The 57,671-nt window shown below is 39.6% G+C and carries 60 protein-coding genes and 1 pseudogene (1 of these 61 cut by a window edge); 54 read left to right on the top strand and 7 right to left on the bottom strand.

Annotated elements, in window-relative coordinates; genetic code table 11:
- Window positions 1-24: 24 nt before the first annotated feature.
- From EUBREC_RS14035 to EUBREC_RS14005, 7 genes are all read left to right on the top strand, one after another.
- A complete protein-coding gene (locus EUBREC_RS14035) occupies window positions 25-726 on the top strand; it encodes a CpsB/CapC family capsule biosynthesis tyrosine phosphatase (RefSeq protein WP_049757242.1) in 702 nt (233 codons plus the stop codon).
- A 24-nt stretch (window positions 727-750) separates the two neighbouring features.
- Window positions 751-1,524 (top strand): YveK family protein, encoded by a 774-nt coding sequence (locus EUBREC_RS14030; protein ID WP_041254261.1) that lies wholly within the window; start codon window positions 751-753, stop codon window positions 1,522-1,524.
- A gap of 26 nt (window positions 1,525-1,550) precedes the next feature.
- Window positions 1,551-2,264, top strand: a complete 714-nt coding sequence (locus tag EUBREC_RS14025; RefSeq protein ID WP_012743879.1) for a CpsD/CapB family tyrosine-protein kinase — start codon at window positions 1,551-1,553, stop codon at window positions 2,262-2,264.
- On the top strand, window positions 2,261-4,159 hold the full coding sequence (locus tag EUBREC_RS14020; protein WP_012743878.1) for an ATP-binding protein: 1,899 nt from the start codon (window positions 2,261-2,263) through the stop codon (window positions 4,157-4,159). Before EUBREC_RS14025 ends, EUBREC_RS14020 begins: the two co-directional genes overlap by 4 nt.
- A 63-nt stretch (window positions 4,160-4,222) precedes the next feature.
- Entirely contained in the window at window positions 4,223-4,843 is a 621-nt protein-coding gene (gene lepB, locus EUBREC_RS14015) for a signal peptidase I (RefSeq protein ID WP_041254259.1), read from the top strand.
- A gap of 41 nt (window positions 4,844-4,884) precedes the next feature.
- Window positions 4,885-6,033, top strand: a complete 1,149-nt coding sequence (locus tag EUBREC_RS14010; protein ID WP_012743876.1) for a cation diffusion facilitator family transporter — start codon at window positions 4,885-4,887, stop codon at window positions 6,031-6,033.
- A gap of 68 nt (window positions 6,034-6,101) precedes the next feature.
- Window positions 6,102-6,875: a LytR/AlgR family response regulator transcription factor gene (locus EUBREC_RS14005; RefSeq protein ID WP_012743875.1), complete on the top strand. Its 774-nt coding sequence runs from the start codon at window positions 6,102-6,104 to the stop codon at window positions 6,873-6,875.
- Here EUBREC_RS14005 and EUBREC_RS18055 read toward each other — a convergent pair.
- Window positions 6,862-7,467 (bottom strand): sensor histidine kinase, encoded by a 606-nt coding sequence (locus EUBREC_RS18055; protein WP_306718526.1) that lies wholly within the window; start codon window positions 7,465-7,467, stop codon window positions 6,862-6,864. The genes EUBREC_RS14005 and EUBREC_RS18055 overlap by 14 nt on opposite strands.
- 1,234 nt (window positions 7,468-8,701) lie before the next feature.
- On the opposite strand from EUBREC_RS18055, the gene EUBREC_RS17800 reads away from it, so the two are divergent.
- The 13 genes from EUBREC_RS17800 to EUBREC_RS13940 all read left to right on the top strand — a co-directional run bounded on the left by EUBREC_RS17800 (window position 8,702) and on the right by EUBREC_RS13940 (window position 19,001).
- On the top strand, window positions 8,702-8,848 hold the full coding sequence (locus tag EUBREC_RS17800; RefSeq protein ID WP_012743872.1) for a hypothetical protein: 147 nt from the start codon (window positions 8,702-8,704) through the stop codon (window positions 8,846-8,848).
- 123 nt (window positions 8,849-8,971) lie between these two features.
- The gene (locus tag EUBREC_RS17795; RefSeq protein WP_012743871.1) at window positions 8,972-9,112 is read left to right on the top strand and encodes a hypothetical protein; all 141 of its coding nucleotides are present in this window, start codon (window positions 8,972-8,974) and stop codon (window positions 9,110-9,112) included.
- 144 nt (window positions 9,113-9,256) lie between these two features.
- Window positions 9,257-9,988: a CPBP family intramembrane glutamic endopeptidase gene (locus EUBREC_RS13995; RefSeq protein WP_012743869.1), complete on the top strand. Its 732-nt coding sequence runs from the start codon at window positions 9,257-9,259 to the stop codon at window positions 9,986-9,988.
- 1 nt (window position 9,989) lies between these two features.
- On the top strand, window positions 9,990-10,457 hold the full coding sequence (locus EUBREC_RS13990) for a COG2426 family protein (RefSeq protein ID WP_012743868.1): 468 nt from the start codon (window positions 9,990-9,992) through the stop codon (window positions 10,455-10,457).
- 325 nt (window positions 10,458-10,782) lie between these two features.
- Window positions 10,783-11,595, top strand: coding sequence for a CPBP family intramembrane glutamic endopeptidase (locus EUBREC_RS13980; protein ID WP_012743866.1), 813 nt, complete (start codon window positions 10,783-10,785; stop codon window positions 11,593-11,595).
- A 55-nt stretch (window positions 11,596-11,650) separates the two neighbouring features.
- Window positions 11,651-12,001, top strand: a complete 351-nt coding sequence (locus tag EUBREC_RS13975; protein ID WP_012743865.1) for a hypothetical protein — start codon at window positions 11,651-11,653, stop codon at window positions 11,999-12,001.
- Between the two features lie 220 nt (window positions 12,002-12,221).
- On the top strand, window positions 12,222-13,574 hold the full coding sequence (locus EUBREC_RS13970) for an ATP-binding protein (protein WP_012743864.1): 1,353 nt from the start codon (window positions 12,222-12,224) through the stop codon (window positions 13,572-13,574).
- A 160-nt stretch (window positions 13,575-13,734) separates the two neighbouring features.
- Entirely contained in the window at window positions 13,735-14,076 is a 342-nt protein-coding gene (locus tag EUBREC_RS13965; protein ID WP_306718525.1) for a D-alanyl-D-alanine carboxypeptidase family protein, read from the top strand.
- A gap of 95 nt (window positions 14,077-14,171) precedes the next feature.
- A complete protein-coding gene (locus tag EUBREC_RS13960; protein WP_012743862.1) occupies window positions 14,172-14,687 on the top strand; it encodes an RNA polymerase sigma factor in 516 nt (171 codons plus the stop codon).
- The gene (locus EUBREC_RS13955) at window positions 14,684-15,448 is read left to right on the top strand and encodes a hypothetical protein (RefSeq protein WP_012743861.1); all 765 of its coding nucleotides are present in this window, start codon (window positions 14,684-14,686) and stop codon (window positions 15,446-15,448) included. Before EUBREC_RS13960 ends, EUBREC_RS13955 begins: the two co-directional genes overlap by 4 nt.
- Complete coding sequence (locus EUBREC_RS13950; RefSeq protein WP_012743860.1) at window positions 15,432-16,322, top strand: ABC transporter ATP-binding protein; 891 nt, start codon at window positions 15,432-15,434, stop codon at window positions 16,320-16,322. The genes EUBREC_RS13955 and EUBREC_RS13950 overlap by 17 nt, the downstream gene beginning before the upstream one ends.
- On the top strand, window positions 16,306-17,511 hold the full coding sequence (locus EUBREC_RS13945) for an ABC transporter permease (RefSeq protein ID WP_012743859.1): 1,206 nt from the start codon (window positions 16,306-16,308) through the stop codon (window positions 17,509-17,511). Before EUBREC_RS13950 ends, EUBREC_RS13945 begins: the two co-directional genes overlap by 17 nt.
- Before the next feature lie 131 nt (window positions 17,512-17,642).
- Window positions 17,643-19,001: a Na+/H+ antiporter NhaC family protein gene (locus EUBREC_RS13940; RefSeq protein WP_012743858.1), complete on the top strand. Its 1,359-nt coding sequence runs from the start codon at window positions 17,643-17,645 to the stop codon at window positions 18,999-19,001.
- A 91-nt stretch (window positions 19,002-19,092) separates the two neighbouring features.
- Here the strand turns inward: EUBREC_RS13940 and EUBREC_RS18325 are convergent, their stop codons facing one another.
- Together EUBREC_RS18325 and EUBREC_RS13930 are read right to left on the bottom strand one after the other, a co-directional pair.
- Window positions 19,093-19,320, bottom strand: coding sequence for a type II toxin-antitoxin system MqsA family antitoxin (locus EUBREC_RS18325; RefSeq protein ID WP_012743857.1), 228 nt, complete (start codon window positions 19,318-19,320; stop codon window positions 19,093-19,095).
- Between the two features lie 4 nt (window positions 19,321-19,324).
- Entirely contained in the window at window positions 19,325-19,642 is a 318-nt protein-coding gene (locus EUBREC_RS13930) for a DUF4258 domain-containing protein (RefSeq protein WP_012743856.1), read from the bottom strand.
- Window positions 19,643-20,105: 463 nt separating this feature from the next.
- Here EUBREC_RS13930 and EUBREC_RS13925 point away from each other — a divergent pair, with 463 nt between their 5' ends.
- The 23 genes from EUBREC_RS13925 (at window position 20,106) to EUBREC_RS13815 (ending at window position 42,474) form a co-directional block, all read left to right on the top strand.
- Window positions 20,106-20,954, top strand: a complete 849-nt coding sequence (locus EUBREC_RS13925) for an Mrp/NBP35 family ATP-binding protein (protein ID WP_012743855.1) — start codon at window positions 20,106-20,108, stop codon at window positions 20,952-20,954.
- 445 nt (window positions 20,955-21,399) lie between these two features.
- Window positions 21,400-23,532 (top strand): LTA synthase family protein, encoded by a 2,133-nt coding sequence (locus EUBREC_RS13920; protein ID WP_012743854.1) that lies wholly within the window; start codon window positions 21,400-21,402, stop codon window positions 23,530-23,532.
- A 550-nt stretch (window positions 23,533-24,082) separates the two neighbouring features.
- Window positions 24,083-24,220 (top strand): hypothetical protein, encoded by a 138-nt coding sequence (locus tag EUBREC_RS13915; RefSeq protein ID WP_306718524.1) that lies wholly within the window; start codon window positions 24,083-24,085, stop codon window positions 24,218-24,220.
- Window positions 24,221-24,460: 240 nt separating this feature from the next.
- A complete protein-coding gene (mgtE, locus tag EUBREC_RS13910) occupies window positions 24,461-25,825 on the top strand; it encodes a magnesium transporter (RefSeq protein ID WP_041254256.1) in 1,365 nt (454 codons plus the stop codon).
- Between the two features lie 122 nt (window positions 25,826-25,947).
- A complete protein-coding gene (locus EUBREC_RS13905) occupies window positions 25,948-26,835 on the top strand; it encodes an ABC transporter ATP-binding protein (protein WP_041254254.1) in 888 nt (295 codons plus the stop codon).
- On the top strand, window positions 26,801-27,478 hold the full coding sequence (locus tag EUBREC_RS13900) for a hypothetical protein (RefSeq protein ID WP_012743848.1): 678 nt from the start codon (window positions 26,801-26,803) through the stop codon (window positions 27,476-27,478). The genes EUBREC_RS13905 and EUBREC_RS13900 overlap by 35 nt, the downstream gene beginning before the upstream one ends.
- 8 nt (window positions 27,479-27,486) lie before the next feature.
- Window positions 27,487-27,858, top strand: coding sequence for a GntR family transcriptional regulator (locus EUBREC_RS13895; RefSeq protein WP_012743847.1), 372 nt, complete (start codon window positions 27,487-27,489; stop codon window positions 27,856-27,858).
- Window positions 27,858-28,508: an ATP-binding cassette domain-containing protein gene (locus EUBREC_RS13890; RefSeq protein ID WP_012743846.1), complete on the top strand. Its 651-nt coding sequence runs from the start codon at window positions 27,858-27,860 to the stop codon at window positions 28,506-28,508. The genes EUBREC_RS13895 and EUBREC_RS13890 overlap by 1 nt, the downstream gene beginning before the upstream one ends.
- A gap of 97 nt (window positions 28,509-28,605) precedes the next feature.
- Window positions 28,606-29,118 carry a hypothetical protein gene (locus EUBREC_RS13885; RefSeq protein ID WP_012743845.1) on the top strand — a complete coding sequence of 171 codons (513 nt, stop codon included), beginning with the start codon at window positions 28,606-28,608 and terminating at the stop codon, window positions 29,116-29,118.
- 103 nt (window positions 29,119-29,221) lie between these two features.
- On the top strand, window positions 29,222-29,482 hold the full coding sequence (locus EUBREC_RS13880) for a DUF4160 domain-containing protein (protein ID WP_012743844.1): 261 nt from the start codon (window positions 29,222-29,224) through the stop codon (window positions 29,480-29,482).
- 15 nt (window positions 29,483-29,497) lie between these two features.
- The gene (locus tag EUBREC_RS13875) at window positions 29,498-29,782 is read left to right on the top strand and encodes a DUF2442 domain-containing protein (protein ID WP_012743843.1); all 285 of its coding nucleotides are present in this window, start codon (window positions 29,498-29,500) and stop codon (window positions 29,780-29,782) included.
- A 152-nt stretch (window positions 29,783-29,934) separates the two neighbouring features.
- Window positions 29,935-30,894, top strand: coding sequence for a trigger factor (gene tig / locus EUBREC_RS13870; RefSeq protein ID WP_012743842.1), 960 nt, complete (start codon window positions 29,935-29,937; stop codon window positions 30,892-30,894).
- Window positions 30,894-31,565 carry a response regulator transcription factor gene (locus EUBREC_RS13865; protein ID WP_012743841.1) on the top strand — a complete coding sequence of 224 codons (672 nt, stop codon included), beginning with the start codon at window positions 30,894-30,896 and terminating at the stop codon, window positions 31,563-31,565. Before tig ends, EUBREC_RS13865 begins: the two co-directional genes overlap by 1 nt.
- A gap of 6 nt (window positions 31,566-31,571) precedes the next feature.
- Window positions 31,572-32,720, top strand: coding sequence for a sensor histidine kinase (locus EUBREC_RS13860; protein WP_012743840.1), 1,149 nt, complete (start codon window positions 31,572-31,574; stop codon window positions 32,718-32,720).
- A gap of 61 nt (window positions 32,721-32,781) precedes the next feature.
- Window positions 32,782-33,432: a GntR family transcriptional regulator gene (locus tag EUBREC_RS13855; RefSeq protein ID WP_012743839.1), complete on the top strand. Its 651-nt coding sequence runs from the start codon at window positions 32,782-32,784 to the stop codon at window positions 33,430-33,432.
- Between the two features lie 82 nt (window positions 33,433-33,514).
- The gene (locus tag EUBREC_RS13850; protein WP_012743838.1) at window positions 33,515-34,159 is read left to right on the top strand and encodes a GntR family transcriptional regulator; all 645 of its coding nucleotides are present in this window, start codon (window positions 33,515-33,517) and stop codon (window positions 34,157-34,159) included.
- Between the two features lie 180 nt (window positions 34,160-34,339).
- Window positions 34,340-35,605 carry an SLC13 family permease gene (locus EUBREC_RS13845; protein WP_012743837.1) on the top strand — a complete coding sequence of 422 codons (1,266 nt, stop codon included), beginning with the start codon at window positions 34,340-34,342 and terminating at the stop codon, window positions 35,603-35,605.
- A gap of 72 nt (window positions 35,606-35,677) precedes the next feature.
- Window positions 35,678-36,577 carry a L(+)-tartrate dehydratase subunit alpha gene (gene ttdA / locus EUBREC_RS13840; protein ID WP_012743836.1) on the top strand — a complete coding sequence of 300 codons (900 nt, stop codon included), beginning with the start codon at window positions 35,678-35,680 and terminating at the stop codon, window positions 36,575-36,577.
- Window positions 36,577-37,203: a L(+)-tartrate dehydratase subunit beta gene (gene ttdB / locus EUBREC_RS13835; protein ID WP_012743835.1), complete on the top strand. Its 627-nt coding sequence runs from the start codon at window positions 36,577-36,579 to the stop codon at window positions 37,201-37,203. Before ttdA ends, ttdB begins: the two co-directional genes overlap by 1 nt.
- A gap of 258 nt (window positions 37,204-37,461) precedes the next feature.
- Window positions 37,462-38,073 (top strand): hypothetical protein, encoded by a 612-nt coding sequence (locus tag EUBREC_RS13830; protein ID WP_012743834.1) that lies wholly within the window; start codon window positions 37,462-37,464, stop codon window positions 38,071-38,073.
- A 266-nt stretch (window positions 38,074-38,339) separates the two neighbouring features.
- A complete protein-coding gene (locus tag EUBREC_RS13825; protein ID WP_012743833.1) occupies window positions 38,340-39,107 on the top strand; it encodes an ABC transporter ATP-binding protein in 768 nt (255 codons plus the stop codon).
- Entirely contained in the window at window positions 39,100-41,139 is a 2,040-nt protein-coding gene (locus EUBREC_RS13820; RefSeq protein ID WP_012743832.1) for an FtsX-like permease family protein, read from the top strand. The genes EUBREC_RS13825 and EUBREC_RS13820 overlap by 8 nt, the downstream gene beginning before the upstream one ends.
- An 81-nt stretch (window positions 41,140-41,220) precedes the next feature.
- Complete coding sequence (locus EUBREC_RS13815) at window positions 41,221-42,474, top strand: alanyl-tRNA editing protein (protein WP_012743831.1); 1,254 nt, start codon at window positions 41,221-41,223, stop codon at window positions 42,472-42,474.
- 104 nt (window positions 42,475-42,578) lie between these two features.
- Here the strand turns inward: EUBREC_RS13815 and EUBREC_RS13810 are convergent, their stop codons facing one another.
- The gene (locus EUBREC_RS13810) at window positions 42,579-43,919 is read right to left on the bottom strand and encodes a butyryl-CoA:acetate CoA-transferase (RefSeq protein WP_012743830.1); all 1,341 of its coding nucleotides are present in this window, start codon (window positions 43,917-43,919) and stop codon (window positions 42,579-42,581) included.
- A gap of 144 nt (window positions 43,920-44,063) precedes the next feature.
- Window positions 44,064-45,155, bottom strand: a complete 1,092-nt coding sequence (locus tag EUBREC_RS13805) for a glycosyltransferase family 2 protein (protein WP_041254252.1) — start codon at window positions 45,153-45,155, stop codon at window positions 44,064-44,066.
- 230 nt (window positions 45,156-45,385) lie between these two features.
- Between EUBREC_RS13805 and EUBREC_RS13800 the strand changes: the two genes are divergently transcribed.
- A complete protein-coding gene (locus EUBREC_RS13800) occupies window positions 45,386-46,693 on the top strand; it encodes a class I SAM-dependent rRNA methyltransferase (protein ID WP_012743828.1) in 1,308 nt (435 codons plus the stop codon).
- Window positions 46,694-46,996: 303 nt separating this feature from the next.
- Window positions 46,997-47,185 carry a hypothetical protein gene (locus EUBREC_RS13795; RefSeq protein WP_012743827.1) on the top strand — a complete coding sequence of 63 codons (189 nt, stop codon included), beginning with the start codon at window positions 46,997-46,999 and terminating at the stop codon, window positions 47,183-47,185.
- A gap of 269 nt (window positions 47,186-47,454) precedes the next feature.
- Here EUBREC_RS13795 and EUBREC_RS13790 read toward each other — a convergent pair whose 3' ends face one another.
- Together EUBREC_RS13790 and EUBREC_RS13785 are read right to left on the bottom strand one after the other, a co-directional pair.
- The gene (locus EUBREC_RS13790; protein ID WP_012743826.1) at window positions 47,455-48,711 is read right to left on the bottom strand and encodes a sensor histidine kinase; all 1,257 of its coding nucleotides are present in this window, start codon (window positions 48,709-48,711) and stop codon (window positions 47,455-47,457) included.
- Window positions 48,699-49,436, bottom strand: a complete 738-nt coding sequence (locus EUBREC_RS13785; RefSeq protein WP_012743825.1) for a LytR/AlgR family response regulator transcription factor — start codon at window positions 49,434-49,436, stop codon at window positions 48,699-48,701. Before EUBREC_RS13785 ends, EUBREC_RS13790 begins: the two co-directional genes overlap by 13 nt.
- A gap of 350 nt (window positions 49,437-49,786) precedes the next feature.
- On the opposite strand from EUBREC_RS13785, the gene EUBREC_RS13775 reads away from it, so the two are divergent.
- From EUBREC_RS13775 to EUBREC_RS18395, 9 genes and pseudogenes are all read left to right on the top strand, one after another.
- The gene (locus EUBREC_RS13775) at window positions 49,787-50,263 is read left to right on the top strand and encodes a GyrI-like domain-containing protein (protein ID WP_012743823.1); all 477 of its coding nucleotides are present in this window, start codon (window positions 49,787-49,789) and stop codon (window positions 50,261-50,263) included.
- Between the two features lie 112 nt (window positions 50,264-50,375).
- The gene (locus EUBREC_RS13770) at window positions 50,376-50,768 is read left to right on the top strand and encodes a hypothetical protein (protein ID WP_012743821.1); all 393 of its coding nucleotides are present in this window, start codon (window positions 50,376-50,378) and stop codon (window positions 50,766-50,768) included.
- 64 nt (window positions 50,769-50,832) lie between these two features.
- Entirely contained in the window at window positions 50,833-51,513 is a 681-nt protein-coding gene (locus EUBREC_RS13765; RefSeq protein WP_012743820.1) for a hypothetical protein, read from the top strand.
- A 181-nt stretch (window positions 51,514-51,694) separates the two neighbouring features.
- A complete protein-coding gene (locus EUBREC_RS13760) occupies window positions 51,695-52,825 on the top strand; it encodes an HlyD family secretion protein (RefSeq protein ID WP_012743819.1) in 1,131 nt (376 codons plus the stop codon).
- Window positions 52,826-52,839: 14 nt separating this feature from the next.
- Window positions 52,840-54,117: an Ig-like domain-containing protein gene (locus EUBREC_RS13755; RefSeq protein ID WP_306718523.1), complete on the top strand. Its 1,278-nt coding sequence runs from the start codon at window positions 52,840-52,842 to the stop codon at window positions 54,115-54,117.
- Between the two features lie 111 nt (window positions 54,118-54,228).
- The gene (locus tag EUBREC_RS13750) at window positions 54,229-56,460 is read left to right on the top strand and encodes a peptidase domain-containing ABC transporter (RefSeq protein WP_012743817.1); all 2,232 of its coding nucleotides are present in this window, start codon (window positions 54,229-54,231) and stop codon (window positions 56,458-56,460) included.
- Window positions 56,461-56,563: 103 nt separating this feature from the next.
- A complete protein-coding gene (locus EUBREC_RS13745; RefSeq protein ID WP_012743816.1) occupies window positions 56,564-56,896 on the top strand; it encodes a hypothetical protein in 333 nt (110 codons plus the stop codon).
- Window positions 56,897-56,985: 89 nt separating this feature from the next.
- On the top strand, window positions 56,986-57,636 hold the full coding sequence (locus EUBREC_RS13740; RefSeq protein ID WP_167527331.1) for a CPBP family intramembrane glutamic endopeptidase: 651 nt from the start codon (window positions 56,986-56,988) through the stop codon (window positions 57,634-57,636).
- Between the two features lie 23 nt (window positions 57,637-57,659).
- A pseudogene (locus tag EUBREC_RS18395) lies at window positions 57,660-57,671 on the top strand (hypothetical protein) (its annotated part continues 39 nt past the right edge of the window); the annotation flags it as partial.

Genomic DNA, 57,671 nt, shown 5'->3' with positions numbered 1-57,671 from the left:
AAACAAAACGGAGGACCATGAATTTTGATAGATATACATTGCCATTTATTATACGGAGTGGACGACGGCTCAAAGTCGCTCGAGGAATCGGTAGAGATGCTCAAGATAGCCAAAAAGCAGGGCATTACAGGCATAATCCTCACACCGCACCTGCGCCATGGAATGTTTAAGCATCCGCTTGAAAAGATAGAGCGACACTATAAAAAGCTGATGCCATATGCAAAGAAGCTTGGAATAGAATTAAAGCTCGGCACAGAGTATCATGTGGCAACCGATATGATAGATGCCTTTCATGGTGGGCTGTGTCATACACTGGCAGATACACAGTATATACTTACAGAGTATTCACATTCCAGCGAATACTCGTTTGTATACAAGATGACGCGCGAAGCTATATTTGCAGGATATATACCGGTGATAGCACATGTAGAGAGATATGAGTGTCTCAGTGATATAAGCCGTATAGAGGATTTGCAGGAGCTGGGAGCGCTCATACAGGTCAATGCAGACTCAGTGCTTGGCATAGACGGCAGACACTTCAAGAGATATACAAAGAAGCTTTTGAAGGCAGGACTTGTTGATGTAATAGCAAGCGACAGCCACGGCACAAAGGAGCGCGTCTGCAACATGAAAAAATGCTATGAGTACGTGGCAAAGAAGTTCGGTGATGACTACGCGCAGGAAATCATGCAGACCACACCGGAAAATATAATAAACGGAAGATAATAAGTGTAAATGCGGGGATACGTAATGGAGAGAGAACAGGATTTTGACAACGAGATAGAGATAGACTTAAAGGATCTGTTTCTTGAGATAATTTCATATTGGCAGTGGATAATTCTTGTTACGATAGCAACAGGTGCAGTGGCATTTGCGATAAGCAGATTTATGATTACACCTATGTATGAATCTACATCTGAGCTCTATGTACTTTCAAAGAGCACATCCATCACAAGCCTTGCGGATATCCAGACAGGCACCAGCCTGACAAATGATTACATAGTTGTAGTAAAGGGACGTCCGGTGCTGGATCAGGTCATAGAAAATCTGAATCTGAATGAGAGCTACAAGACACTTGGCGGCAGGGTGACGCTTGATAATCCGTCCAACTCGCGAGTACTCAATATCACAGTAACGGATCCCGATCCGCAGATGGCAAAGACCATAGCAGATGAGATAGCAAAGGTCGCATCGGCATATATAGCGGAGAAGATGAAGCAGGATCCGCCGACCATCATCCAGAGCGGATATGATGATGGAGGCGCGGTAAGCCCTAATATCGGCAAAAACACAGTGATAGGAGCCTTTGCGGGAGCATTTCTGTCGATAGCGGTTATAGTGGTTTCTTATCTGTTCAATGATACAATCATAGATACAGAGGATGTGGAGAAGAAGCTTGGCATGAACGTGCTTGGTACACTTCCGCTTGATGAGGCGGAGGATGATGGCGAGCATGGAAAGGGTAGAAAACATAGCAGAGGCAGCCACAGAAAGAAAAGAAAAAAGAAATCGGCTTCAGCATAAGGAAGCCTGTATCAGGAGATGGGCAGATGGAATTAGTAAAATTTGGCAAGCTAAAAGAACAAAGCTATACGATGAAGGAATCACTTCGAGCTTTGAAGACAAATATACAGTTTTGCGGGGATGATATACGCACGCTTCTTGTGACAAGCTCTGTACCAAATGAAGGCAAAAGCACCGTGGCACTTGATCTGGCGCGGTCACTTACAGAGTCAGGAAATAGAGTGCTTTTCATAGATACTGATATGCGTAAATCAGTACTTGCAGGGCGTCTGCGTGCCACAGCGGCAAGTGGAGGGGAGATATGCGGATTGTCGCACTATCTTTCCGGTCAGAGACGTCTTGAGGAAGTGATGTATGGCACGGAAATACCGGGCCTTTTTATGATATTTGCAGGGCCGTCTGTGCCGAATCCGACAGAGATTCTCGAGAAAAAATACTTTCAGGAGCTTCTTAATTTCGGCAAGGAGCACTTTAACTACATAATTATAGACTGTGCACCGATAGGAGCTGCCATAGATGCGGCAGTTGTAGCAAAGTATTGTGACGGAGCTATAATAGTGATAGGACAGGGCATGGCGAGCGCCAGGATGATACAGAGTGTGAAAAAACAGCTCGAGGCATCGGGAGTGAGGATACTGGGCGCTGTGCTCAACAAGGTAAACAACAAGAAAAACAGCCATGTCAGTGGGTACTATGGCAATTACTACGGCAGCTATTACGGGCGGTCGGATAAAGCATGAAAAGCATCGATGTAGAGTTAGGAAAATCAAATATGCTTCCGCTTATTGCAAGCCAGCAGTTTTATGCTTCGTGGAAGGTCTTTATCAGGGAGCTTTTGCTCAATGCCATGGATGCCTGCAATGTGCGGCAGGCACTTGAGTGGAGCTGGGGCACGGAGTTCCTTGAGATGGAGCAGGCAAGCCAGATGCGCGATGTCAGGGCCATATATGAGCCACGCATAGACATCACGTACAGCAGTGATACAAGACTGTTTACGATAGAGGATAATGGAATAGGCATAAATGAATATGACCTGGAGCACTTTATCGCACAGATAGGGGCAAGCTATTATACAAGCACAGATTTCTTCAATCAGCAGCTGAAATATGAGCCGTATTCCCACTATGGCATCGGGCTATGCTCGTGCTTTACAGTCTCAAAGGCTGTGCTCATCGAGTCGAAAAAGGATAAGGTCATAAACACTGCCTGGAACATAAGCAATCCGCAGGATACCGCACCGGTCATGGCAAAGTGGTTTGGAGAGAGCGGCCAGATAGAGTATGTCATATCGCAGAAAAAGACACCGGGCACACGCATCTCTATCCCCGTAAAACCATCATATGCGCCGTATATAGATCTGGACTTTATAGTAGAAACCATAAAGCACTATATGCTTACACTGCCTATACCTGTAAATATCAGGTGTGATACGAGGGAGGTATGCCTGTCACAGCCAAAGGCAAAGTGGAACTATCCGATGAATGAGCTTGTTGGCATGAATATCATACGAGTGGATAACAGCCTGCTTGAGGGCTATGTTGCCATATATCATCCAAAGCACAAGGGGTATTTTCATAAGTCCACGCTGTATCAGCAGGGAGTCCTTGTGTCAGATGCTACAGACATACTGGGGCTTGCACCCTCATGGATAGACAATTTCTCGTATCAGCTCAATATCAAAAAGAGGTTTTTAAATATAAGCATATCAAGAGACGGAGCAGCCTTCGATGAAAAACTCATAGAGCTCCGCCAGTATATAGGACAGATTATCATAGATGCCTTTGGACAGAGCCCGCTTACACTTGGCCAGTATCTGTCAGATGGCAGAAAACGGCTGGTATGTGAATACGAGGCGGAAAACGAGCTGGTAAGCAGAGCTGTACAGGTGCTTGTATATATAAAGGAGCGCGAGGTAGAGGTCCCGGTGAGGACAGTAATAAACGGCTTTATCGGGCGGAAAATAAAGATAGCTTTCATGCAGAGAGCGCTTTTTGCCCACTATAGGGAGAACTACCCTTATGATTATGGTCAGTTTATTGACAAGTACGATATCATAGTATTTGAGCAGAATATCAGAGCCTTCTGGCAGTTTATGACACCGTATATCACATCGATGGAGTATGTTATGGGTGACATGCCGGGCATCATATACACGGATGTATCGGCAGACATAACCGTGGCAAAGACAGCAGCATCGTTTCGAAACGATTACGTGCTAAGACCGGAGTATTATGATCTGGACCCTGTATTTTGTCTGGTGTCAAATGAGCTGACAGACCCGATGGAGCTGGTGATAAATACCCACAACCGCAATGCAATGCTTTTGCAGCGCGCCGAAAAGTACAAAAAGGTAAGGATTGCAAGAGCTGTGATCATAGAAAATATCAAGCAGAGGATACTGGGCAATGCATCCAGATGGAACAGTATCATAGATTTTGGAGGCGAGCTCGTGCACCAATATGAGCTGGAAAAGCCAATGAGCCTGCAGGCACAGTGGTGCCTCGAGAGAGACTTCCCGGATGAAATCAATGCGTATATAGCAAAGACCTTTACAGACAAGGAAATCGCGGATTACGGGCTTACAAGTCTTTATTTTACAAGGAAGGACTTTATAAAGTGGTGGATGGCACCATAGGTTGTACCGCCATGACATATATTATCAAACACTTATTGAAGCATGAATAAGGAGAACATGAAAATGGAGATATTAGACTTAAACAACGAAGAAGACACAAAAACAACCGATGAGATGGAGCCAAAAAAGCCGGAGGAAAAAACATCACCTGTCAAGGAAATCTTAAGCTGGGTGTTAACAATCGCATTCGCCATTGTAGCGGCAATACTCATAAAGAACTATGTCATTATAAATGCAAATATTCCGTCAGGCTCGATGGAGAACACCATACAGATTGGAGATGACATATTTGGCTTCAGGCTCGCATATACATTTTCTGACCCAAAGAGAGGGGACATAGTCATATTCAATGCGCCGGATTCGCCTTCTGAGAAATACATCAAGCGTGTAATAGGTCTGCCGGGAGAGACAGTCACCATAGAGGACGGCAAGGTGTATATAGATGGTGAGGCGCTTGAGGAGGATTATCTCAAGTCAAACCAGAGCGGTGAGGATGCGTGGACAGTAAATGCCGGACCTTACGAGTTTAAGGTGCCACAGGACTCATATCTGCTGCTCGGTGACAACAGAAATGGCTCATCAGACGCAAGAGTCTGGGAGCACACATATGTGTCCAAGGACGATATACTTGCAAAAGCGATATTCAGATATTACCCGTTCGACAGATTCGGAGCGGTGAAATAAGCTGTAAATCAGGATATAAAATAAAAATAGAGGTAAAGTAAATGCCAAAGACAGAAACAGACATTGAAAAACGAAATAAATATGGCATGCTGTGCGGTATAGTCGGTATATTTTTAAACCTCATACTCTTTGCCGGCAAGCTATTTGCAGGAATGTTTAGCGGTGCAATCTCGATCACTGCGGATGCATTCAACAACCTGTCAGATGCAGGTTCATCAATCATCACGATAGCAGGCTTCAAGATGGCGGCACAGAGAGCCGACGAGGAACATCCATACGGACATGCGAGGATGGAGTATGTGGCTACACTGGCAGTTGCAGCAATCATACTCATCATGGGCTTTGAGCTGTTCAGGGATTCCTTTGGCAAAATCATAAAGCCGCAGGACATAGAGTTTTCATGGCTTATTGTAGCGATACTACTGGCATCAATAGCCGTAAAATGCGTCATGGCGGTATACAATTTCTATTTTTCAAAAAAGCTTGATTCATCAACGCTCGAAGCAACAGGCAGGGACAGTCTGTCAGACTGTATCGCTACATCTGTAGTACTTGCAGCCACACTCATAGCGCACTTTTCAAGACTCAATCTGGATGGAATAGGCGGTGTATTTGTGTCATTGTTTATATTCTATTCAGGGATATCATCAGCCAGAGAGGCGATAGACCCGCTGCTTGGAGCAAAGCCGGAGCCGGAGTTTGTCGATAGACTTAAGGAGATGGTACTGGACTTTGACAAAAACATACTCGGTATGCATGACCTTATGGTGCATGATTATGGACCGGGACACAGGATAGTATCGTTTCATGCAGAGGTGCCGGAGGACGGAGATATGGTCGAGCTGCACGATATAATCGATAATCTGGAGCGCAGAATACGAAGGGAGATGGGTTGTATAGTGACCATCCACATGGATCCGGTAGCGATAGAGGACGAGGAGGTAGCCGGACTGAAGGCCGAGGTGCTCTCTGTGATAAAAGGGCTTGATTCGCACATAAATATGCACGATTTCCGTATTATCAGAGGTGATACACATACGAATCTGGTTTTTGACATTGCAGTTCCATTCGGCTATATCACCTCAGATGATGATATATGCAATGCAATACAGGAAAATGTCAGGAAAAAGCTTGGAAAGAATTACTATACCGTGATAGAGGTAGACCGCGACAATTACATAAATATATGACATTGTAACTGTAAGACGCTTAGAAGGACTGTAAGGTGGTTATAGGGGGATTTTAAGGAATTTAATATATGCAATACGAAACTATAAGAGCAGCAATATGCGATGATGAAGAATTTTTTCGGAATGAACTTAAAAATTTCGTGAGTGAATACGGAAATGAAATGGATATTAATGTAAGCATAGATCTCTATGATAATGCAAAAGAACTCATGAATAATATATTTTCTAAGAGTAAGGAATATGATTTATTGTTTCTTGATGTGGAAATGCCTGGCATGACAGGTATTGAGATGGCTGATGCATTAAGAAAAATCGACCCATGGGTATGTATCTCATTTGTGACGAGTTATGATGCATTTGCGATACAGGCATTCAGACTTGATGCACTTGATTATGTCATGAAACCGATAAAATATACACAGGTAAAGCACATTATCGAAAAAGCAAAAATTCAGATTGATTATCGTAAAAATGCACAAAAAGCGGAAAAAAGATATCTAAAAATTAAATCCGGATATGAAGATGTTCTCATAGACCTTCAAAATGTAATATATATAGAAAAACGCAGAAACCAGTGTGTATTCCATAAAATTGATGAGGAAATAAGCTGTTATGAGCCTTTAAAAAATGTATATGAAAGATTGGATAATGATGTATTTATGTATACACATCAGGGGTATATAGCCAATTTTAATTACATTAAAGAAGTAAAAAAAGATGTGGTATGCTTTGGACGAGGCATGGAGGTTCCTTTGAGCAGGAAATATCATGATCAGATAAAGGAACTTCATCTGGACAAGATAAGAAGAGCATATAAGGAGCAGGAACTTAACTATAATTAGGGAGTTCTGCCTTTACGCTAAAATATCCGCTGGCATAAGAAAAATCAATGTGTCCGTTAAGGTTGGAAACGACTTTACGGACATTTTTTATGCCTATTCCATGAGGTAAGACATTGTCATTTTTGGTAGATGTAAATTCACCATTGTTTTCTATAATATTTCCAGAGTAGGAATTTTCAATAACTATATTCATATATGAGCCGGTCTGGGTGAGGGAGAATCTGATCCAGCCATGTTCACACTCAGCGGCTGCTTTTATCGCATTATCAAACAGATTACCTATTATGGTCGTAATTGAAAAATCGTCAATATTAATACCGGGTATACTTATATTAATTTCGCATCTGATATTTTGTGATTTTGCCTTGTTCTCTTTTTCAGCTATAAGAGCTGAGACGATATGAGAGCCTGAATCTACAGTATTTGTCAGAGAAAGGTCTTCAGAAATATTATGAATATATTCATGAATTTTCCTATCATTGTGCTGTGAAGCATAACCATCAATTACTATCAGATGGTTTTTCATATCATGTCTTAAAGAATGGAGCTGATTTAATTTATCGTCGAGCTTGGCAGAATATTCCTGTTCCATTTTATCAAGTTCCAGTTTGAACCGATAATTTGTGTTTTCTTCAATGACTGCCAGAAATTTATCATATAGTGAAATACATATGATAATAAGTACGAAAATAATGGCAAAAATAGCTGAAAGCATATAGGATTTTGGAAGTGAGTAGCAGATGTACAAGGTTATGTAGCTTAACAATAAACAAATGCCTAAAATAGTAATATTGAAGAGCAACAAGTACATGTTTTTGATAGTATTTGATTTGAAAAGATTGCAATATAGACAATAAACAACGTAAGCTATTATTTCCACAAGAATGGATTTGTAATCCTGATAGATCACATTATCATATAGCAATTGAGCATCAGAAAATAGCAGGCTATGTAAAAAGCATATAATAGCAGATGCTATATTGAGTAATATCTCAAATTTTATAAGAATTATAATACTTTGTTTAAGGTTAAAATCAGACAGGTAATAAAGTGTCAATAAGAAAAAGACGTTAGAAATAATTAAGTCAAATCTTGATAATGGAACGATAGAGTACAGTGAAGCAAGTGTAAAAACTATTATTTTTCTTTTTATGGAAAAGACAGTATGCATATTATTTTCTGAGAAGCGAAATAAAAACAGTACAATTATAAGATTGTTAATTAAGGAAAAGTAAAGTTTGTAAATTAAATACATACTTGCAGCCTCCATAAAGATTATATTTGTATTATAAATAAAATAAATCAAAGATTAAAGTATTTTTTACGATTTATTGCTAAATAGCACCGAAATCTTACCAAATAGCATTAAAGTATTGAAATGGTAAATATATGATGATAGGTTTAATTTCGAAAGGAGGCAAGGGATGTTTGTTGAATTAGACGAAAGAGAATTGATGAAACATGATGGAGGTGGAATGTTACTTTCTGCTTGGGATTTATGCCATGCAATTGAAAAATTTATAGGCAAAAATTTCAGATGAATTCGTAAGGGGAATAGATGATGAATACAACAGAAATATTAGTAACCATGAACAACACTATGTTTATGCAGGTTGATGGCGGTTTCGTAATAGGATCATTAATAAGTCCAGTAAAATATCTTATTGACAAAATCAAAAATTGGATTTATAAAACACAGTCGGTATAGAATGTGTAGTACTGCTGTACCGCAAGATAATTATGGTATGAAGCAAGAAATTGCTTTATATATATTCTCAACAATGCGCAGAAAGAGAAAATAGGAATTATATGAAGGGAGAAAAATCATGGAATTAGCATTACAATTTGAAAATTTGAATTGTGAAGAGTTATGTGCGATTGATGGTGGAAACAAAGCACAGGATGTAGGCTATCAGGTAGGAAAGTATATTGGAATTACAGCTACATTTATTCTTAAGTTGATGGGATACTAAATTAAATAATATTTGAGCATGTTAACTTTTGAGATTTGCATCTATAATAATAATATTTGTAAATGTCACAAATAGATATGATTCAGTCGATGTTATCATGAATGTAAAGGAGGTGTATATTAAATGTTCAAAGAAATTAGTGGAAGAGACCTTTTCATAATTGAGGGGGGAAAGAAAAATCCTGTTTGGAAATTTTTTGAAGGTACAGGATATTTTGTCATTGGTGTTTACAATGGAATTAAGGACTGGTTTGGAGCTTGTTAGGTGATGAACTGAAGAATAAAGAGAGACTAAAATTAGAGTCTCTCTTTAAGGTGGTATTCAAGTTAAATGAAGCAAAATTAAATATAAATTTTTTGTCAGTGATGAGAACTTTTAATCAAGTCATTTATCAGGAGAATAATACAAATGAATAAAAGAAAGAGTAATTATATATATATTGAAATGAGGCATAAAATGCTAATAGTTGGAGTTATAATAATTCATGTTTGTTTTATGCTCATAGGGGCTAGTGGCATTATATCTGGTTTAAAAGAAAAAAATATATTTTATGGACTGCTGATAAATATGATTTATCAGTTGACTTTGATTATCATGATTGGAGTGGCAATGAAGCAATATTTGACCACTTCATTTAAAAAATTCAAAGCTGACAGAATTTCTGTTAATATAAAAAGAGTTTTGGCAGGTGTGGGAATGGCATTCTTGTTAAGCTGCATCGCTAGAATCATTGAAATGACAGTGTGTTCAAATATATCGGTTCCGGCAAATCAGTCAAACGTTAATGGATATTTTGTGGATTATCCTATTTTGGCTGTTATCATGAGTGTAATTATGGGACCTTTTACCGAAGAGTTAATTTATAGAGGTATATTGTTTCGGTTTTTCAGCAAATATGGAGAACTGTGTGCAGTATTGGTGACAGGATTTTTATTTGGAACAATGCATATGCTTTCTTCATTTGGAAACACAAATATACTACTATTTTTATGTCAATGGTTAGACTATTTTTTGTCAGGAATACTTTTAGGATTTATTTATAAAAAATACAAAAATATCTGGATAAATATTTCAATACACGGCACTTGGAATCTGATTGGTGCTGTAATGATATTAACAAAAATAATGTTAGCAAAATAATATGAACTATATAATAATTTTTTTGATTTCAATGATACCATTGGCAGAACTAAGAGTTGCGATACCAACAGGAATTGCTATGGGAGTGTCGGTTTTACCGGCTTATGCCATATGCATATTGGGAAATTTACTTCCAATGCCGTTTGTTTACCTTTTTTCGCATAGACTGCTTGAATGGGGAAAAAATAAGAAAGTAATAGGAAAATTTTTTAGATTTTGTATAGAAAAAGGCAAGAGTGCCGGACGAAAATTGCAAGATACCGCAGGAAGGGGATTGTTTATTGCGCTTGTACTCTTTATAGGTATTCCGATTCCCGGAACAGGTGCGTGGACTGGAATACTTGCAGCCAGTATATTGAGAATGGATTTTAAGAAGAGCATTATGGCATGTTTATGCGGTATAATGCTTGCTGGTGTCATTATGGCAATATCTAGTATTGGAGTCTTAAATTTATTAGATATAAATTAACCATAACAGTAGTTTGGGTCAAATGGCACCGAAATCATGCCAAATATAAAAGTAAGGAAATGGAGCGGAATTAGTTTGTATAGAGTTGGAAAATGAATCCGGTAAAATTAAGCAAATTGAACAAATTATAACCCAAAAGATGAAGCGAGAGATAATAATTGATAATGTCACTGAAAAAAAGTATTGTAAAAAGAGCAAGTATGATAGATGGCTAACTAATGATATTATATTGAAAATTAGCAAAGATAAATTATATTTATATGTACCTAAAATATACGATTACAATAATTAGTAAAAAAGGCAGAAACAGAGGAACAATAAAAGGATGAAATTTGATAAAACAATATTGAATAAAGTGATGATATTACCACTTGGTCTGGTAATATTATTCATTGTATACAGGACATTGGTCTTTTCTGTGATAATGAATTGTATACCGATCATGCAGGAACACTATATTATCGCGGAAACGATAAGAAATTGCATTGATATAATGACAATTGTAGTGCTTATGTTTATTTTTAAGGTAAAGACAGGCAGGGGTGGTGTAAAAGGATACTTGAAAGGTGTCGGGATTTATGGCTTGCCGGTGCTGATGTTTACTCTTTTTGAGATTGGAAATTCTACGCTTTGGATATTTGGTGGACATGTAGGACTGTATGGAAGCGGATTGATAGGATATATTGTAGTAAATGTGCTTTTATATATAACGGTTGGAATAGAGGAAGAATTGATGTTTCGATCGGTTGTTACTGAGTGCGTGCTTAGGAAGAATAGCAATATAATAGTATTTGCCAGTGTGTATTCGGGATTGTTGTTTGGTTTGGCACATATCACGAATTTTATATTTGATGCGGATATGACCATGTTTAATAAATGGTGCACAATGATTATGGCTTGTGTCTTTGGTTTTACATTGGCGGTCATTTTTCTTAGGACTAAAAGTATTGGTGCCGTTATTACATTGCACTTTTTATGGGATTTCGCGGATTTTATGAATCACATGATGATAGTGGAACGTTACAGATATGGTGGTTCGTACAATGCGCTTGCATTGCAGATACCTGTTCTGATAGTGATGCTTGTTATTGCGGTTTTTTGTATGTATAAGAGACAGATGAGGTTACAAAGCGTGTAAAAGACCATAAAAGATATCTATATAAATTTGGCAAAAATGAAAGGAGTACAAAGAGATGAAAAAATGTATTTTAGTATGGCAGGTGCCGGTAATAGAAGGAGAGCCGTATAATCCGGTGGAATATGCTGTCCATGTGAGAAAAGCAAAAAAGTTTGCGGAAGCATTGAACCGGTATTTTGCGGAAAAAAATATGGACTACAATTGCGTGCTGGACAAATCAGCCTGTAGCCTCGATGAGATATTTTCTCCACAATATCAGGCAGTGCTGTTTGCACCGGAGGCTAAAACAAGACAGTGGCTCTATAAAAAAGAAGTGCAGAATGAGACCGTGAAAAAGTATTATCTGGAATATATGGAGTACAATAGTGCGCAGATAGAAAAGGTGGCTGAATTTCTGAGCGAATAAACCGGAAATAACGCATTTAAGAAATGAAACAACAAACATTTTGCGCTTTCGTTAAAAACTTGATATAAACATTTCTGTTTTTCGTTAAAAAGCAGGTATAAACATTTCTGCTTTTCGTTAAAAAATAGGCGAAAAAATTTTGCATTTTCGTGAAAAATGGTAGAATTGAGGTGGAAATATGCTATAATACTACCAAGTAAAATGAAATGAGGAATGCTGAATGATTTTTAAAAGAAAAGTTTATGACAAATTGATTGAGTGGAAAACATTGGCAGCAGGAACATCGGCAGTATTGCTTGAAGGGGCTAGACGTATCGGGAAAAGTACCATTGTAGAGGAGTTTGCAAAAAAGGAATATGATGACTATATGATTCTTGATTTTGCAAGAGAAAACCAGGATGTAAAAAATAATTTTGTCGAGAACATGAATGATCTGGATACTTTTTTCAGGAACTTATTTCTTCTGAAAGGAAAACGTTTAAAAGGGAAGAACTGCGTGATTATTTTCGATGAGGTACAGTTGTTTCCGCAGGCACGGCAGGCGATAAAATATCTAGTCGCTGATGGTCGATATGAATATATTGAGACAGGCTCTCTAATCTCAATCCGGAAAAATGTAAAGGATATTCTGATTCCTTCGGAAGAGTACCGGATTAAGATGTATCCGATGGATTTTGAAGAATATTTATGGGCAATCAATGATGAGGTTACAATTCCTACGATCAGAGAATCTTTTGAAAAAAGGAAGCCACTTGGAGATGCGATTCACCGGAGAATTATGAAAAGCTTTCGTACCTATATGGTTGTAGGTGGGATGCCGCAGGCAGTAGATGCTTATGTTTCAGGGAAAAGTTATGAACAAATTGATTTTGTTAAACGGAATATTCTGAGCCTTTACGAAGAGGATCTGGCAAAATACGATACAGAAAACAGGGAAAAAGCGTCAGTTATTTATCGAACAATACCAGAGCAGCTAGAGAATAAAAATTCACATTTCAAACTTTCTATGGTAGATAAAAATGCGCGTTATCAGAATTATATGGATGCGGTCAGTTTTATTTCTGAAGCAATGATAGGAAATGAGTGTATCAATGTGACAAAACCGGAGGTTGCACTGGAGCTGTTTGCGGACAGAAGCAATTTCAAATTATATATGGGTGATACCGGACTATTGGTTACACAGATTATGAAGAACCGGGACAGTACAGATGAAGATTTATATAAGGCTCTGATTATAGACAATCTGGGAATTAATCAGGGAATGATTGTTGAAAATATTGTAGCACAGATGCTCAGAGCAGCTGGACATGAGTTGTATTTTCATGAATATTTGTACGTGCCGGAGGGAACGACCAGAGAAAAGAAATATGAAATTGATTTTATGATTGTGAAGAAAAAGAAGATATGTCCGATTGAAGTAAAATCTTCAAACTATATGTCACACAAATCATTTGACTATCTGATTCAGAAATATCAGTTAAAGTGTGAGAACAGATTCATTATTTATACGAAGGATTTAAAATATCAGGACGGAATTATGTATATACCAATTTATATGACTATGTTACTGTAAGACGATTAGTCGGAATGAACTCATTTTTTTTCATTTTGTCAAGTACAAGCTTGATACCATTAAATTGAAAACAAAATTGTTTGCAGGCAGCAAAAGGGGGACTCTTTTTGCTGCCTTTTTGCGGGCTGTTTCGTATATAGCGATTCAGGGTGAAATTCCAATGATTAATAGTTTCAATCTATTTAGAAGAGAAGCAGATACTTCTTTTGGGTGGAATCTGATTCTTGTAAATGACGATTATCGTATTCCTCGTAATTATGAGGTAGAACTCACAGAATTATCAAATGGAGAAAAAGTGGATTCGAGAATCTATCCTCAGCTTCAGCAGATGTTCGATGATGCCAGAACTGAGGGACTTGAATTATTTGTAAGGGAAGGGTACAGGACAACCCAGGATCAGAAAAATATTATGAATGAGAGAATTCAAAAGTATCAGGATGAAGGCTATTCACGTTGGGAGGCAAAAGAACGTGCGGAGGAATATATCGAGTCACTGAGGTGAAAATTATAAAAAATTAAATGAATATTAATTTTCCACTAACTTTTTATCACCTTAAGTTGTCTTATTATTATAGAGGACAAGAGAGGTGATATGAGATGATTGCTGATTTTTTATTAGTTCAGAAAATCAGAAACGGTGACAATCAAGCAGGTAATCAGTTGGTTGAAAAGTATTATTCTTCTATCTATCAATATTGTTATTTACATACTCATAATCAGGAATATGCGGAAGATATGGTACAGGAAACTTTTGAGAGATTCTTCGGAGCACTAATAAGCGGGGCAGAGATCAAGAAGACAAAGAGCTATTTGTATAGCATAGCAGGGAATATTATAAAGAATAATTACAAGAAAAAGAAGGAAATAATGACAGACCAGTTGCCGGATATAGAAGATGAGAATCCGAAAAACATAGAAATCCGGATTGATATAGAGAGGGCTCTGGAGCAGCTCCCGGAAGAAATAAAAGAGATTGTAATCCTGTTTTTCTTTCAGGGATTAAAACAAAAGGAAATTGCTGATTTATTAAATATAAAATTGTCGCTTGTAAAATATCGTGTTTCAAAGGCAAAAGAATTGCTGGCAAAACAGTTGGAGGTGGAAAAATTATGAAGCAATATCAGAGAAAAATCGAGGAGTATAAATCCTTGATACAGAAGGAATATATACGGGAAACGGCTGTTGACACAGTAAAAGAGCGGTGTTCAGACATTATGAACAGACAGGATAACAGACAAGCATCATATTTTGAATTTTTATTTGAGCAGTTCAAATTTATCAAAAAGAGATGGTGGGTTCTGCAAGGAGGAATCTTAGTTCTGCTTTGGATACTGCTTGTGGACTCGGATGTGGGAGCAAATACAGAGAGAACACTGGGGGCTATGTCAGTGATGTTTTCGGTAATGATCATACCGGAAATTTGGAAGAATCGGAGCTTTTCAGCAGTGGAAATTGAAAAAACAGCATTCTATTCACTGCGCCAGATCTGTGCTGCAAGGATATTGCTGTTTGCAGTGGTGGATTTACTTATGACTACCTTTTTTTTCGGTGTTTCAGTTTATACATTACAGATTTCGGCATACCGACTCATCATAGATTTCTTAGTGCCGTTTAATGTTTCCTGTTGTATCTGCTTCCGGTTATTGTACAGCAAATGGAATGATATGGAGTATATTGCTGTTTTCCTAAGTATAGCATGTATATTTATCTGGACACTGATTGTATCGACAGATTCTATTTATCAGAGGATTTCGATGCCAATCTGGGGGAGCTTGTTGATCATATCGTTTGGTTATCTTATTTTTTGTGTTCACAAATCGCAATGTAACTGTGAAATAAACTGGGAGGTGAAGTCGAGTGGAACTGCAATTTAAAAATGTAACAAAAGAGTATGGGAATGTACACGCAGTAGAACATGTAACACATTCTATGGGGAAAGGTGTATATGGATTATTGGGAGTAAATGGAGCGGGAAAAACCACTTTAATGCGGATGATATGTACAGCGATAACCCCAACAAGCGGAGAAATCTTGTGGAATGGAAAGGATATCTTTAGTCTGGGGGCATCTTATAGGGAAATACTCGGTTATTTGCCGCAGAGTTATGGGTTTTATCCTGATCTTTCGGTGTATGACTACATGCTGTATATTGCATCTATCAAAGGAATGAGGCCCATCATGGCAAAGAAAAGGGCATTAAAACTGTTGGAGCAGGTCGGAATGGCTGAAAAGAGGAAAAGAAAGATGCGGACTTTATCAGGGGGCATGATCCGGAGGGTCGGAATTGCCCAGGCGATGTTGAATGATCCGCGGATACTTGTGTTGGATGAACCGACAGCAGGTCTCGACCCGAATGAGAGAATCAGGTTCCGTAATCTGATCAGTGAATTGTCGGAAGATCGTCTTGTACTGTTGTCTACGCATATTGTGTCAGATGTTGAATATGTGGCAAATGAGATTATATTAATGAAAGAAGGAAAATTTTTCTATACAGGGACTTCAGATGAGATCATTTTGTCTATGGATATGTTCGTGTGGAATTGCATTATTCCTAAAAGTGAGTTGAACAATTATATGAAAAAATATCTGATTGGAAATGTAAGAACAGTTTCTGATGGAGTAGAGTTGAGAGTCCTTTCAAAGATGCCACCGACCGGAAATGCAGTACAGGTGGAGGCAACATTAGAGGATGCATTTCTTTTGTATTTTGGAGAAAAGGCAGGTGATAAAGATGATGTTCAAATATGAACTGAAAAAGATTTTTTCAAAGAGGATGAATAAGGTTCTGCTTGCGGCAGTACTTGTGATGACGGTTATTTATTCAGGTATGGCAATCGGGAGTATGAGCTATACGGATGCAGACGGACAGAGCCACACAGGTATTGACGCGGGACGGCTTCTGGCTGAAGATGTCAATCAATGGAAAGGGAAACTTACAACGGAGAAAATTTCCGAAGTGATAAATGATTACAAGACATTATCGGCTAAGTATCAAGATAAGATACCTAATACAGAATATGGTAAAACAGTACAGTCATATTACGATATTTATAGTTTTGTAATTGGCGTATTGACTCCGGATTCAGAATGGAATGAAGGTGCAGTGTATCAGCTCTCAGATGGACAATTACAGGACATCTATACAATCTATCAAGATAATATGAAGAAAATGGCAGAAGAGTACGGAACCACACCTGAAAAGAGAAGTTATCTGGAAAACGTTTATAAAAAGATAGAAATACCTTTTACGTTCGAAGCAAAAGGTTCCTGGGCTACGATGACAATGTACGCACAAACTTATGTACTATTAATGGCAGTGATCATAGGTTTTTTGGTAGCCGGTATATTTTCCGGAGAGTTCCGCCCCGGAACAGAGGATGTTTTTTTTGCTACAAAGTACGGGAGATCGAAGGCAATAAAAAACAAGATTATTGCAGGAATCTTCGTATCAACGGTTATCTATTGGATCGGAGTAGGGATATTGTCTCTTATCTCATTTGCAGTAATGGGAACGAGTGGATTTTTCACACCGTATCAGATTGATGATCCATATAGTATTTATGTTATGACATATGGAGAATATTATTTGCTGATACTTGTGGGCGGATATATCGCAACGATGTTTTGTGCTGCACTGACAATGCTGGTGACAGTTAAGATGCATACACCGAATCTGGCGGTTTGTATCCCGTTTTTCCTGCTTTGTATGATACCGTTTATCGCAAGAGTATTACCGGCATTTGATGCTTTTTTCAATTTGTTGCCGACTGTATTGACTAATATTCTTAATGTAGTGAGGTCGCCAATTCTTTTTCAGATTGGTCCGTTTGTATTTCGTCAGATTTCGTTCTTGATGTTCTTATACATCTTACTATTTATTGTACTGTTGCCTTTAATATATAGAGGTTATAGTCGATATGGGTTAAGGAAGAAATAGTATGACAAATGTCTGCTATCCTTTTAACTCAGCGCGAAACGCTTGCGGCTCACAACTGTGAAGGTACTGAACAGTTACATAAAATTATAATAAATAGCATATTATTATTGACATACTAATGATGATTACTTATGATGAAAATTGCTAAAAAAATGTCAAGGAAACATATAAACGTGAAAAAACAAAATCCAATAGCCCTGTTACCAATAGCAGTATTTCTTGTACTGTATCTGGGATTGGGAATACTTTTTGAATATGTAATGAAAATTCCGATGGGATTTTATAATGTGCCCATCATAATAGCATTTCTCGTGGCAATACTGGTGGCGTGTCTGCAGAACCGTAGTGTGAAATTCGACCAAAAGCTAGAGATAATGGCACAGGGACTGGCTGACAAAAATATCATAACAATGCTGCTCATTTTCCTTACCGCGGGAGCATTCGTGGGTGTAGTAGGTCGAAGCAGTGCGGAGAGCGTGGCATATTTCATGCTGTCACTGATACCGGCAAGGTTCGCGGTGATGGTGCTTTTTGTTGTGGCATGCTTTGTGTCTATTGCGATGGGGACATCGGTTGGAACCATAACACTGATTGTGCCGATAGCGGCAGCAGTATCGGATGCATCGGGATTTGGTCTGCCGCTTTGTATAGGCTCCGTAATGGGTGGCGCGATGTTCGGAGACAATCTTTCCTTTATATCAGATACGACCATTGCCGCATGTAACGGACAGGGTTGTCAGATGAAGGACAAATTCAGGGAGAATTTTTTTATTGCACTTCCGGCGGCAGTAATGACGCTGGTTGTTATAGCAATTCTGTCATTCAGGACAGATATCGCGGGCGCTGTATCGCAGGAATATCATCTGTTGCAGATAGTACCGTATATTCTCGTGCTGATCGGTGGAATTGCCGGAATAAATGTATTTGTAGTGCTTATAATAGGAATCATATCGGGAACGGTCATAATGCTCGCAACAGGAAATACAGCACCATACGATCTGCTTACCAATATGGGAAGTGGAGCGTCAGGCATGTTTGAAACCTGTATGGTTGCAGTGCTTGTGGCAGCCATGTGTGCGCTGATTCGTGAATATGGTGGCTTTGATGCCCTGCTTTCGGGTATTTACAGGACATTCAAGGGCAAAAGAGGTGGACTGCTCGGTATGGGACTTCTGGTAGGACTTATCGATATTGCCACTGCCAACAACACAGTTGCTATAGTTATGGCAAATCCGATAGCAAAGGAAATGGCTCAGAAATATGATATAACCCCACGTAAAACAGCGTCTATACTGGATACATTTTCGTGCATTTTTCAGGGGATGATACCATATGGAGCGCAGATGCTAGTGGCTATATCGGCAGTACACGAGCTGGGGCATGATGTGTCAGCCTTTAATATACTGCCGTATCTGTTGTATCCGATGTTTCTGCTGGTAAGCTCGCTGGTGGCGGTTTTTGTTGTTGAAAATGGGAGAAAATTTAATTGAAGATGAAGTTTAAAGCAAAAGAATAATGAGGTTATAAATGAAAATGCCGGATAGAAATATGATATTTCATCCGGCATTTATTATGTGAAATTTAGGCTGCATTTTGAAAGTCAATTACAGTTATTTCTGGTAGCATGGATTTTAGTTTTGATATAATGGACTCGATTTTTTGCATTGTGGAGCCATTAATAAACTCTTCACCACACTGTGAACATTTTTGGCATGGAACATTTTTTATAATAATATAACAGTTTTTATATGCAGTCATATAAGTTGTGGTACTTTTGACAGTATCACCTTTGCACAGGAAGCATTTCATAATATCAATTCTCCTTTCTTGTTTTTAAATCGGACTCCCATTTGTCTGAAGACGGGTAGTATGCGGTGATAATCCAGAGCTGTTCGTGATTGGAACCGACTACAACATGTAATGGACATTTTGTATTCAGATTTCCAAGTGTTAAGCAACTGGGATATGGATAGTCATTAGGGTATTCCTCAATTATTTCACCGGTCATGATACATGATATGACATCGTCAATGAGGATACCACGTTGCTCAAGTCTTTTTGACGCATGCAGTGTTAAATAAATATTGTCGGGAGTACACAAACCTCTAAGTTCATCAATTGTAAGACACATCTGTTATTCTCCTCATATGAATTAATTATAATTATAGTAGTATTTGGAGAGATTAGCAATGCTATTCTAAAAATTCACTAATTTACATTAATTAACCTTAATTAACTCCTTGACAATCATTTATGACAAGAAGCTCGATTATGTTATAAAGCTGCGTGAATATCCACATAATAAAAAGGGAAAACGTAGCACGATTATTGATATGTAGTGACAAAACATGAAAAGGTGGCTGAATTTCCGGGAAATAGTCACGAAATAAATACGATTAAACAGGTGGGAATAGGGGTGTTTTTGAAAAAAAGCATAAAAAATACTGCATACGTGTTATACTATATTATATAGATGTCGTATGAAATATGAACGATAAACACATAAATAAACACAGTATAGGAGAAGTAATCGCAATCACAAATATATTTTGTGAAATACAACAATTGCTTTCTCATAGGAAAAGGAGATAAAAATGCCGGAAAACAGTAGCTGTAGCAGCGCGGGAAGCTGCACAAAATCAAGCTGCGAGGGCTGTCCATCACATAATGGCGGACCACAGAGCTTCCTCGTAGAGCAGAATAAATTTTCAAACATCAAGCATGTAATAGGAGTTGTCAGCGGAAAGGGCGGAGTAGGGAAATCATTCGTCACATCCTCACTGGCGGTAAACATGGCAAAGAAGGGCTACAAGGTTGGTATCCTTGATGCCGATATCACAGGACCGTCAATACCAAAGATGTTTGGCGCACATGACCAGATACTCGGAGACGAAAACGGCCTGATGCATCCGTATGAGACAAAAGAGGGCATCAAGCTCATCTCAGTAAACCTGCTCATGGACAACGAGGAGGATCCGGTTATCTGGAGAGGCCCAGTCATTGCCGGAGTAGTAAAACAGTTCTGGAACGAGACAGCATGGGGCGATATAGACTATCTATTCGTTGATATGCCACCGGGAACAGGAGATGTACCTCTCACCGTATTCCAGTCCCTCCCGGTAGATGGAATCGTAATCGTCACATCACCACAGGAGCTTGTCAATATGATTGTCAAAAAGGCCTACAACATGGCGGAGGCAATGCATATCACAGTGCTTGGTGTGGTAGAAAACTTCAGCTATCTCAAATGTCCTGACTGCGGCAAGGAGATAAAGCTTTTTGGAGAGAGCCATATAGACGAGATCGCCAAAGAGCTTTCAGTACCGGTACTTGGCAAGCTGCCGCTCGATACATCATATGCAGCTATCGCCGATAAGGGAGATTTCTACAGCATAGAAAACGACCACCTCGCAAAAGCAACAGAAGTACTTGAGCGCATTTAAATATTTCGTAATGAAGCAGGCATATATCCGCCGGGTGCGGTATATATGCCTGTATTTAATAGAAAACCTTCAAGCATAATTCGTACAGAATCTTAATCGCATAGCGTAGCTGCTGGGTGTGTGGTCTGCGGCACCTGAATCTGTGGCATTCGCCACGCACTATTAAATATTAAACTTTCTTTAAATATGCGATTTCCCTATTTACATTTCAATCCATTGGCTTCATAATCATATTACCCACGGATTAAACAATAGTTTTTATACTCAAAATTTACGAAAACAACCAAAATAGGGAAAAAGAGTTAATTTTATTATCAATATTTACCCAAAAACAATAATTTTAACGTCAATTTTTATAAAAAAATGCCCTTGTTTTTGTGCATATTTTTGTCTATATTATCATGTAGTAAAGAGAAGGTAAAAGAAAGGCAAATAGGAGGAAAATATGAAGAAAATATTTGATGTATTGAATGTCATTAAACAAAAGCTCTTTGTAAAGAAAGACAAGATTCATTCAGAAAAATATTATCGCAGAATTGATTTTTTAAATAAATATTCGCTTTTATTCCATGCAATCATAGCTATGGCTATCGTATTTATAGTGGAGATTATCTCGCGCAGGAGTTTTATCTCTGCATGTAAGTTCGTAGATGCACATACACTTGCGTTCATGTACAACTCATTTTTAGTGTTTGTATCATTTTCACTTGTGTATCTGTTCAGGCGCAGAGCTTTTGCAAGGGTAATAATTACAGGCTTTTGGACTATCCTCGGAATCATCAACGGCTGTGTGCTTTCAAACCGTGTCACACCGTTTGGTTATACTGATTTAAAGTGTATTCCGGAGCTTTTAGCCATGAACAATACCAGCTATTTCACAGCGCAGCAGGCTACAATAGTTGTAGTTGGACTTGGTGCATTTGCACTGTTTCTTGTGGCACTTTTTATCAAGGGGCCTAAATATACAGGAAAAATCCGTTATGCAGGCATTTCAGTGGCATTTTTAGCATTGCTTTTCGTAGCAATCCCGGTCACAACCAATGTGGCACAGAATACCAATGTGGTTGCCAGCTACTATTCAAATATCGCCCAGGGCTATGATGATTATGGCTTTGTATACTCATTCTCATCTACTGTAGTGGACCGTGGAATGAAAAAGCCGGAGGACTACAATAAGCAGAATGTGGAAGATGTAGAGCAGAAGGTCAATTCTCAGAAGCAGACCACCACAGTGGACGGAAAGACCGGTCCAAACATCATCTGTGTGCTTCTAGAGTCATTCTGTGACCCAGACGAGATTAATTTCCTTCAGGTGAATGAGGATCCTATTCCTACATTCCATGAGCTTGAGAAAAACTATTCAAGCGGATATCTGAATGTACCTGTAGTCGGAGCAGGAACTGCTAACACAGAGTTTGAGATGCTTACAGGACTCAGCATGCAGTATTTCGGTACAGGAGAGTATCCATACAAGACTATCTTAAAGCAGACAGATTGCGAGAGCATTGCCTCTGATTTATCTAAGATTGGATATGCAACACATGTAGTGCACAACAACGGCGGTAATTTCTACAGCCGTACCAATGCATTTTCTAAGATGGGCTTTGATACCTTTACAAGCAAGGAGCTCATGAATATCACAGAGTACACTCCAAACGGAAGCTGGCCTACAGATGATATTCTCGTCAGCGAGACTATGAAGACCTTTGATGCTACACCAAATCAGTCTGATTTTACTTATATCATCACAGTTGGTACTCACGGTGACTATCCAAAGGAGCCTGTTATTGAAAATCCTACATACACCGTATCAGGTGTTGAGGACGAGGGCATGAAAAATGCCTGGACATATTATGTAAACCAGCTCAACGAGGCTGACCGCTTCATCAAGGAGCTCACAGATGAGCTTTCTAAGAGAGATGAGGACACCATCGTTGTTATGTTTGGCGATCACCTCCCTACAATGGGACTTCAGGATTCTGATATGAAGTCAGGTGATATCTACAAGACAAAGTACATCACATGGAACAACATGGGACTGCCAAAGGAGGATGCTGACCTTTATGCTTACCAGCTTCTTGCCCAGACTACAGACACTGTAGGTATCCATGAGGGAACTATCATGAACTATCATCAGACTCAGATGAACAGTACAGATGAGGCATCATATCAGGATGGACTTGACCTGTTACAGTACGATATCCTTTATGGAAAGCGCTACTGCTACAACGGCACAGATCTATATCCGGCTTCAGATCTTGTCATGGGAATTGACAAGGTGGACATCACAAATGTGTCTGATTCATCGACCAGTGATACAGTATATATTTACGGTCACAACTTTACCAACTGGAGTAAGGTTTATATCAACGACTCCAAGGTGGCTTCGACTTATCTCTCAGCAGGTGTGCTTGCTATCAATAAGGAAGACATCAGTGATGGTGATGAGATAACTGTGTGCCAGGTTGGATCTAGTGATACCATTTTCAGAAAGTCTGAGAATACGTATACATATGTGGATCCTGCAGTGGAGCACGACAGTGAGTCGGAGACAGATGAACCGACAGAGAACCAGTAGATTTTAATGAATTTTTTCTTGGGTGGACGGGGCGCAGGTCCCGGGTCCCAGTGTGGAGTAGCGGCGTGTACTCTCGCGTTCGCTACGCTTCGCAGCCAAGATTCTGTACGAAATTATGCTTTTTAGGGTTTCTATGCTTGACGAAACCGGAGTATATGCGCCGTCCATGGCGCATATAATCCTTGCCCCGCCGTCCTTGGCGGGGCATTTCTGCGTTTCATGGGCATAATTTCTACAGTATCTAGGCAGCTTCGCTATGCGCTCACACGAGAGCACACGCCGCCACTCCACACCGAGACCCGGGACCTACGCCCCTTACGTTGTGGTAAAATTGTCGCGTGTGTTACGCTTCGTGCTTGTAAAATGTAGGTATGGTGTGTCTTAAGATATAATTAATGGGTTGAAAATTGTGTATATTGATGATACAATTTCTACGGTTAAGAGTTTGGTAGGATTTACGGACGTGACAGATATCTGCAGGCCGGTGATGTATACCGAATTTAATACTTTAATTGTAGAAATTAAGAATCTAAGTATGGAGGTGAATTTCATGGACAGTAGTGATGGTCTTGGGCGAAGTAAGAACAACATCGGTGCTGATATACAAGTGAGTATTGTATTGGCAGGCATAGTGGATTCTGTCCGTGGAAGGATTCATCACCGGACAGTTTTTAGAGGTACAGTGTAGGCATATTAAGGAATATCGGCTTACGCCGTGCTGTATTTTGCTGTGCACAAATGCATACTTGTTTATATATCAGAGCACCGTTAGGTGCTTTTTTCGTGCGCAAATTTATTGAGTGCACGGGTTTCGTCCTTTCTATCATGGAGTAATTTTTATGTTCCAAAATCCCGGGATTTTGGAGAACCACATATGTTTATTTTATGTGGAGAATGCTATCGGAAATGAGAAAGGAGAGAAATGGAGATGAATACAAAGAAATACGAAGAGCTTCTTGTTCTATTGAGAAGCCACAAAACGGATAAGGAAATTCTGGAGGTTTTGTCAGACTATCATGAGAATGATATTGCTGATATGCTTGCAGGAATGAACGAGAAGGAGCGCAAACGTCTTTACAGGCTCCTTGGAACACAGCGGACAGCGGAGATTTTTGCATATCTTGATGAGCCGCAGGCCTATTTTGATGAGCTGTCTGTGGAGCAGGCTGCCAGGGTAGTATCGCTGATGGATTCGGATGATGCTGTCGATTTGCTTGAAAATCTGGAGGATGAGGACAAGAAGGAGATTGTAGAGCATCTGGATGAGGAAGCGGAAAAGGATGTCAGGATGCTTCTGTCATATGACGATGATGAAATAGGCAGCTATATGACAACCAACTACATCTGTATTCCGGGTGGCCTGACAGTGAAGCAGGCTATGAGCCAGCTCGTGAGGCAGGCGGGCGAAAACGACAATATCATGACTATATATGTGGTTGATTCAGATGAATGCTTTGCGGGAGCTATCGATTTAAAGGATTTAATCACAGCCAGGGAGGGCATGAATCTGGAAAGCATTATAGCCCATTCATATCCATATGTACTAGACCATGAGAAAATCGATGATTGTATCGACACAATCAAGGACTACGCTGAGGATTCAATTCCGGTGCTCTCAAAGGATAAGCATATCCTCGGTGTCATCACATCTGATGATATTGTAGAGATGGTAGACAATGAGATGGGTGAGGACTATGCAAAGCTCGCCGGACTGACCGCAGAGGAGGATCTGAAGGAGACCACACTGCAGAGCATGAAAAAGAGAATGCCATGGCTTATCATCCTGCTTTTTTTGGGAATGATAGTGTCTTCCGTAGTCGGAATATTTGAGAATGTGGTAGCGGCTTTGCCGATAGTCATCTGCTTCCAGTCGCTGGTACTTGACATGGCAGGAAACGTAGGAACACAGTCACTGGCTGTCACAATCAGAGTGCTCATGGATGAGAATCTAAGCGGTAAGCAGAAGCTTTTGCTTGTAGTAAAAGAGGTAAGAATAGGCCTTGTAAATGGTGGCTTGCTTGGAATAATGGCACTTGTATTTCTGGGAATATATGTGCATCTGTTCAAGGGCTACACATGGTTTGGAGCATTTGCGGTATCAGGCTGTGTAGGAGTTTCACTGCTTGTGGCAATGGCAATTTCAAGCCTTGTGGGCACTGTGATTCCGATGTTTTTCCACAAGATAAAGATTGACCCGGCGGTTGCGTCAGGCCCGCTTATCACGACGGTGAATGATCTGGTGGCGGTTGTGACCTATTATGGACTGGCATTTCTTTTCTTGATTGAGTTGTAATATTGGTCGTAGTACATAAATATTTAGAATATATCTTGACAAAGGTGTGCATATACTGTATATATTTGTATATACAGTATATGCACACCTATTTTAATTGTGGGAAAGCAAAGGAGAGAGTTATGCTAAGGGTTCGTGAATTGGATAAGGAAATGTCCGGGGAGGACAGGTTTCATCTGGAAAACATATCGTTTCATTTGCCAAAGGGTTATATATGCGGCCTTGTAGGAGAAAACGGAGCAGGCAAGACAACTCTTTTACGCTGCCTGATGGGATTGTATAGGTCAACAGGAGACATAGTGATAGATGGACACAATTTAAACAGCGATGAGGCAGCCGCCAGGGAAGTAATAGCGGTAGTAGGTGATGAGGGATTTTTTGATGAGAATATAAATCTCGAAAAGCTCGGAAAATACTATGGGCAGATGTATGTGAGGTTTGATATGGAAAAGTATCTGGGATATCTTGAAAGATTTAACCTTGATAGAAAGCAGAAATACAAAAAACTGTCCAAAGGTATGAAAATCAAAGCGCAGCTTGCATTTGCACTGTCGTATGGAGCAAAGCTTTTTTTGTTCGATGAGCCTACTGCAGGGCTTGACAAGCACTTCAGGGAGGATTTTTTAAGGCTGTGTACAGAGCTTGTGTCGGATGGTGAAAAAAGCATTATCATTTCTTCTCATATTACGGAGGATCTGGACAGAATAGCAGACTATATTGCATATATGCAGGCAGGGAGGCTGTTGTTTTTTAAGCCTAAGGATGCTGCGTGTGAGCATTTTCGGATAGTTACAGGACCTGTATATAAATGTAAGCTGATACCCAGGGAAGCAGTGGTTTACATGGAAGAAGGCACATACAGCTCCACTGCCATGGTTATAAGGGATAAATGTATTCTGGTAGACAGAGAGCTTCAAGAGCATACTCCGGATATCAGGGAGCTGATACATTATCTGGTGAAAGGGGGAAAGGAAAATGCCGAAAATATTGTGGAAAAATATTTTGGATAGCAGCAGGCGGGAGCTTGTTTTGACCATAGTTATGATACCATTATTCTGGCTTGGAATTACAGAAGGCTCATTTGGAGGCCTGAATCAGGTAATGTATATATACAATTTGATGATCAGCATTTTTTCCATTTTCAGCAATCATAATAGAAGCGCATTCGAATTGCCACAGTATATGTATCTGGCTCCGTATTCAAGAGAACAAAGACAGCATTATATACAAAAAATGTTCAAATACAGATTCCGTGTGTCGTATATAGTGCTGCTTTTACCTATATTAATCACAGCAATAATCAGGCCTGATAAGACTCTGACAGTATCAGGAATAGTCTATTATATGTGTGAGATGCTTGTAATGGCAGGTATTTTGTATTGTACTTCATTTGACAATTATCTGGGCAGCGTGAATCCGGGCAGATTAACGATATTTGATGTAATCATGTTTATGTCTGCGGTGGTTGTTGCCGCAAGCTATGACCAGAATGACAGCTCGCTGGATTTGGTTCAGATATTAATTTCTTTAGTGATAGGTGTGTTTTTTATATCGATGATTGTATCCTGCAGGAAAAAATATTATGACGATATTGTTCGCTGTATGGCAGATTACGAGTTTGCGGAATCAAAAAAAGACAAAAAAATTGCATAGAGGTGTGTATGAAAATAGTCATTTCAACAACAGTTAGTATGCCGATATATGAGCAGATTATAAATCAGATACGCGATGCAGTGGTAAGCGGTGAGCTTAAGGCAGGCGATGGCATGCCGTCAATCAGAGTGCTGGCAAAGGAGCTGGCAGTCAGTGTGATTACAACAAAGCGTGCTTATGAGGAGCTGGAAAAGGAAGGTGTAATAGAGTCGGTGCCGGGGCGTGGATTTTACGTGTGCGAGCAGAAAAATGATCTTTTGCGTGAAAAACAGATGATGAATCTTGAGAACAGGATGTCAGAACTGCTTGCAGATTGTGAGAATGCCGGAATGACCTTGAAGGATATAATAGATATGGTTCGTGTATTGGGAGAAAAATAATGGATGAGACAATTATAAAAATAGAAAATGCCGCTTTAAAATTAAAAAAATTTATGATTAAGCCCGCAAATTTAGAAATACCAAAGGGCTACATTGTAGGTGTACAGGGAGAAAACGGTGCGGGAAAGACCACACTGCTTCATATGATGCTTGGAATGTATGACAAAATGAAGGGAAAAATATACATAGACGGTCTTGATGTTGTAAAAAATAAGACCAAGGTAAAAGAGCTTGTAGGAATAGTGTCGCAGGACAGGATATTTTACCTGTCGCAGGATGCCAATGGAAACGAAAAAATATACAGTCCATTTTATAAGAATTGGGATAGTGAGGAGTATCACAGGATGCTTGCACATTTGGAGCTTTCTCCAAGACGCAGATTGTGCTCGTTTTCTACAGGAGAAATGATAAAGTATCAGTTTGCATTTGCGGCAGCATACAGACCCAAAGTGCTTCTGATGGATGAGCCGACTGCCAATCTCGACCCGGTGTTCAGGGATGATTTCTTAAAATTACTGCAGGAATTTGTGGCAGAGTATGAGATGACAATACTTCTTGCCACGCATCTGGACGAGGATTTGTCGAGGGTGGCAGACTATGTTATAGATATAAAGAACGGAGAATATTCAATGCGTGAGATACTTGAGTAGCTTATAATTGCTGCCGGTAATACCGGGGGTGAATGGTATAATTTTATAGCTTGCATTAGGTGTACAACACGCAATAGAAAACAGATGGAGATGTGAAATGGATATGAGTACCCTGATTAAAACGGAGCATGACAATTGGAAAAAGCGCATGATGGTTGAGACCTGCGGAACGTATATCCTCATGAATATGGGTATGGGGTTTGTGGTAATCGCAGGTGCATTTTGTGGTGTAATGAATACTGAATTTGATCTTTATTATTATAATATGGTGGTGTTTTTTACATTTGGATTGTATTATGCACAGTTCAGATACATTACATATATATGGGAAAATGGTAGAAAAGTTAATATATTTGAGAAATATATATATTTGCCGGTTGATCTTAAAAAGTTGAGAAAAGCAAAGCTTATAGTAGTTGGAAAAAATATTATGATACCGGTCATACTTGGACAGCTTTCAGCAATTCTTATGAGAGGGGCATATTATGGATGGCATGTAAAAAGCTGGCTTGATTTGGGACTGTATACACCGGTTATGGTGGGAATTGGTTTTTTGATTTTTAAGGAAGCTGAGCATAGATGGCTGTGCTTTAAGGCAGTAAAAAATTAAGCCTGCAAATAAAAAGATAATTTCTAATTTGTGTTTTAGATGTAAATCCGCTATACTATTGATATAGTATTGCGGATTTGTTTCTATAGAAAGAGGGTAAAATATGCCTGAGATATCATTATTTTATGGGATTAGAGTCACTATGTATTATAATGACCATATGCCACCACATTTTCATGCTGAATATAATGGACATAAAGCATTAGTAGATATTAATAATATACAAGTAATAAGAGGCTCTTTGCCGAATAAACAATTACGATTGATATTGGCCTGGTGTACGATTCATCAGGATGAATTAATGCAGAATTGGGAATTGGCCAAGGACATGAAACCATTGAACAAAATTAATCCACTTATATAATGAGAGGTGAAATATATGAATGAATATTTTCCTACAGTTGTACAGGTAATACCTTTAGATAATTATCATGTACAGGTTTTCTTTGATGATGGTAAAATAGTTGATTATGATACAACACAGGATCTTAAATCTTCAATTTTTGAGCCTTTGAGAGATATTGAAAATTTTAAAAATGCATGTACGGTAATGAATGGAACGCTTGCATGGGATATTTCCGGAAAAATGGATGAAAGTGATTGTATAGATATTGATCCATTTACATTGTATGAATTGAAGGCTATTAATAGCCTGATTGCGTAAGATTAGAACCATTTTCACGTATCACAGCCTTACAATCCTTTTTAAAGCATGCAATGAGTTTTTATTGGCTTTATTTGGTAACTAGTGTATACTATTTGCATATAACAGCTTAGTTAAGCAGATATAAATACACATAAAAGAAAGGTATAATCATGGACATCGTATTAGGAAATTACAAAGGATTAAAGGCAAACATCCCTTATATTGCATATACAGAGGAGGATGTTAATTCACAGATAGCGACACTTCTTTCAGGAAATCCTGTCAGAGAGCAGAAAACAGGCCCGTTAGCAATGGGCGACACGGCAGTAATAGACTACGAGGGCTTTAAGGACGGAGTTGCGTTTGAGGGCGGAAAGGCTGAGAAATATCCTCTGGGAATCGGTTCAGGCTCTTTTATTCCGGGCTTTGAGGAGCAGCTTGTAGGCATGGAAATCGGTGAGGACAGAGACATCAATCTCTCATTCCCTGAGCAGTATCATGCGCCGGAGCTTGCAGGAAAAGCGGTTGTTTTCAAGGTTAAGCTGCACGAGATTTACAATGAGAAGGAAGCAGAGCTGAACGATGAGTTTGCAGCATCTCTCAATTTCCCTGAGGTACAGTCAGTGGAGGATTTAAAGAAATATATCAACGAGTATCTTGAGTACCAGGTAGAGGCAAGAAAGGCAGATGCGGCAAGAGAAAAGCTCTATGACCAGATTCTTGAGAGCAGCTCATGTCTTGTTTCGCCACAGGCAGTAGAGACAGCGGTAAATATGCAGCTTCAGCAGATGGCAGCATCATTTGCACAGCAGGGTGTGGCTATGGAGCAGTATCTTCAGATGACAGGCAAGACTATGGATAGCTTAAAGGATGAACTCAAGCCTGTAGCACAGAAGCAGGTAAAGCTTGAGGCTGTTCTCGATGAAATCATCAGAGTGGAAAATATCACTGTATCTGACGAGGAGATGGATGAGCAGTATGAGCTTATTTCACAGAAGTATGGTCAGCCTGTTGACGTTGTAAAGCAGGTGATTCCAAAGGCACAGCTCAAGCCGGATTTACTTCGTATGAAGGCATCACAGCTCATCATCGATGCGGCTGAGATTATCATGGAAGAAAGCGAAAAATAATGTATAGAATATTTTTGGTTGAGGATGACGAGACCATAGCAAAGCTTGTCAGAAGACATTTGGAAAAATGGGATTATGATGTGCATGTGGTGCAGAAATTTGATGCTGTAATGTCAGAATTTGCATCATTTGATCCGCAGCTTGTGCTTATGGATATCGGTCTGCCGTTTTACAATGGGTATCACTGGTGTACGGAAATCAGAAGGGTATCAAAGGTTCCTGTGGTTTTCCTGTCATCCGCTGCTGATAATATGAATATAGTGATGGCAGTCAGTATGGGGGCAGACGACTTTATAGCAAAGCCGTTTGACCTCGATGTGCTGACCGTAAAGATACAGGCTATCATCAGGCGCTGCTATGATTTTGGCGCAAATAACAGTGTTTTGGAGCATAATGGCGCCATGCTCAATATATCTGATGCCACCATAACCTATGACGACAAAAGGCTCGAGCTTACAAAGAATGAGCTCAAAATATTGCAGACACTTTTTGACAATAAAGAAAGGATTGTATCACGCAGCCTTCTAATGGAAAAGCTGTGGGAGAGTGATGCGTATGTGGACGAGAATACACTTTCGGTGAATGTCAACAGGCTGCGTAAAAAGCTGGATTCTATAGGGCTTGAGAGCTTTATTGTCACAAAAAAGGGGCTTGGGTACAGGCTGGGGTGAGAGGTCATGGCAAAAATACAAAACAAACCGCATCTGACAAATTTTATAAAACAAAACTATATATGGATTTTGATGATAGTCACAATGACCTGTATCCATTTGCTTTACATGTACCTGATTGGTGCGCGCAAACAGGATCTGGTGTATGCGGCAGTGCTTGATGCAATACTTCTTCTGATAACAGTTTTGGTTGGATTTTTCAGATATAGCAGCAAGGTAAAAGCTCTAAGCAATGCTTTAAAGCGTCCGGTTGAGGAACAGGCACAGCTTCCGGAAGCAACAGATGATGTGGAGATGCTTTATCATCGGCTGCTGGAAAATCAAAGTATTGCAAGAAGTGAGTCAGAAAGCAGTGCTGCAATCAGACAATCACAGATGAGAGATTATTACTCTATGTGGGTGCACCAGATAAAGACCCCGATATCGGCTATGAAACTACTGCTTGAGGCAGAGCGGGAGGAGCTTGGGCAGCTTATATGTGATGATGAACAGAGTCAGTGCCATATAGGCGATATGACCGGTGGGAATATCGGTGCTGCAGGATTAAATGCTGCTTTGAAACAACAGGCTGTACTCACAGAGCTGTCAGATAATGTGGCTTCATTTGAGGACGAATTGTTCCGCATAGAGGAATATGTCAGTATGGCTTTGCAGTATCAGCGTGTGAGCAGCACCGAAAATGATTTTGTGCTTGAAAAAGTCAGTGTGGATGGTGTCATACGTGATACCATTAAAAAATATGCAAAAATTATGATACGAAGGCATATTGGGATAAATTATTCAGGAACCGGGCAGGAGATATATACTGACGGAAAATGGCTTGCATTTATGCTGGAACAGATACTTTCAAATGCCATAAAATATACACCGCATGGGGTTGTTACAATAGAAACTGCAGAGGAAAAAGACCGGTTTTTTATTACAATAAAGGATACCGGAATAGGAATCAAAGCCGAGGATCTGCCACGTGTTTTTGAAAAGGGCTACACAGGCTACAATGGTCATGCCGATAAGAAGGCTACAGGAATTGGGCTTTATCTGTGCAGGCAGATGGCAGATAAGCTGGGGCATACAATCCGCATGGAGTCAGAGATTGGAAAAGGAACTAAGGTGTGGATAGGGTTTGATCTGGATTATGCGGATGTGAGAGATTAGGATAAATCGGTGTAATAAGTTTGACTGGAAATTGTATCCAAAATCAGATATAATATATATTATGAGAAATAAAAGAGTATGTGATTATATAGCGGAAGCTATTCAGAATGAAATTTTATCAGGACGTATGTCATCAGGAGTGCCATTGCGTCAGGAAGAGCTTGCGGATAGTCTCGGTTATTCGAGAATACCAATCAGGGAGGCATTGCAGATACTTGAGTCGCAGGGATTGGCAAAGAGACTGGCAACAAGGCATGTGGTGGTGGCTGATTTTTCGGACGAGGTGATAACGGAAATCTATGAGCTGCTTTCAGATGTGGAGATAAAACTGTTAAAGGGCATGCTGCAGTCTGGTATATGTTTGTGGGATAAAGCGGTCAGTGATAACAGTGAGCAGCCCAATTGCGTACATGAGCCATCTGCTATAAATGAAAAATTGTCTGCAGAGCTGCAGTTTCATGAGACAATTATATCCAATAGTCATAACGAGTATTTTACACATATTCTTGAAAATGGTCTTTGGTGCTATATCAGGTTTGCGGTTGAAGAGACGGCAGCAGGCAGGGAAAATGTGCGAAGACTTGAGCTGTTATCGAAAATAGCAGAGGCATATTCGGATAAGGATATAAATATTGTCAGAGAACTGTTGGGAGAATATTTTGGAAGTCTTTGTGAGGCTGTTATAGCAGAGAGGGAAGAAAGCAGCAGGTAATTGGTGACTTATTTTATACTGAATAATGACAGATGATTCGGAAGCATATAAAATTAAAAGATAACAAGAGGAAAAAGTAATTATGATAGGACTTAAACCGATAAAGATTCCGTCAGCGAAGGAGCGTGTAGCATCGGAGCTGCGCAAGGCAATTTTGTCAAAACAGCTAAAAGAGGGAGAAAATCTTACACTGGAAAATGTAGCGCAGCAGCTTAATGTATCTATAACTCCCGTGCGTGAGGCTTTTCAGATATTAGCGCATGACGGACTTATCAAGCTAAGACCGAATAAGGGAGCAATAGTACTTGGAATTACAGAGACGTACATAAGGGAGCACTATCAGATTAGAGGTATACTCGAGGGCGCATGTGCAGGTTTTGCTGCTTCACCTGATATCGATATCAGCAAGATAGAGCAGTCATACCTGGATGCAAGGGAGATGACAGCTTCCGGAGATTATAGCAGATATGCGGATTTAAACCGTGAGTTTCATAGTGAAATCTGGGCAGCATCCGGCAATAAAAAGATGGAAAATATGATCGCAGAACTGTGGAACGGACTTTCAATGGGCAGCATGGTCACAGAGGAGGAATATGCGGGCATTTCTATAAAGGAGCATGAGGCTATATACGAAGCAATCAAGGCTCATGATGTGCAGCTTGCACAGCGGAGGATGTATGAGCATATCATGCGTAGTCGTGATGATATGCTGACATATTATGTGTAGATATAAGTTACTAATTTAACACATTACTTGTAATAGATGCACAAATTGAATAGGTGGAATATATATAAATTGCCGAAATTGTCAAAAAGGTATTGACGATTTCGGTTTTTTGTTATATCTTAAACTCAGAAATTGGATACAATATCAAATATCAAATATTAAACGGAGGAGGAAAATGATATGAGTCCAGCAACAATAACACTTTTATTCTTATTGTTTGCCGTTGTGATGTTCGTGTGGGAAAAGATTCCGCTTGGGGTTACATCCATGATAGTATGCGTCGGTCTTGTTATCACAGGAGTACTGGATTGGAAAACAGCTTTTTCAGGATTTATTGACAGCAATGTAATTCTTTTCGTAGCGATGTTTATCGTCGGAGGAGCATTGTTTGAAACCGGTATGGCAAACAAAATTGGAGGAGTGGTCACACACTTCGCCAAAACAGAGAGGCAGCTTATCATAGCAATCATGGTGATTGTGGGACTGATGAGCGGAGTACTTTCAAACACAGGAACTGCAGCAGTTCTCATTCCGGTAGTTATCGGAATTGCAGCAAAATCAGGATACTCGAGATCGAGACTTCTTATGCCACTTGTTTTTGCAGCAGCCATGGGTGGAAATTTATCTCTCATCGGTGCACCGGGAAATCTCATAGCACAATCAGCTATGGGAGAGATTGGACTTAGCTTTGGATTTTTCGAGTATGCAAAGGTAGGACTTCCGATACTTATAGCAGGTATTCTGTACTTTGCATTTATAGGATACAAATTCCTGCCTGAAAAGCAGGGCAGTACGGAAAGCTCATATGATGAGCAGAAGGATTTTTCAAATGTGCCTAAATGGAAACAGATGATGTCATTGATTATCTTAATCCTTACACTTTTGGGAATGATTTTCGAGGACAAGATTGGTATAAAGCTTTGTGTCATCGGCTGTGTCGGAGCACTTGCCCTTATCATTACAGGCGTTATCAGTGAGAAAAACGCACTTAAATCAATAGATTTGAAAACCATTTTCTTATTTGGTGGAACTCTTTCACTTGCAGCGGCGCTTCAGGAGACCGGGGCAGGCGAAGAAATCGCAACAGCGGTTATCGGTATACTTGGCAAAAATCCATCACCATACGTTCTCACATTCGTAGTGTTCATGCTTTGCTGTGTACTTACGAACTTTATGTCAAATACCGCCACCACAGCACTTTTGGTTCCGATCTGCGTATCAATTGCCACAGAGATTGGAGCTGACCCGAGTGCAGTACTTATGGCATGTGTTATCGGTGGTTCATGTGCATACGCCACACCTATCGGTATGCCTGCCAACACAATGGTCATTACAGCCGGAGGATACACCTTCAAGGATTATGCAAAGGCCGGTATTCCGCTTATAGTAGTGGCGACCATTGTAAGTATGGTCTTACTGCCGATTTTCTATCCGTTCTTCCCATAAGAACGGATGGGAGTGGGTAAACAATAAATTAATATTTAATTATTTACAAGATTTATATTAGGAGGAAAAACTATGTCAAACGAGAAACAGGTAGAACAGCTTACCACCTATATGGCAAATTTTATCGCTCATATAGCAAAAAAATTACCGGATGATGTCATTGCAAAACTGACAGAACTCCGTGACAAAGAGGACAGTCCTCTTTCAAAAACAATCTATGATACAATGTTTAGAAATCAGGAGCTTGCGGTAAAACTTAACCGCCCAAGCTGCCAGGATACAGGAGTACTTCAGTTCTGGGTTAAATGTGGAACAAAATTCCCACTTATTGATGAGCTTGAGGGACTTTTAAAAGAGGCAGTTGTAAAAGCTACATTTGAGGCTCCTCTTCGTCACAACAGTGTTGAGACTTTCGATGAGTACAACACAGGCAAGAACGTTGGAAAAGGAACACCTACAGTATTCTGGGATATCGTGCCAAACAGTGACAAATGTGAGATCTACACATACATGGCAGGAGGTGGATGTACACTTCCGGGAAAAGCTATGGTACTTATGCCTGGAGAGGGCTATGAAGGAGTTACAAAATTCGTAATGGATGTTATGACTACTTATGGTTTAAATGCATGCCCACCTCTCCTGGTAGGTGTAGGTGTAGCAACATCTGTTGAGACAGCAGCACTTTTATCAAAGAAAGCACTCATGCGTCCAATCGGATCTCACAATGAGAACGAGAGAGCTGCAAAGATGGAAACACTTCTCGAGGATGGTATCAATGCTATCGGCCTTGGACCTCAGGGAATGGGCGGAAAATACTCAGTAATGGGTGTAAATATCGAGAACACAGCCCGTCATCCATCTACAATCGGTGTAGCCGTAAACGTAGGCTGCTGGAGCCACAGACGCGGACACATTGTTTTTGATAAGGACCTTAACTATACAATCACAACACATTCGGGGGTGGAATTATAATGGTAGAGAGAATTAATGGAAAAACAATTTTAACAACACCAATCTCAGCAGAGGATCTTAAAGGAATAAAAATCGGAGATATTGTATACTTAAATGGAAGCATGACAACATGCCGTGACGTAGCACACCGACGTCTCGTTGAGGAGGGAAGAGAGCTTCCGGTAGACGTAAGAAACAATGCTATTTTCCATGCAGGACCGATCATCCGTCCACTCGAGAATGACAAATTTGAGATGGTATCTGTTGGACCGACAACAAGTATGCGTATGGAGAAATTCGAGTACGAGTTCGTAAAAGAGACCGGCGTACGTGTTATCATCGGAAAAGGTGGTATGAAAGAGAATACAGAGCGTGCATGTAAAGAGTTCGGTGCCATTCACTGCGTATTCCCGGCAGGAAATGCAGTAGTAGCCGCAACAGAGGTTGAGGAAATCGTCCGTGCAGAGTGGAGAGATCTCGGAATGCCTGAGACACTCTGGAACTGCCGTGTGAAAGAGTTTGGCCCACTTATCGTATCTATAGATGCAGAGGGTAACAACTGGTTCGAGCAGCAGAAAGTTGAGTTCAACAAGAAAAAGGATGCAGCAACAGAGGAAATCTGCAAGCAGGTAGGATTCATCAAATAGTTGCCGGAGCCTGGTATCAAATTTATTTAGAACCCAATTGCCATGAAAGTATTCTGGCAAAATATATACCCGCAGAATGCGGGAGAAAACATAAAAAAATATAATTTTCGCGCAAAGGCTCTCACATAATTTGACTATTATGTGGGAGCTTTTAGATATATGAAATTAGAATAGTATGATAATCATTTCCATAGGATATTAAAATAAATTACTGCAATAAAAAAGATTATTGCCGGTAACTAAAAAAGAGAGGAATAAATGATAATGAAGCAATTCCTGAGAAAAACAATGAAAAATGTAGCAGCCTACGTGGAACTTTTTCTGTCGGCAGTACTGGTGTTTGTGATAGTGGTGCTTATTATAAAGCTTATAGGGCAGTGTTTTTTTGATATATGGCATGATAAAATTAAACTGGAGTATTACATGGAATATATCATGTCGCTTGCAATCGGCGTGGAGTTTGTGAAAATGCTCTGTACTCATAAGCCGGGCACGATCATAGAGGTGCTTTTGTTTGCGACAGCCAGACAGATGATCGTGGAGCATCTCAATGTATATGAGACACTTGTCGGAATAGGTGCGATAGCGGCGCTTTTTGCCATCAGAAAATTCCTTTTCTGCAGCTTTGATGAGGCAGACCACATGATATGCCGTGGCAGCCAGACGGTAGCGAGGGCGAATTTTATTTCCGGAACAAATATACCGGAGGAAAAGACAAAGCTGCTTAGAGATGTGATAAGCGAAAAATTGCAGGATGAGGGTAAAAATGTGTCAATCGGAGCCTGTGTGTATTACCAGGATTGTGCGCTCAGAGTTGATAATGTGAAGCAGGGCGTTGTCACAAGAGTTGAGGTAATTAAAAATCTGTAGATAAAAGGAGGATCAGCACATCTGTGCCAATCCTCTTTTTTGCTACTCCAGATTAAGTTTCCTTGTCATTTCTTACAAAAATGTAAGATACGAGGTCGAAATGTAAGCTGATTCGATAGCATACATTCCGGTCTTTTGTTATTATAATTACATGAAGCGGCAACAATGTAAGTTGTGAAGCCGATTATGACGTCATATTTAAAATAAATGTAACAAAAATATAAGCTTAAATAACATTGTAGAAATAATCGCGAAGGAGCATTGAAATGGCAATCTTAGAAGTAAGTAACCTCAAAAAAATATATACCACCAGATTTGGTGGCAACCAGGTACAGGCATTGAAAAACATCAATTTCTCTGTAGAGGAAGGTGAGTATGTGGCAATCATGGGAGAGTCCGGCTCAGGAAAGACGACACTTTTAAATATTCTCGCGGCACTTGATAAGCCGACAGCGGGAGAGGTACTCTTAAATGGAAAGAACCTTGTCTCATTGAAGGAAAAGGAGATATCTGCCTTCAGACGTGAGCATCTGGGCTTCGTATTTCAGGATTTTAATCTGCTTGACAATTTTTCACTGAAGGACAATATCTTTTTACCGCTTGTGCTGTCAGGTGTGGACTATAGGGATATGGAAAAAAGGCTTGCACCTATAGCTTCACTGCTTGGAATTGAAAAGCTGCTTAATAAATATCCATACGAGGTGTCAGGAGGACAGAAGCAAAGGGCAGCAGTGGCACGTGCGATAATAACAAATCCCGAATTAATTTTGGCTGATGAGCCAACAGGAGCACTGGATTCAAAGGCAACAGACAGTCTGCTTAGGCTGTTCAACAGGATAAACGAGGACGGACAGACCATTCTCATGGTGACACACAGCACAAAGGCTGCAAGTCATGCCAACAGGGTGCTTTTCATAAAGGACGGTCAGGTGTTTCATCAGATTTACCGTGGTAATCTTACAAATGACGAGCTCTATGTGAAGATTCAGGACGCACTTATGCTGATTACGACAGGTGGTGAGAAGCATGAATAAAATATATAGCAGGCTGGCATTTACAAATATAAAAAATAATAAGACTCTTTATATGCCTTACATTATATCGGGAATGGTCATGATAGCCATGTTTTATGTGATGATGTTTTTAAACAACTCAAAGGGACTTGGCAAGGTGCCGGGCGCGGATGCACTGGCGTCGATAATGGGGCTTGGATGCGGAACAATAGCGGTTTTTTCATATATATTTCTGTTTTATACAAACAGCTTTATCATCAAAAGGCGCAAGAAAGAGGTAGGAATATACAATATTCTTGGCATGGAAAAGCGTCATATCGCGAGAGTTTTGATAATTGAGACACTTACCGTAGCACTCGCAGCAATAGTATCCGGAATCATAGCCGGTATTTTATTTTCCAAGCTGATGATTATGTTTCTTTATAGGATTATAAATATTAAAGCACAAATTGATTTCGCTGTATCTACTGGCGCTGTCGTAAATACAATACTTATTTTTGGAGTGCTGTATTTTCTTACTCTCATCTATAACCTGATGCAGGTGAAGCTTGCTAATCCGATAGAGCTGCTTCGCGGTGGCAATGTCGGTGAGAAAGAGCCGAAGAGCAAATGGCTTATCGCTTTAATCGGACTAGGCTGTCTTGCCGGGGGATATTATATTGCGATTACCACAAAGAGCCCTCTTCAGGTGCTTTCACTGTTCTTTGTCGCAGTGCTTCTTGTCATCGTCGGAACGTATCTTTTATTTATTTCAGGAAGCATTGTGATACTTAAGGCACTCAGGAAAAACAAGAAGTTTTACTATAATAAAAAGCATTTTGCGGCGGTTTCAGGAATGATTTACAGAATGAAGCAGAATGCTGGCGGACTAGCGAGTATATGCGTGCTTTCCACAATGGTGCTGGTTGTTGTTTCCACAACCGTGAGTATGTATGCGGGCATGGAGGGAGAACTTAAGCAGAGATATCCTTCGGATATCAGCGTATATAGCTGGTATAAGGAAGTGCCGGATGATGTGAATCTGGATGATGCACTTAAAGAAGCTGCTGCAGATTCGGATAAAATAATAGCTGACTCTGCTTGTAATGTTAAAGACAGCAAAAGCTACACTTATTTTAGCTGGACAGTGTTTAGAGAGGGGACAGAGTTTAAGCCGGTGTTAAGTTACGATAACGATATTTCCCTGTTGTATTTTGTCACAGGAGATGAAATTGATGAGATGGAGACCGGCTTTAAAGAGAGTCTGAATAAAAAAATCCCACAGCTTGATACCGGTTCGGTGGCTGTTTATGGAACAGAAAAGTTTAATGGCGATATAATTAATCTGTTGGGCAAAGAATTTAAAGTGGCTGCGGCAGAAAAAATTGCTGTAAGTAAAGACAGCTATATGTCCTCTATGTATAGTGGTGTGTACTATGTAGTGGTAGACAGCAAGGCAACACTTGCAGAGATATTTAACCTGAACAGCTCGCTGGGAGGGGATAGTGTGCCGACTATGCTCAACAATGAAATTGATTATAATCTGTATGGCAGCAGAGAGGATAAGCTTGCTGTGGCAAAGGCTCTGGATAAGCATTTTGAGGAAAATAGTGTAAAATCAGATGTGTCAGGCTTCTATGAGGAAAGCCGTGATGCAAACAGAGAACAGATTTATGTATTGTATGGTGGACTGTTCTTTATCGGAATATTCCTTGGAACGATGTTTCTTATGGTTACTGTGATGATTATTTTCTATAAGCAGATTTCAGAGGGCTATGATGACAAAGCACGCTATGAGATTATGGAGAAGGTAGGCATGAGCAATGACGAGGTGAAGAAATCCATTACTTCGCAGGTGCGTATGGTGTTTTTCCTGCCGATTATCCTTGCAGCGTGTCATCTTGCAGCAGCATTTCCTCTGCTTCGCAGACTGCTTGTCATGTTTAATCTGACGGATGTTAAGCTTATTGTGATCTGTATGGTTGCTACGCTTTTTGTGTTTATGGTCATATACTATATTGTTTTCAAGATTACTTCGAGAGCATACTACAGGATTGTGGGAAACCAGATTTAGGGGTTTCATATGAATTATGAATGCGCTATAATAGGACATAGCAATGATGCATAAGAATATAGAGCGAGAGGAACAAGCAGTATGAGTATGACAGAAACAATTAAACTATACGACAGGGATGCATATGCCACGGAGTTTGAGGCAGATATTATATCCTGCGAGCCGAACAAGGCAGATGATAAGCAGTTTGATATAATATTAAATCAGACTTTATTTTTCCCGGAAGAGGGCGGACAGAGCCCGGACATGGGAATACTTGGTGGCTACAGGGTCGTTGATGTGCAGATTAAGAATGGAGTCATTACTCATACGGTGGATATTTCCGCAGATGATTGCTGCGAGGCAGAAAAGGAAACTGGTAAGCAAATCACCGGCAATGAATTTGAGCCGGAGAAAGTGGAGCTTGCAGCAGGAGTCCATGTACAGGGCAAAATAGACTGGCAGCATCGTTTTTATAATATGCAGCAACACAGTGGAGAGCACATTTTTTCGGGAATTGTCCACCGCAGGTTTGGATTTGAGAATGTGGGCTTTCATCTGAGTGATTCTGTAGTGACAATGGATTTCAGTGGAGTGATTTCACCGGAGGATATAGCAGAGGTGGAGCATGAGGTAAATGTAGCCATTTCAAAAAATATTCCGATAGAGGTGACATATCCGTCAAGGGATGAGCTTGCGCAGCTGGAGTACAGAAGCAAAATCGAGATTGAAGGACAGGTCAGAATAGTGACAGTGCCGGGGTATGACGTGTGTGCATGCTGTGCGCCGCATGTGAAGCGCACCGGCGAGATTGGCATGCTTAAGGTTATGAATTATCAGAATTATAAAGGAGGCGTCAGAATCAGCATCCTTTGTGGTTTCAGGGCACTGGAGGCTTTCAGACAAAAGTGCGACATTATCTCAGAGCTAATGGGGATATTTACCACAAATCAGGAGGCTATTGTGGATAACGTCACAAAGCTTAAGGCAGTAAACCAGTCACTTAAGTCAGAGCTTGGCACTGCAAAGTCAGCGCTTTTGGATTATAAGGTTGCAGAGCTTCCTGCTGATACGGACAATGCAGTATTGTTTGAGGACGGCATTGATACGAATACAGCAAGAAATTGCGTCAATGGCCTTGTGGAGAAATATAGTGGCTTTAGTGCATTTTTTACAGGAAATGATGAGGCGGGCTATAGCTTTATTATCGGAAGCAAGAATGCAGACTGCAATACAGTTGCCGCAGCACTGAGAAATAAGCTGGGTGCCAGAGGCGGCGGTAAGCCGGTTATGGTGCAGGGCTCTGTCAAGGCAGCAAAGAGCGAGATTGAGGAAGTGTTAAAAGAGGTGCTTTGACTTTTTGAAAATATAGTTTGTGGGACGGATTAATAACACAAAAGCGGTTTCAGGACATTGCATCCTGAAACCGCTTTTATTGTAAAAATTATATCCAAAGATAATTATTTGTTAGATCTTTTCCAAATGTGCATCTTCTCAGCCTCTTTGATGAGCTCATCACGGAAATCAGGATGAGCAACTGAGATGATTGCCTCTGCTTTCTGCCATGTAGAAAGACCCTTTACATTTACCATACCATACTCTGTAACGATATAGTGAGTATTGGCTCTTGTGTCAGTAACGACAGAACCCTCTACAAGAGTAGGACGGATACGTGAGTGAACTACGCCCTGCTTGTCGGTGAAAGTTGAAGAGCAGCAGATAAAGCTCTTTCCACCGTTTGACATATAAGCACCGAGAACGAAATCAAGCTGTCCGCCGGCACCGCTGATGTGCTTTGTGCCTGAGGTCTCTGAGCTGATCTGTCCGAAGAGGTCAAGGTCTACACAGTTATTGATTGAGATGAAATTGTCAAGTGCGGCAATATTTTTGATATCATTTGTGTAGCTTACCGGGGCACTCATGAGCTCAGGATTCTCATCGAGGTAATCGTACATCTTCTTGGTTCCGGCACCGAAGCCGTAAGCCTGACGATAACGGTCGATGTTTTTCTTTGCTCCTGTGATTTTTCCGGCCTTTGCGATGTCAACGAATGCGTCAACGTACATCTCTGTGTGGACACCGAGATCCTTGAGGTCTGACTCAGCGATGAGTGAGCCTACTGCGTTTGGCATTCCGCCGATACCGAGCTGGAGACAGGCACCGTTTGGAATCTGGTCAACGATAAGCTCTGCAACCTTCTTGTCTACATCTGTTGCAGGACCACCGGCACCAAGCTCTCCGATTGCAGGGTTGTCACCCTCAACAATGTAAGAAACCTGTGAAATATGTACATTGGCTTCTGAACCGCCGTGACAGCGAGGCATGTTTTCATTGACCTCAACGATGATTTTCTTTGAAGTCTCGCATACAGCACCGAGGTGAGATGCGTTAGGACCAAAGTTGAAGTATCCGTGTGAATCCATCGGTGCAACCTGGAACATAGCGACATCGTCAGGTGTTGTTGAATCTCTATAATAACGAGGAAGCTCTGAGTAACGGATTGGTGAGTAGAAAGAACAGCCTCTCTTGATAAGCTTTCTCTCATAACCGCCCATATGCCATGAGTTCCATGTGAAGTGCTCGCCGGCATCCTCACGCTCGAAAATGGCAAGTGGCTTAAGCAAAATACCACCACGTACATTGACATCCTTAAGTTCATCAGTTCTTCTGGCAAGTGCCTTGTCGAGGGCATCAGGTGTGCCTGTGCACCAGCCGTAGTCAACCCAGTCGCCTGATTTGACAATCTTTACTGCCTCATCTGCTGAGACAAGTTTCTGCTTGTACTCTTCTAAAAAGCTCATAAAATCCTCCTTAGATACCTAAAATGATAGTAGCAAAATGCTACGTTAAAAAAATAACAAACCCTATAATCTCTATATTATCACTTTAGAGAGGATTTTACAAGTTGGTAAATGCTGGTAGAGACTTTTATATGACAGCCTTTGCTAGTCACCCTCCGGAAGCATCCATTCCTCAGCCTGCTTCTGGTAATCGGCCGCCTGGCTGCGCAGTGAATCAATCAGCTCCTTATCGCCTTTAAATACATTCCTTGATTTAGGAGGAAGCGAATCAAGCTTTTTCTGCTTCTCATCAGCCCATCTTGAGTAGCACTCAGACAGGGCATGAAGCGCCTTGCCACCGCCGCACTCCACATCGAGTACCGGCTTTGTCTCGAAGGCAGCGTTGTAATACCACAGGCTTGCCTCCTCATAGTCTGCCTTGTCGAAATAGTACGCACCGAGCTCACAGCACACCTCGCTGCAGCCATCAACTGCTACATTTTTTAGGGCAACAGAAAAAAATTTGTCGTAGTCGCCATTCATGCGATAGTAGCGTGATAGCACGCAGGTGGATTCGATGTCGGGGCTGTTGCGGTATTCACCCTGAAAATATGGCAGGGCATTGGTAAAATCCTCGGGGCTTCCGCATTTTAAAAGCTCCTTGGCATACATGGTCGCTATACTTTTTGGCAGGGTGCCGTTTTTTTCAAAGGAGCGCTTGAATATGGTGAAATCACGTTTGCCGTGAGTGCCCTGCGGCAGATGTTGTATACAGATATCGCTGTCATAGACTACAGGCTCTAAGCGCACAGTCTCGTGCACCGGATTAATCCATGTAAACGTGCGAAGCCTCTTGAACAGCTTCGGGCGATACTCTGAGGATGAATTTTGCACTGTGTTGAATTTGCTTGGAGTAATGTATTTCATCTGGACAATCTCAATTTCCGGCAGCAGCGCAGCCTTAAGCATCATGAAACGCCTGCGGTTGGTATCGTCGAGCACCTCGTCGGCATCAGGTGCATATATGTATTCCTGCGTAGCCTTGGAAAACGAAAAATTCCTGGCCGCAGCAAAATCATCGCACCATGAGAAATCATAGATTTTGTCCGTATATCGTGCAGCTATCTCCTTTGTGCTGTCCGTCGAGCCGGTGTCCACTATGATGATTTCATCCATCAGCCCTTTGAGACTGTTCAGGCATCGTTCGAGCACCTCTTCTTCATTTTTTACTATCATGCATAAGCTAATTGTAATCATATTTATCTCCATTTACCGGTCGGATGTTATAATTGTTACGATTATATTATAATATATATATCGGCATGTTTTGCAGAAATATTTGTGTATTGTAAATATTGCCGGGATTTCATATAATTAAAATGTAATGTCGACAGATAAACTTATTTCTAAAGGCTATAGAATTTCAGATAAACTATATAATCAGATTTTAGCAAGGAATAATGAAGTAATTTAGAAGAGGAACAAATATGGAAAATCATACAATTGTAACACTGAAAAAAGGCGAAGGACGCACTATAAAAGCAGGCGGCGCATGGATTTTTGACAATGAAATAGACACAATCACAGGCACCTTTACGAACGGAGACATTGTTGTGGTGCACGATTTCGACGGATATCCGATGGGGCGTGGCTTCATAAACCAGAATTCAAAAATCCGTATCAGAATGATGACAAGAAAAGCAGACCAACTGATTGATGACAATTTCCTCAGGATGAGAGTGCAAAATGCCTGGGATTATCGCAAGCAGGTGATGGCAGGAGGCAATGACAATGTGTCTGCAGCAGGTGAAACAGACACTGCAGGTGAGGCTTGTGTGGCAGGCATTGGTACAACCGGCAGACCTGATTTAAACTGCTGTCGTGTGATATTTGGCGAGGCTGATTTCCTGCCGGGTATTACAGTGGACAAATACGCAGATGTGCTTGTGGTGGAGTGTCTTGCACTTGGAATGGAGCAGTTTAAGGTGAAAATCGTTGAACTGTTAAAGGAAGTGCTGGCGGCGGACGGAATAAATATTCGTGGAGTATATGAGCGCAGTGATGCAAATGAGCGCAAAAAAGAAGGTCTTCCTAAGGTAAAAGGCTTTATAGGAGCCGAGTTTGACACAAATGTGGAGATAGTAGAAAACGCAGTTCACTATATGGTCGATGTGGAAAATGGACAGAAAACAGGCTTCTTCTTAGACCAGAAGTATAACAGGCTTGCTATGCAGCGTATCTGCAAGGGGAAAAGAGTGCTCGACTGCTTCACGCACATGGGCACATTTGCTCTCAATGCAGGAATTGCGGGGGCAAGTGAGGTTACAGGACTTGATATATCAGAGTATGCGGTTAAGCAGGCCACAGAAAATGCGAAGAGAAATAATCTCTCAGACACAGTGAAGTTTCGCGTTGCAAATGTGCTGGATGAGTTGCCACGGCTCGCTGCAGATGGTGAAAAATATGATGTAGTCATTCTGGATCCTCCGGCATTTACAAAGTCGCGTGAGGCTACCAAAAATGCGATAAAGGGCTACCGCGAGATTAACATGAAGGGACTTAAGCTTGTTAAGGATGGTGGATTTCTGGCTACCTGCTCATGCTCTCATTTCATGACGCAGGAGCTGCTTGCAAAAACGGTCAAGGAAGCGGCAAAGGCAACTCACAAGAGGCTGCGCCAGGTGGAGTTCCGCACACAGGGACCGGATCATCCGATACTGTGGGCCAACTCAGCTAATGTACCGGAGTCGTATTATCTTAAGTTTTTCATTTTCCAGGTCGTTGATGAGAAGTAGATGACAGAAAGTGACGGAAATGCTTGATTTACAAGGGCTGGAAGGTCTTTAGTGATTAGCTTGCAAACCTTGTAAAGTATCGCAAAATATCGTATCACAGTGGTATAAAGTGGTAAGAAAAATGGTAAGTCTGAGTGGCAAGCACCTGAAATGCAATGGGGGGGGTAAATTGGAATGACAATGACACCGGAGACGGTTATGTGTTCGCTTTTCATAATACGGAAATTTGTAGTATAGATGTAGCGTTTTGTGGTATACTATAGAAGAACAAATACCTTTCTGTGAAAGGGAAAGGATACGCGTATGACAGTTGATAGAAGAGTAAGCAGTATTGAATCCAGCTTCAAAATGGAAAGCATGCCATTTGATGCAGAATGTCGTCAAAGAGTAAGAAATGTCTTAACCAAGAAAGTTTCTGCTACAGATGCAATTTCAGAATTAAATAAGAAATACAGAGTATCCAAGAAGAAGGTTGAAGGATCAAGAGTATGATTATTGGTTTATATGTGGGCTACAAGGGTGCAACCATTGCCCGGTTAGTGGCGGCTTGCCACTAAGTACTGGGTATTACCTGGCGAAATAGCCGCAGGTTTGAAATAGCGGCTTTGCTGAAAAAAGAGAATACAAAGACCTGCCTGGAAGAAACCTCGTAAAGTATCGCAAAATATCGTATCACATTGGTATAAAGTGGTAAGAAAATAAGAGACGGCAAATCGTCAACAAGTTGTTGGCAATTTGCCGCCTTTAGTTGTATGTTGGAGTTATTCCACAGTAAACAACCGAACTTTAGCAGTTATTTGTGATTCAGAGAGTTCATATTTAAGTGAACCATTGTAATAATGAACCGTTTCTTTAACAATTGCTAATCCAAGTCCGTGATTTATACTATCAGCTTTTGTGGTTGAAGAGAATTTACTGATATCTATAGGTGCGGATATATTATTAACAACGTCTATGAGCAAAACAGAAGCTTCCAGATATATGTTTAACCAGACGGTACTAAAATTATTCTTGGCACTGTATTCAAGAGCATTATCCAGAAGATTGTTCAATATACTGCATAAATCATAGTCGTTAACGGTGAGATTGTTTCTTATAGCCCCCTTAGATATGATTTTTATGTCAGGATATTCTGCCTGCTTTTGCATAATAATAGCATTTACAAGAACATTTCCAGTATCAATTATGGAAGGCGTTTTATTTAAAGTGTGCTTTTTAAGAGAATCGATATAGTTTAATGCTTCTTTATAGTTTTCGGATTCCAGTAACTGGGATAAAACATTAACTTGATTTTTGATATCGTGTTTTAGTTTGCGAATTTCTAAGTTTTTCTCTTTGGTTTCGTTATAATAATGCTTTAAAATATTTACATACTGAGTTTGTTTCTGTAGATTTTCATAATTTATATTTCTTTCGGATAAAGAGATAATGTAAGCTAGTATAATTCCTGATGATACAATGCACAGTAAGGCAAATGAATACAAAAAGTAACTATTAATCAGATTCTGGTATAGCTGTGAAATTGATAATATAATACATATAGTACCTGTATATCCGCATATAAAAATTTTATTTTTTAAAGATAAGGAAAAGTGGTATTTTTTCCTGATTTTTATAAAAAGAGCAATTGCCAGCATCAGGATTACTATGGTTTTTATTATATTTTTTTCTTTAACCGTATTCATGCCAACAAATATTGGAAAACCTAAGATTAAATCGCAAATAAGAGCAAGAGCCTGATAGAGTAATGAATCCAAAATATATACAAGGACAAATGAAACGATTTTATTGTACCATTTGTCTGTTAATAAGATAAATACTAACAGCATTTCAAGAAAAAAATCAATAAGTGGAGAAGCTATATTTGGTAGAACGTATAGTAATACAACAGAGAAAAAGAAAATAACAGCACATGTATAAAATTTATATAATGAGGTTTTTATTGTATCTGAGTACAATAAAAAAATAAGTAAAAATTCTATTACGATATCGAAAATTACGGTGTTCAATTGTTCCATATGCTCTCTGCCTTTTCATAAATATTTTGTGCGATCTTAGTCTGAACCTGTTTCTTACGTCTTCGCGCAAGTGGAACAGTAGTATCAGTAGTAAGAATAAGTTCATCAGAATTTAACTTTTTTATGTAATATGAGTTTACGATATATGATTTATGTACTCTTATAAGGGTATCGTTTGTAATGATTTTTTCCAGATCATTCAGTCCTTTTCTGATAAGATGACTGGTTGAGTCACTCATATAAATTGTGGTATAGCTGCCATTTGCCTTCATATAGGTAATATCACGATATGAAAGAGTGATATTATCATTAATTGAGTCTGGAAGAGTCAGATATTTTGCAGCTATTGTTTTATTTATAGTTTTCTTTAGAGTCTTGTTGAAATTCGTTTGATTGATAGGTTTTGTGATAAATCCGTATACATTTTTACCAAAAGAATCGTAGACTATTTCGTTATGACTGGTAATAAAAATAATAATGGTATTTTTGTTTGAAGCTTCAAACTGTTCTTTAATTGACTGTCCGGAAGTGCCTGGCAATTCTTCGTCTAGTAACAAAATATCAATATTGCTCTGGTATTTAAGTACATCTTCGCCAGATGAAAATATATGGTATTCAAAATTAAAATTTATATCGTTCTCCAAAAGTTTACAACAATTAAGAATTTGATTCTGCCAGTATTTTTCATCATCACAAATGGCAATAGCATATTTTGTAGGGCTCATAGTGTTCCTCTTTTATAATTATGACCGTTAATAACAATTTCAAACCGATAATAACAATTTCAAACCGATAATAACATATATGTTGCTTGTAGACAATCCCTTGGTGAATAATAAGATTGTCACAAAGGAGGCGAAACATAATGGTTACGTATGGATTGGAAAATCTGGCACAGTGGATATGGACATTTTTTAATAAGAGATAAGAAATGGGTAATTATAATATTTAAATGGGAAAGAATATTTAGTTTAGTAGGTAGTGATTTTGTATGTAACAGCTTTTACATAGAGTCAGAAGTGGTTGCAAACACTTCTGACAACAATACTATAAAAAATCAGAAAGGAAGTGAATTATGAATAGCATAAATATTTATGAAAACAAAACACTGAAACTCCAAAACGTCATAGTCCGTAGGCTTGATCTTGAATCAGATGATCAAAATCTTTTTGATTCTGAAATTAACAAAATAAGTACATACATACAGACGCATGGAGCAAACCAGATCGGACCGTTAATTCAATATTCAAAGGTTGAGCTGGATGAAAATAATGAGCCTGATATCAACATGCAGTTTATGCTCCAGGCGAACAACTTTATCCACAACGTAGAGCAGCCATATAGGATGGAGTCTCTGCTGCGTGTAAAAAACTGTCTGTATGCCAGATATAACGGACCGGATGATAAGCTGAAGTTCGCTTATGATAAGCTTGGGGTGTATGCATTTGAGAATGATATTGAGTTGGATGGCTGCAATTATACGATCTACGTGGACAGAAACGAAGAAGAAGAGACAATGGTTGCAGATGTATTCATGCCTGTAAAGGAATAAAAGTGTTATGAGCAGAAGAGGATGTAATCATGATTTACATAAAGTTATGTCTGATTGCAAACAGACATGGCAGAAAAATATTGTTTAGAAGAAAGAAACAGGAGGACACAAAATGGAATTATGTTACGATGGAGCACTGGTGCTCCCAAGCAGTTATGCTGTAATGGATGAAGAGGAAATGACATATTTAGAAGGTGGTAAGGAAATTGCAAATCTTAGCAAAAAGCAATGCATAAATGGACTTTGTGCAATTGGATTATCTCCACAAGTGGCAATTGCAGGAGCTTTGACGTATACGTTAGCTAAATGTCTGATTAATAAGGTAAGTAAATTTGGCGGGTTAGCAACTGCTGTTGTTGCAGGTATACTTACATGGGCAGCAGGACAGGTTATAGCGTTTGGAAAGGGCTTGGCTAGAGGAGCACTAAATAATGGGGTGAGAGTGTCATGGAACTGGAATCCTTTTAAGGAGGCTGTTGGAATAGGAATTACGGTAAAATACTAATTGTCGTGAGAGCACTTGTACTGTGTTTTATAAATGAAATTGGAGATGGATAGAAGTGTTGGGAATGATATTAATAATATCAGACGTAGTCTATTATGCAGGAATATTTATATTATATAAACTTATTTGTGAAGATGATTTTAACTATTTAGTGCTTATATCGTTTATTTTTCTACTGGTAGGACTTTTAGGAGCATCAGTATCAAATTTCCTTAAAGACAAAGAATATATTTCATTACACAGTAAGTGCGTAGAGGTAAATGTAATAATTAAACAGCTCTTGATAGGAATATCATTTATTGGTGCACAAATTGATAGTGTTGTGTTTAAGTATGCTCTTATTGGTTTTAGTATGATTGGGATAATAGTAACAATTCTGATTTGTAAAGAGTTATATGGAAAGCATATAAAGTTGATAGATTTCATTGATACGTACGAAAAAGCAGATGATTGCCGTATAAAGGAAATGAATAAATGGCTATTGGCAAATGGAATTATTACGTGTATGTTTATGAACACAACTAATACAAAAACAGAATACGCGTTAATGTGTATAATCATTTTGATATATATGATTTTGTTTATAAGGTACAATAATGATAGAATAGGAGGCGTTAATTGTGCAATTGCTGTAATATTTGAATTTATTATAGTATTATCAGTGTTGTATGAATGGAATCTAATAACATGTGCTATTTTTGGATATTATTATCTTTGGATGATAAAAATAAGGAAAAATATGTGATATGGTGATTTTTATATCATGTATTTTAGTATATGTTCGGTGTGCAGATACTAATATCTACACATCGAATATAGGAGAGGAGAGCTGGATGGCTGCAATTATACGATCTACGTAGACAGAAACGAAGAAGAAGAGACAATGGTTGCAGATGTATTCATGCCTGTAAAGGAATAAAAGCGTTATGAGCAGAAGCGTTAAGAGTTTAGATGAAATAAGGGAATCAAGAATACTGTTTGATAAGAATCCACCGGCATTCGGCTATATACTTATAACAGTTGTAGCCGTTTTTCTTATTGTGGCAGTAGTATGGAGTATAAAAACACCAAAGGTGTATACCATACAGGCACAGGGTACTGTGACGAATGATGAGTCAAATTATGTCATGTGCAGCTATACGGGAGAGCTTCTTGACAGCAACATGGAAGAGGGCGCACTTGTGGAAGCCGGGGATGTGCTTTTTACAATTAAAAGCACTGATTATGATCTGCAGCAGACACAGCTTGAAGACAACAGAAAATCATATGAAGAACAGATATCACAGTATAGTCTTCTTATAAAATCAATAAAAGACGATACCAATTATTTTGACGAGACAAAAGCGGATGACGGTCTGTACTGGAGCCTTTTTGAAACCTACAAATCACAGGTGGAACAGAATAAGGTTGATGTGTCAACGTATCAGGCATATGGATATACTGATGAGCAGATACAGGCACAGCTTGAAACTAATCAGGGTAAGATTGATGAAGTATATTATTCTGCCATACAATCTGCCGAGACAAAGATTGAAGAGGCGAATCTGCAAATTGCATCAATAGATGCACAGCTTGCAGCGGTGACAAGTGGGCAGGATGCTTATGAGGTAAAAGCTACCACATCAGGAGTTCTGCATATGCTGGGAAATTATAAGAGTGGAATGGTTGTACAGACAACGACAACTGTGGCAACAATCACACCGGAAAATTCGCAGAGATATCTCGAAGCATATGTTTCCACATCTGATATGGCCAGAATGCATGAGGGAGACAGAGTGCAGGTGGTTATGGACGGTCTGTCACAGAATGTCTATGGGACGATAAGCGGAAGCGTATCACGGATAGACAGCAATGTCACTACACAGGAAGGGCAGGATGGAGCGACAAGCCGGGCGTTTAAAGTGATGATAGTGCTAGACCAGGATTATGTGCTGAGCCGTGAGGGAGACAAGGTAGACGTGACTAACGGTATGACGGCGGCTGCAAGGATACAGTATGATAAAGTCACATATTTTAACTATGTGCTTGAGAAACTCGGAATAAAAACCGGAAAATGACATGGGATAAGGTTATGAAGTTAAGAAACAGAATCAGAATATTTGCTGTTATATTTATACTGGCTTTGGGTATGGAGTACTTACCGATGGCTGTATATGCTGCAGAAGTGACAGCGGAAGAAAGCGATATGGCAAATGATGCAGAACCGGATATGGATGAAACCCCGGAAACGGACAATGCATCAGAAACGGCCAATGCATCGGAAACGGACAAGGAAGACAAAACAGACGTACATGATATGGAACAGAATATACCGGTAACAGATATCGAGATATCAGATCATGAGGAGGAAGTGGAAGTAGGAAAGACAATAAACCTTACAGCCACAGCACTTCCGGCGAATGCCACGGAAAGCACGATAACCTTCCGTTCATCTGATATAAATATAGCAACTGTGACTTCTGGAGGTGAAGTAAAGGGTATCTCAAAAGGATATGTTACCATATATGTATCTGCCGGAAGTGTAATAAAAGAGGTAAGTCTGACAGTAAAAGTAAAAACCACTGGAATAAATATAAATAAAGAATATCTCGTAATGAAGCCGGGAACGGCATTTAAACTGAGCGTATCTGTGTTTCCGGCAGAGGCAGAGCAGGCGGTTTCATACAAATCAACCAACACATCAGTTGCAGCAGTATCAGGCAGTGGTGTGGTAACGGCAAAACAGACAGGTTCAGCTACAATAATAGTTTCAAATGGGGATTTGTCGGGCGCAGTGTCGGTAATCGTAAACAGAGATACGGAAAGTTCTGTGGCTGAACCGGCAGCAGATAGTACAGAAGCAGAAAACACAAGTGAACAGATATTTGATGAAAATACGGATGTATCCGAAACGCCTGTAATAAGTGAGCAGATGCTATATGAACTGTACGCAGCAGGCAGATCAATGAAAGTGACCGGAGACGGCTACAGCATCATAATAGACGGAAAGAAGATAGTAAATTATAAAAATGAACTTAATACGGATATAGAACTCGAAAGGGCAGGGGACTGCATAAAATTCAATCTCAACGATGGAGAGTATCTGTGCGGAGAAGTGACACTGCACATAGATGATGTAAAAGGAAAATATCTGTATCTATATAATAACGTAAAGCATAAATACGAACTTGTGAGTACAGAAGACATGAGCGGGCTTAATTTAAGCACACCAGGAAAGTATATGATCACGGCAAAGCCCATCAGAGAGGGCAACGCAGCGGTCAGATATATACTGATTGCAGGTGGAATCGGCATAATTGCAGGAATTGCTGTGTATGTGGCGGTAAAGAGAAGATACTGGTTCTGGTAAAGGTGTATGTAATCATGATTTACATAAAGTCATGCCCAGTTGCAAACAGACATGGCAGAAAAATAATGTTTAGAAGAGAAAATTAATATATAGCGAACAGGAAGGGACACAATGCGATACACATTTATAAAGCAGCATGATGCAACAGACTGTGCAGCGGCATGCATGGGTATGGTCTGTCTGCATTACAGAAAAGAAACCACAATAACGAAATTAAGGGATCTTATGGGAACTGACCTGAAAGGGACAAATCTCATAGGTCTGTCAAAATGTGCAGAGCAGCTTGGATTTAACTGCCAGGCGGTTAAGGTTGACAGGGAAGGCTTCCTTAGCAGATATACACTTCCGGCGATTGCAAATGTTATTACTAAAGAGGGAATGTCGCATTTTGTTGTTGTTTTCAGGATAACGAAAAAGTATGTGATAGTGGGAGATCCGGCGAAGGATATAGAGAGAATTTCAATAGATGATTTCTATAAGAAATTTACAGGTGCGATGCTGCTGTTAAAACCAAACAGCGAATTTGAACGTGAGAAGATTAAGGGAACAAAGCTATTTGACAGGTACATAAAGCTGCTTCTTCCACAGAAAAAGCTTTTTATATATGCACTTGTGGCATCACTTCTTGTAACTCTTCTTGGGATTTTATCATCACTTTTCAACAACATAATATATGATGAGATACTGCCTTACCGGCAGAAGGATGTTTTAAAGATCATGCTTGCAGTATTCCTAGGAATTTCACTGACCTCGACATTTGTCAGCTTTGTAAGACAGTGGATACTTATGCACCTGTCAATAAAGATAGATATTCCGCTTATGCTGGGATATTTTGAACACATATACAAGCTGCCGATGAAATTCTTTGCAAGCCGTAAAACAGGTGACATTACGACACGTTTCTCAGATGCATTTACCATAAAGGATATTTTTACAAATATAGCATTATCGCTTATCATGGATATATCAATGGCTCTTATCACAGGTGTGATACTGTTTCAGATGAACCCAAAGCTTTTTGCGATAATTGTAATGATGACAATCATAAGTATAGTGCTGGTATTTATATTTAAACAGCCTTATAAGAAGATAAATGAGGAGCAGATGCAGCAGTCATCAATACTCAATTCAGAGATAATAGAAGGATTGCGCGCGGTTGAGACAATAAAAGGAAATGCGAACGAGGACATCGAACTGGAAAGTATAGAACGCGAATACATAAAGTCACTTAGGATAAGTTATAAAGAGGGAATGCTTTCAAATGTGCAGGGAACCATATCAAGTGTCATATCAGGAGCAGGGAATCTCGTAATGCTGTATGTCGGCATTATGCAGGTGATAAACAATAGCCTGACACTTGGAAGTTATATGGCGTTTATGACTCTGGCGGGATATTTCATGGATCCAATCGGCAATCTTGTAAGTCTGCAGCTTTCAATACAGGAGGCAAACATTTCCATGAAGAGACTGTCTGAGATCATGGATTATGAAAGAGAGCAGCAGAGTGAAAGACAGTATCAGGAAATAACACAGATTGATGGTGATATAAAGCTTAATCATGTCACATTCGGCTATGGAAACCGAAAACCTGCGCTGGATGATGTGAGTTTTACGATAGAAAAAGGGCAGAAAGTTGCACTTGTAGGCGCAAGCGGAAGCGGAAAGTCTACGATAGCTAAGATGCTGCTTAAATATTATGAGCCACAGTCTGGTGACATAACAATAGATGGCATGGATATCTCGGAATACAGAAATGACGATATCCGGCGTGCTGTATCCTATGTACCGCAGAACATAGAGCTTTTTTCAAAAAGCATATATGATAATATAAGGGTTACAAGACAGAGTGCGACTCTTGATGAGGTCAGGGAGGCAGCAAAAGCGGCCGATGCACATGAATTTATCAAGAGACTTCCGATGCAGTATTACACATATCTCGAAGAAGCCGGAAATGGACTAAGCGGTGGTGAAAAACAGCGAATTGCGCTTGCAAGGGCATTTCTAAAGGAAAACCAGTTTTATATCATGGATGAATCCACCAGCAATCTGGATTTTGCAACAGAAAATATCATTTTTGATATGATATACAATAAATTCAGAAAAAAGACCATGCTTATAATAGCACACAGGCTGGCAACAGTAAAAAACTGTGACAAAATAATAGTCATGGACAAAGGAAAGATAATAGAACAGGGAACACATAAGGAACTGCTGGAAAAGAAAGGGCAGTATTACAGACTATGGGAGATGCAGCAGGGAAATTTTGTTATCAGGCAGGACGAAAGCGTGGATAAGGAGAATGAAACAGAGCCGGATGATGGCGAAGTGATGAGCTACACTTAGCGATTATAATTTTGTATGTAATGATCATTTACATAAAGTCGTGCCTGGTTGCAAACAGGAATGACAGAAACATTAAAACAAATAGAAAAGGAGGTACACATATATGGATATGTGTTATGATGGAGCACTGGTGCTCCCAAGCAGTTATGCTGTAATGGATGAAGAGGAAATGTGCTATACGGAAGGAGGGTGGAGTGGACGTCAAGTGCTTAAGAATGTATGTGGAATTCTTGCAGTATTTTCATTAGGTTATGCAGGGGCTGCATTTAGACATTTTGTTGAAAAAAATAAGGGATTATCATATGGAAGAATGTTGAGTAAAGCAGGTGGAACTTTATTGAGATTTATCAAAGCGGTTCCATGGCAGGTAAAGGTGGCTATAGGAGTATGCACAGCAGCAACTCTGTATGCATTAGGATCATACGATTTATTTTAAAATATTGTATGTTTATAAGGCAATAAATATTTAAGGATAGACAGAAAATGAAAAGTAGTCTCAATAAATTATTTTATATGAGACTACTTTTGTACAAAACAACAATGAAAAAAATATATAAAGTTACGATAATGGTATATGCCATAATATTTATAATAGGATATCTTGGTGGGTTTAAATACATGAATATTGTATTAAACCATTATATAGAATATAGCGACTATATAATGTATGCTTTAATCTTTTTTTTATCAATAGGTATATTTTACCCATTTTTGAGGGAAGGATTTAAAACCTTTGATAAAGAGATTTTAAATGAAATTAGTACAGTATTTTTAATAATAGCATTTTTGTCAGTATTAATTCAAGTTTTGCTGGGAGAAGGAGAAGAGAAGGCGTTATCGGCTAGTGTTATAATTAAAATTATAATATTTTCACCAGTAATAGAAGAATTATTTAATAGATGTGCAGTTATTACTATTCTAAAAACTATATTAAAGGCAGATAATGTTGCTTATATGTTAATAAGTGCAGTTATATTTGCAATGTTTCACATAAATAGCTTAAAACAGAGTGGATTTATGCCGGAAATAAGCAATTTATTAATATATTTCATACTTGGAATGGGATGTGCATATGTATATTTACGCACTAATAATATCGTATCAGCAATCGTACTGCATATGTTTTGGAATGTGTCTATAGTTGGTGGGATAATAAGTGGCATTGCACATAGATGATGTAAAAGAAAGGAACAAATCTCATAGGTCTGTCA

This window comes from Agathobacter rectalis ATCC 33656 (assembly GCF_000020605.1).
GTDB classification, from domain to species: Bacteria; Bacillota; Clostridia; order Lachnospirales; family Lachnospiraceae; genus Roseburia; species Roseburia rectalis.
This window is presented reverse-complemented; position numbering and strand designations above follow the sequence as displayed.

What these genes read in the sequence shown, in the direction of transcription:
- EUBREC_RS13885 (WP_012743845.1), top strand. Translation starts at nt 28,606, where the DNA reads ATGGATATGAGTACCCTGATTAAAACGGAGCATGACAATTGGAAAAAG.
- EUBREC_RS13830 (WP_012743834.1), top strand. Translation starts at nt 37,462, where the DNA reads ATGATAATGAAGCAATTCCTGAGAAAAACAATGAAAAATGTAGCAGCC.
- EUBREC_RS13825 (WP_012743833.1), top strand. Translation starts at nt 38,340, where the DNA reads ATGGCAATCTTAGAAGTAAGTAACCTCAAAAAAATATATACCACCAGA.
- EUBREC_RS13750 (WP_012743817.1), top strand. Translation starts at nt 54,229, where the DNA reads ATGCGATACACATTTATAAAGCAGCATGATGCAACAGACTGTGCAGCG.
- EUBREC_RS13800 (WP_012743828.1), top strand. Translation starts at nt 45,386, where the DNA reads ATGGAAAATCATACAATTGTAACACTGAAAAAAGGCGAAGGACGCACT.
- EUBREC_RS13855 (WP_012743839.1), top strand. Translation starts at nt 32,782, where the DNA reads ATGAGAAATAAAAGAGTATGTGATTATATAGCGGAAGCTATTCAGAAT.
- EUBREC_RS13760 (WP_012743819.1), top strand. Translation starts at nt 51,695, where the DNA reads ATGAGCAGAAGCGTTAAGAGTTTAGATGAAATAAGGGAATCAAGAATA.
- EUBREC_RS13895 (WP_012743847.1), top strand. Translation starts at nt 27,487, where the DNA reads ATGAAAATAGTCATTTCAACAACAGTTAGTATGCCGATATATGAGCAG.
- tig (WP_012743842.1), top strand. Translation starts at nt 29,935, where the DNA reads ATGGACATCGTATTAGGAAATTACAAAGGATTAAAGGCAAACATCCCT.
- EUBREC_RS13945 (WP_012743859.1), top strand. Translation starts at nt 16,306, where the DNA reads ATGATGTTCAAATATGAACTGAAAAAGATTTTTTCAAAGAGGATGAAT.
- EUBREC_RS13905 (WP_041254254.1), top strand. Translation starts at nt 25,948, where the DNA reads ATGCTAAGGGTTCGTGAATTGGATAAGGAAATGTCCGGGGAGGACAGG.
- EUBREC_RS13890 (WP_012743846.1), top strand. Translation starts at nt 27,858, where the DNA reads ATGGATGAGACAATTATAAAAATAGAAAATGCCGCTTTAAAATTAAAA.
- EUBREC_RS13745 (WP_012743816.1), top strand. Translation starts at nt 56,564, where the DNA reads ATGGATATGTGTTATGATGGAGCACTGGTGCTCCCAAGCAGTTATGCT.
- EUBREC_RS13955 (WP_012743861.1), top strand. Translation starts at nt 14,684, where the DNA reads ATGAAGCAATATCAGAGAAAAATCGAGGAGTATAAATCCTTGATACAG.
- EUBREC_RS13970 (WP_012743864.1), top strand. Translation starts at nt 12,222, where the DNA reads ATGATTTTTAAAAGAAAAGTTTATGACAAATTGATTGAGTGGAAAACA.
- mgtE (WP_041254256.1), top strand. Translation starts at nt 24,461, where the DNA reads ATGAATACAAAGAAATACGAAGAGCTTCTTGTTCTATTGAGAAGCCAC.
- EUBREC_RS14005 (WP_012743875.1), top strand. Translation starts at nt 6,102, where the DNA reads ATGCAATACGAAACTATAAGAGCAGCAATATGCGATGATGAAGAATTT.
- EUBREC_RS13815 (WP_012743831.1), top strand. Translation starts at nt 41,221, where the DNA reads ATGAGTATGACAGAAACAATTAAACTATACGACAGGGATGCATATGCC.
- EUBREC_RS17795 (WP_012743871.1), top strand. Translation starts at nt 8,972, where the DNA reads ATGTTCAAAGAAATTAGTGGAAGAGACCTTTTCATAATTGAGGGGGGA.
- EUBREC_RS14010 (WP_012743876.1), top strand. Translation starts at nt 4,885, where the DNA reads ATGCCAAAGACAGAAACAGACATTGAAAAACGAAATAAATATGGCATG.
- EUBREC_RS17800 (WP_012743872.1), top strand. Translation starts at nt 8,702, where the DNA reads ATGGAATTAGCATTACAATTTGAAAATTTGAATTGTGAAGAGTTATGT.
- EUBREC_RS13820 (WP_012743832.1), top strand. Translation starts at nt 39,100, where the DNA reads ATGAATAAAATATATAGCAGGCTGGCATTTACAAATATAAAAAATAAT.
- EUBREC_RS13775 (WP_012743823.1), top strand. Translation starts at nt 49,787, where the DNA reads ATGAATAGCATAAATATTTATGAAAACAAAACACTGAAACTCCAAAAC.
- EUBREC_RS14030 (WP_041254261.1), top strand. Translation starts at nt 751, where the DNA reads ATGGAGAGAGAACAGGATTTTGACAACGAGATAGAGATAGACTTAAAG.
- EUBREC_RS13980 (WP_012743866.1), top strand. Translation starts at nt 10,783, where the DNA reads ATGAAATTTGATAAAACAATATTGAATAAAGTGATGATATTACCACTT.
- EUBREC_RS13920 (WP_012743854.1), top strand. Translation starts at nt 21,400, where the DNA reads ATGAAGAAAATATTTGATGTATTGAATGTCATTAAACAAAAGCTCTTT.
- EUBREC_RS13790 (WP_012743826.1), bottom strand. Translation starts at nt 48,711, where the DNA reads ATGGAACAATTGAACACCGTAATTTTCGATATCGTAATAGAATTTTTA.
- EUBREC_RS14020 (WP_012743878.1), top strand. Translation starts at nt 2,261, where the DNA reads ATGAAAAGCATCGATGTAGAGTTAGGAAAATCAAATATGCTTCCGCTT.
- EUBREC_RS13785 (WP_012743825.1), bottom strand. Translation starts at nt 49,436, where the DNA reads ATGAGCCCTACAAAATATGCTATTGCCATTTGTGATGATGAAAAATAC.
- EUBREC_RS13930 (WP_012743856.1), bottom strand. Translation starts at nt 19,642, where the DNA reads ATGTGTCTTACAATTGATGAACTTAGAGGTTTGTGTACTCCCGACAAT.
- EUBREC_RS13755 (WP_306718523.1), top strand. Translation starts at nt 52,840, where the DNA reads ATGAAGTTAAGAAACAGAATCAGAATATTTGCTGTTATATTTATACTG.
- EUBREC_RS13925 (WP_012743855.1), top strand. Translation starts at nt 20,106, where the DNA reads ATGCCGGAAAACAGTAGCTGTAGCAGCGCGGGAAGCTGCACAAAATCA.
- EUBREC_RS13865 (WP_012743841.1), top strand. Translation starts at nt 30,894, where the DNA reads ATGTATAGAATATTTTTGGTTGAGGATGACGAGACCATAGCAAAGCTT.
- ttdB (WP_012743835.1), top strand. Translation starts at nt 36,577, where the DNA reads ATGGTAGAGAGAATTAATGGAAAAACAATTTTAACAACACCAATCTCA.
- EUBREC_RS13900 (WP_012743848.1), top strand. Translation starts at nt 26,801, where the DNA reads ATGCCGAAAATATTGTGGAAAAATATTTTGGATAGCAGCAGGCGGGAG.
- EUBREC_RS13995 (WP_012743869.1), top strand. Translation starts at nt 9,257, where the DNA reads ATGAATAAAAGAAAGAGTAATTATATATATATTGAAATGAGGCATAAA.
- EUBREC_RS14025 (WP_012743879.1), top strand. Translation starts at nt 1,551, where the DNA reads ATGGAATTAGTAAAATTTGGCAAGCTAAAAGAACAAAGCTATACGATG.
- EUBREC_RS13940 (WP_012743858.1), top strand. Translation starts at nt 17,643, where the DNA reads ATGATGAAAATTGCTAAAAAAATGTCAAGGAAACATATAAACGTGAAA.
- EUBREC_RS13990 (WP_012743868.1), top strand. Translation starts at nt 9,990, where the DNA reads ATGAACTATATAATAATTTTTTTGATTTCAATGATACCATTGGCAGAA.
- EUBREC_RS18325 (WP_012743857.1), bottom strand. Translation starts at nt 19,320, where the DNA reads ATGAAATGCTTCCTGTGCAAAGGTGATACTGTCAAAAGTACCACAACT.
- EUBREC_RS13765 (WP_012743820.1), top strand. Translation starts at nt 50,833, where the DNA reads ATGATATTAATAATATCAGACGTAGTCTATTATGCAGGAATATTTATA.
- EUBREC_RS13965 (WP_306718525.1), top strand. Translation starts at nt 13,735, where the DNA reads ATGATTAATAGTTTCAATCTATTTAGAAGAGAAGCAGATACTTCTTTT.
- EUBREC_RS13875 (WP_012743843.1), top strand. Translation starts at nt 29,498, where the DNA reads ATGAATGAATATTTTCCTACAGTTGTACAGGTAATACCTTTAGATAAT.
- EUBREC_RS13860 (WP_012743840.1), top strand. Translation starts at nt 31,572, where the DNA reads ATGGCAAAAATACAAAACAAACCGCATCTGACAAATTTTATAAAACAA.
- EUBREC_RS13770 (WP_012743821.1), top strand. Translation starts at nt 50,376, where the DNA reads ATGGAATTATGTTACGATGGAGCACTGGTGCTCCCAAGCAGTTATGCT.
- EUBREC_RS13960 (WP_012743862.1), top strand. Translation starts at nt 14,172, where the DNA reads ATGATTGCTGATTTTTTATTAGTTCAGAAAATCAGAAACGGTGACAAT.
- EUBREC_RS13915 (WP_306718524.1), top strand. Translation starts at nt 24,083, where the DNA reads ATGGACAGTAGTGATGGTCTTGGGCGAAGTAAGAACAACATCGGTGCT.
- EUBREC_RS13845 (WP_012743837.1), top strand. Translation starts at nt 34,340, where the DNA reads ATGAGTCCAGCAACAATAACACTTTTATTCTTATTGTTTGCCGTTGTG.
- EUBREC_RS13795 (WP_012743827.1), top strand. Translation starts at nt 46,997, where the DNA reads ATGACAGTTGATAGAAGAGTAAGCAGTATTGAATCCAGCTTCAAAATG.
- ttdA (WP_012743836.1), top strand. Translation starts at nt 35,678, where the DNA reads ATGTCAAACGAGAAACAGGTAGAACAGCTTACCACCTATATGGCAAAT.
- lepB (WP_041254259.1), top strand. Translation starts at nt 4,223, where the DNA reads ATGGAGATATTAGACTTAAACAACGAAGAAGACACAAAAACAACCGAT.
- EUBREC_RS13850 (WP_012743838.1), top strand. Translation starts at nt 33,515, where the DNA reads ATGATAGGACTTAAACCGATAAAGATTCCGTCAGCGAAGGAGCGTGTA.
- EUBREC_RS13805 (WP_041254252.1), bottom strand. Translation starts at nt 45,155, where the DNA reads ATGATTACAATTAGCTTATGCATGATAGTAAAAAATGAAGAAGAGGTG.
- EUBREC_RS13880 (WP_012743844.1), top strand. Translation starts at nt 29,222, where the DNA reads ATGCCTGAGATATCATTATTTTATGGGATTAGAGTCACTATGTATTAT.
- EUBREC_RS18055 (WP_306718526.1), bottom strand. Translation starts at nt 7,467, where the DNA reads ATGGAACAGGAATATTCTGCCAAGCTCGACGATAAATTAAATCAGCTC.
- EUBREC_RS13975 (WP_012743865.1), top strand. Translation starts at nt 11,651, where the DNA reads ATGAAAAAATGTATTTTAGTATGGCAGGTGCCGGTAATAGAAGGAGAG.
- EUBREC_RS13810 (WP_012743830.1), bottom strand. Translation starts at nt 43,919, where the DNA reads ATGAGCTTTTTAGAAGAGTACAAGCAGAAACTTGTCTCAGCAGATGAG.